Raw genomic sequence first — 48,484 nt, forward strand, 5'->3', positions numbered from 1 at the left:
CAGCAGCACGTATTCGGCGGGAATCGTCGCGTCGGCCTCGAGTTCGTAGACCCAGTGGCCGTCCGGCTTTTGCGCGGCGAGAATCGCATCGGTCGCACGCGTGATCGCGGCGTCGAGCGACGCTGTGTGCGCTTCGCCCGCCACGGCCGGCGCGGGCGCGTCAGGCGCCGTATCGGCGATTTCGGGCAGGACGGCGTCCAGCGGCTGGGCTTGAGAAAAGTCGTTCATCGGCGTTCCATCGGTTGATTCAGCAGCGTATCCGCGGCTTTCTGGCCGGAGCGGATCGCGCCTTCTATCGTCGCGGGCAGGCCAGTGGCCGTCCAGTCGCCCGCAAGCAGCAAATTGTTCCAGCGGGTACGCGTGCCGGGGCGTTGTGTTTCCTGGTCCGGCAGCGCGGCGAATGTCGCGCGTTTGTCCATCACGACCTGCCAGGCCGGCATGGGCGTAAGCGGCAAACTGGCGGCCTTGGCCACCTCGGCCCAGACGGTGGCCGCCAGCGCTTCATGCGGCATGTCGAGCAGGCGTTCAGCGCCGTTCACCGTCACCGACAGGCGCCCGTCGGCGGCGAACAGCCATTCGGCCGTGCCGTTCAGGAGCCCGGTGATCGGCGGCAGGCCAAACGGCGGCTCAAACGCGAAATGCACGTTGGCGGTCGCCGCAAAGCGCGTTGGCGCGCGCAGCCCGGGCACGAGCGGCTGCGCGATTTCCGGCGGCACCGCGAGAATCACGGCGTGGTTCGGTTCGAGCGTGATGCTCTCGTCGGCGAAATTCAGTGCCTGCACACGGCCGTTGCCGGGGGCGAAGACGATGTCGTCCAGGCGCGATCCCAGCCTGATAGCCGCGCCGCCATGCTGCAACAGCCGCAGCGCCGGATCGACGAAGGCGCTGCCAAGACCGTTGCGCGCCACCAGCGGCCGGCATGCGAGGCCGCCGGCAAGCAGGGTCTCCCGCACCATGGCAGCCGTCATCTCAGCCGACGCTTCGCGCGGCTCGACGTTCAGCAGCGCATGAAAAAGCGGACGCAGCAGGCGGTCCCACAGCGGGCCGTTGCAGCGCATGGTCTGCGCGACGCTGCGCCCGGGTTTGGCGAATAGCAGCGGCACGAGCGCCAGATAATCGCTCGGCCCGGTGTTCGGCACGCGCGCGTTCGGATCGAAGATCCACCACGGCAAAAGCCCCGGCGACAGGCGCACGGTCCAGCGCGCCCGGGTGGCCAGATCCACGAACGGATACTCCGGCTGCGCCGGGCCGACCAGTTCGTCGGCGGCGCCGATCGCTCGCGTGTAGTTCAGCGTCGCGGCATTGCCCGACAGGACCATGTGATTGCCGCTGTCGATGGTCGCGCCCAATTTGGCGTCGTAATACGACCGGCAACGGCCGCCCGCCTGCCCGGCGGCTTCGTGCAGCACGACCTGCGCGCCGCGCCGCTGCAGTTGCACGGCGGCAGACAGGCCGGCGAGGCCGGCACCGACCACGTGTACGAGCCGCTGCATCAGCTCAGAAAAGCGCGTAGCGCGCGACGATCCACAGCAGGCGAAGCTTCGGCTTGCTGACCTTCGTGCGCGGAATGTCGAAGCCGCGCTCCAGCGTGCGTTCGAGCAGCACGCGATAGACGCCCGACATGATGCGCGGCGCCCGCACGTGGGTGCGCGGCTCGCGGTCCATGATCGCGTCGGACAGGGCAAAGTGCTCCTTGGCCCGCTCGGCAAGCGTGGCGCACACGCGCGGCAGCGACGGGTCGTCGGCGATCTGGGTGGGGCTCTGCGCCGCGATGCCTTCGCGCGCGAGCAATTCGTGCGGCAGGTAGCAGCGGTTGATGCCCGCATCTTCGTCGATGTCGCGCAGGATATTCGTGAGCTGCAGCGCGCGGCCCAAGTGGTGCGCCAGCAAACGGCCGGGCTCGTCCTGCATCCCGAATATTCTCACCGATAGACGGCCCGCCGCGCTCGCTACGCGGTCGCAATAGAGGTCGAGCGTGTTTTCGTCGGGTGCGCAGATGTCGGCGGCGGCGTCCATCGCCATGCCGTCGATCATCGCGTGAAAGTCTTCGCGTTGCAGTTGAAACGTGTGAATGTGCCGCGTCAGCGCGCGCAGCGAAGCACGCGGCGCGCCGGCGTAGCACGCGTCGATGTCGGCGCGCCAGGCCTCGAGCGCGGCGGCGCGTTCGGCGCGCGGCATGTCGCTGTCGGCGATGTCGTCGACAGCGCGGCAGAAAGCGTAGACCTGATACATCGCGTCGCGCTGCGCAGCCGGCAGGATGCGCATGGCGAGATAAAACGAGCTGCCGGACGTGGCGGCAGCGGCGTCGATTTCTGTATCGTCCACGACAAGATTGGAAACAGCCAAGACGATCTCCGCTGGAGGCGCCCGCTGAAAGGCGTTCAAGAAGTTGTATGCCCGCCGCTTGCGCAGGGCAGGCGGCACGCGCGCGCGGACACGCGCGAAACACCCGGCTGGGAGGCCGGAAACGGCGAAAAGTATATCAACGTTTGTGAGATGCCGCAGAATCGCGGGCAAATAGGGGGCCGGAAGAGTGTTCGAAGCCGGGATGAGCCTGCGTCATTCGGCGCCTTATGGGTGGGACGAGGCAGTTCCGGCAGGTCAGCGTGCCGTCAGGCAAATGCGACTGAACGGTTGCGCCCTTGCCGCTTCGCGCTGTAGAGCGCGGCATCGGCTTCGTTGATCAGCACGTCATACGCCGGCACGCCCAACCGGGCCGCCGCACCGCCCACGCTCGCGGTCACCGGCACGCTCGTGCCCTGCACTTCGACGGGCGTGTCGGCGATCGTGCGACGGATCTTTTCCGCGACGCGCATCGCGTCGTCGAGCGGCGTGCAGGGCAGCAGCAGCGCGAATTCCTCGCCGCCGAAACGCCCGAACGTGTCCTGCGCCCGCACGACCTCGGCGACCCGTTGCGCCATGACACGCAGCACCGTATCGCCGACGCCATGGCCGAACTGGTCGTTGATTTTCTTGAAATGATCGAGATCGAACAGCAGCATCGACATCTCGCCGCCGTAGCGCTGCCAGCGCGTATATTCGTCGCGCAGGCGGGCCTCGAAGTAACGGCGGTTGGCGATGCCTGTCAGACCGTCGCGGTCCGCGTATTCCTGGAGTTTCGCGACCGCCTCTTCACGCTCGCGCTGCACGATGCTCACGTGCGTGACATCGGAAATGGTGACGCACACGGCCACCACTTCGCGATCGCGCATGAGCGGCATAAAGGTGCAGTCCTGCTGCATGAAATCGACACCGCCGGTAATCGGCCGGTCATGGTCGAACTTGAAGAGATACGGGCGCTGCTCCCACGAACTGAACGCAAAACTGCCGAGCTGAAACACGCTTTCGATCTTGCGCGACAGCCACACGCGCGGCAGTTCCGGAAAATGCGTGAAGAGTGATTTGCCGACCACCTGTTCCGGCGCCAGGCCGCTATGGTCCTGCATGAACCGGTTCCACATGAGCACGTTCATGTCGCGATCGAGCACGAAAATGCCGAAGCCGACACGTTCGACCACCAGATCGCTCAACGAATCCACGGGCACGCTCATAGGCTCGACAACAGCGCGTCGAGCGCCCCGTTCATGTGGCGAATCGACTCTTCGGCCATCAGCATCACGAGGTGCGCGCGGAAGCTCTGGTCCTCGAGCGCGAAATTCACTTCGACCAGCAGCGCCACTTCCCATTGCAGCACGCCGGGCTGGAACACCTCGTCGAGCGTGGTGGCTTCGCCGAGCAAACCCGGCGCGGAGAAAATCGGCGTGCGGCCAAGCTGGTCGAGAATGCACGAGACGCAGGCGCCCGTCAGCACGTTCGCGACATCGAACACCAGTTCTCTCTGACTCACCGCATCGTAGGATGAGCGCGAATAGGGGTCGCTCACGAGCGAGCACAGTTGCTCGATGCTGTCGCTGCGGCAGATCACCAGCGCCTCGCCCTTGATGTCGGAGCGAAAACCCTGCCGCACCGCGCTCACCGTATCTTCGATCCCGGTCATTTCCCGCAGCGCCTGCGCCGCCTCGCTGACCGCCACGACCTTCACGCGCGGCACCGACAATTCGATGAACGCATCGAGCAGCCGCGCCAGACGCGTCGCCGCCTGGCCCATCGCCAGATTGGCGACCTCTTGCAGCGCGTCGCGCTGATCTTCGGTGAGGGCGGGCTCAGACATACAAGCCGTACTCCTTGAGGATGGGCACCAGCGCCTCCGGCGTCACGGGCTTGGCGATGAACGCGGCCGCGCCGAGCGTGCGCACGCGCGACTGGGCCATCGGCTGGATATCCGCGGAAACGACGATGACGAAGGTGTTCAGATCCTCATGCTGCAAGGCTTCGAGCACCTGATAACCGGTCATGTCGGGCATGGTCAGGTCGAGGAACATGACTGACGCTTTACCCTCGCGATACAGCCCGAGCGCTTCGCGCCCGTTCGATGCGTAGGAGACGTCCACATCCCAGTCCGGCGGCAATGCCTTGGTGAGCACCTTGCGGGCAAGCAGCGAATCATCGGCGATCACAATAGGCAACGGCATGGGCGGGTCGGAAGGCGGAATGGGGGTCTTACGCGTTATCGGCAGTTGGGGGCGCTTTCTTTAGCGTGCGCTCTGCCCGCTAACGGTGAAGTGTGCCAACGCTGGCTGGAATACAGGGCGCCGTCGACGAACGAGGAGGCCGCGCGGTGCGGCGCGACGGGCGGAACTGGCGGGCGGGCATGAATGCGTGCGCGCACGGTGGACGACGGCGATGACCAGCATGTTCGAAGCCTACCCCGTAGACGAATCTGCGCAGCTACGTGGATCGGGTTGGTCCCCTGCCGCGCGCGTGATTCCGCGAACACCTTCCGCCACGCGTTGTACGCATGTCTGGTCGGGCGGTCCTCGCGGGAGAGGCGTCCGAACGTGGCGGACGCATTTTTGTGATGGAACCGATTTTCAAAGCAAAACAACGGAAAAGCAACTCGCCAATTTCACTTTCATTAATGAGATTTTCCTGCCACTCACTATTGAAGAAAATATTTTGGTGAATTTTCAGCAATTTCTTTTGTTTTATACTTTTGTGTACGTTTGCGCTTCTCGATTCGTCACTGTTTAAAAAAATCCGACGAATCAAGCCTGAGCGAAAGCCCATTCATTGACGGCGGTAACTTCTACCGCCGCGCGGCGTCTATGCTTCTCGTATGATGCCTATTCTCGGGCACTTTGCCCTGAACGACCCTCGCACGACCGACAATGAAATCCGACCGGTTCGATCCGCCTCAAGCGAGCCGCCTGTCCGCTGACCGGCAGGACGAGGCTTTATTTCCCGCCGTGCCGGAACAGAATTTCCAGGTGAGGCGCATCACGCTGATTGCGCTGCTGATCGCCGCGATCGTCTTGCCGTGCGTGTACGTCGCGGCCATGGCCTTCAACGATCTGCGCAACCGTGAAGCCGACGCCACCGACATGACTCTGCGCACCGTCCGGGTCGCGGAAGAACACGCGCTGAAAGTGTTCGACATGAACGAGACGCTCGACGCGCGCGTAGTCGATCTGACGGAAGGTCTGGACGACGACGGCATTCGCGCCCGCGAAGCGGTCATTCACGAAAAACTGCGCGTCATGGGCGGCGGTTATCCGCAGGTGGCCGCTGTGTCGATCTTCGGACGCGACGGCGACCTGCTCGCCAGCAGCCGTTACCTACCTTCGCCAGCTATCTCGATCGGCACGCGCGACGACTTCACCGGCATTCGCGACGGCAAGGATCTCGAACACGTCTCGAAGGTCATGACCGGGCACGTGGCCGGCGAACAGGTCTTCAACATGGGCGTGGAGCGGCCGGATGCGAATGGCACTTTCGCCGGCATGGTCTCGGTCGCGCTGCGGCCGAGTTATTTCGAAGCGTTCTACCGCGAACTCATTGGCGCCGACGGCAGCATGACGATGAGCCTCGTTCGCATGGACGGCTCGATCCTCGCGCACTATCCGCGCAAGCCCGGTGAGCCAACGGCCATGGCGCCGCAATCCCCGTTCGCCGACGCCGTGGCACAAGGGCGGCGGGCCGGCGTCCTGCGGATGCGCTCGAACGCCGGCGGCGAGGATCTGATCGTCGCGTTCCGGCACGTCGGCTCGTATCCCGTGTACGTGCTGTGCGGCTACCGCACCTCGGCGATCTGGGCTGCCTGGTACCAGCATCTCGCCGTGCTGCTTCTGTCGATGTTCACGCCGTCCATCGCGCTGTGGTGCGTGATCTGGCTCTCGCTGCGCCGCCTCGGCGCGGAAGAGGAAGCGTGGGAGCGCTGGCAGGCCGAAGCGTCCATGCGCCGCTCGATCGAGTCCGCTTATCGCCAGTCGCGCAAGATGGAAGCGCTCGGCACGCTGGTCGGCAGCGTCGCGCACGATTTCAACAACCTGCTGATGATCCTCTCGACCAACGTGCAGATCGTGCGGCGGCGCGGCGCAACCGGCCTCGACCGGGAATTGTCGGCCATGGAGCGCGCGCTCAAGAGCGGCGAGTCGCTCACCCGTCAGTTGCTTGGCGTCGCGCGCAAGCAGCCGCTGCGTAACGAAACGTTGTCCCTCGAACGCTGGCTGCCGGCAAGCCGCGAGTTGCTGCGCGCATCGCTCGGCGCGAAAGTGTCGCTCGTGATCGATATCGGCAGCGAGGTCTGGCCGATGCGCGTCGACGTCGCCGAGCTGGAGCTGGCGCTCATCAACATTGCCGTGAACGCGCGCGACGCCATGCCCAATGGCGGTCGCTTCACGGTACGGGCCACCAATCTCCATTTCCGCCACGAAGACGGCTTTCCGTTGACCGGCGACTTCGTGCAGCTGGCGCTCGAAGATACCGGCGGCGGCATGGCGCCTGACGTGCTCGCGCATGCGTTCGAACCGCTCTTCACCACCAAGCCGAAAGGCATGGGCACGGGCCTCGGGTTGCCGCAGGTTTTCGCGTTCTGCGAGCGCTCCGGCGGCCTTGCCGCCATCGACAGCGCGGTCGGCGCGGGCACCTCGGTGCGCCTCTATCTGCCGCGCGCCACGGCTGCGCCCGAGGCCGACGGTGCGGCCGAACCGCCCGCCGATGAAAGCAGTACCCCGCTGGGCCTGCGGATTCTGCTGGTCGAGGACAACGACGAAGTGGCCGCCGGCACCGAGGCCTTGCTGCAGATGATGGGCCATCAGGTCACGTGCGTCTTCAACGCCGATACCGCCCTGCACCTGTTCGACGACGCCCGTGCACGGCTGGCCGAAAGCGGCGCGCCGTTGCCGTTCGATCTCGTGCTCTCCGACATTCACATGCCGGGCAAGATGAACGGCATCGATCTGGCCGAGGCAGTGCGCACCTTCGACAGCAAACTGCCGGTGATTCTGGTCACTGGCTACGCGGAGGAACTCGACCGGGCGCGCCACGTGAACGTGCGGGTGCTGTCCAAGCCGTTCGATATCGGCTTGCTGGAAAAGTTGCTGCGCGACATCCAGCATGCTCTCGCGCAGTCCGGCGCGAATCCGGAGACCCATTCGGCAAGCTGAAGACCGGGCTGGTGGACACTTGATGAGACCGTGTCATTTACCGGCGGTTGTAAAAACGCCGCGGCGGCACGCCGTGCGTTTTCGCGTGGCGCCGCCCTACGGGTGCGCCGCCATGGTTCATGAGCGCATCGCGCGTGTCCGGCACGAACGTTGCGGCGTAATCTGAGGAGTAGGAGGGCGCGACAAGCGTCATCCGCTAGGTCAGGTTCACGTCGGGAGGCAGCCATGCGACATACTGTGATTGGATTATTCGACACCTATGCGCGAGCCGAGGACGCCCGCAATACGCTTGTGCAGATCGGCTTCGCCCATGAAGCGATCGAGTTGCAGGCGAATCCGGAACCCTTGGTCGGCTCCGCCACTGATGAAGCCGGCTCGGGTGTGCTGGCGAACATTGAACGCTTCCTTTCGAGCCTGTTCGCGAGCGGTCCGCGTGCACCGGAGGCAGCGCACTATGCCGAAGCAGTGCGCCGCGGCGCGGTGCTGGTGTGCGTCAACGCGGCCAGCGAGGCCCATGCGGAGCTCGCCCGTAACACCTTGACCAGATTGGGGGCCACCGACATCGGTGAACGTAGGCCCGACTGGGACTCGTCAGCGGAATCGAGGCGCGAGCATTCGGTGCTCGACGAGCTCGGCATCGGCGCCATGACGCCGGGCACGCCGCACACGTCGAGCGTGACAATGCCAGGGGTGGCAACGCGGCCCGGCGCCACCGATCCGCTGTACACGGCGCCGCCAGGCAGCACCGACGCCGAGCCGTTCGTACCGCCGCCGCCCAGCGAGCGCCCAATGCGTGATCCGGTCAACGAACCGATGACCGATCCGCTAGTGGGCGATGCGGGGCGCAGCGCCATTGCTGCCGGCTCGGTGCCAGGCTCGGGCGCGATCATGCAGCCGCCGCCGGAAACCGCTTACCGGGCGGAGCCGCCTGCCGCGGATTCGAGCGGCCAGATGCCGAACGAATATCTGGAGTACGAAGAAGATTTCCGCTCGCACTTCGACGCGCAATACTCGGCTGAAAGCACGCGTTACGAGGACTACGTGCCGGCGTATCGCTATGGCGCGGAAATCGGCAATGACGTACGGTACCGCGACCGTGCCTGGGACGAGGTCGAACCGGAAGCACGGCGTCACTGGGAACGCACCTCGCCAGACAGCACGTGGGAGCGCTTCAAGCTGGCCGTGCGTCACGGTTGGGAGCGGGTGACGGGGCATCACCACGTTTGATCAGGGAGGGTGAGCGGCGGCGCCGGACATCGACGGCATCGTCACTCGCCGCCGCAGCGCGTCGTCGTCAGGCGGCCGCAAACCGCTTGACCCACGCCACGTAGCGATCCATGAACGTTTGCAGGAGTTTGCGCGTGCCCTCGTTGAGGATCTCGCCTTTCTCGTTGATCACCGCCGCGTCGTGCTTGATGAACACTTCAGGCTAACCCAGCGTGGCGACGTCGAGATAAGCCAGCACGTTGCGCAGATGCTGCTGCGCGAGCGCCGTGCCGGTCGCGCCGAGCGACGTGCCGATCACGGCGCCTGGCTTGTTGCCCCACGAATCGGTGCCCCACGGGCGCGAACCCCAGTCGAGCGCGTTCTTCAGCACGCCGGGCATGGAGCGGTTGTATTCCGGAGTCACGAACAGCTGGCCGTCGGCGGCTTCAATGCGTTGCTTCAACTGCTTGCCGGCCTCGGGGTAGTCGGCGTCGTAGTCCTGGCTGTAGAGCGGCAATGAGCCGATATCGATGAATTCGAACGTGAAATCGGACGGCGCGAGTGAGACCACGGCGTGCGCCAACTGCCGGTTGAACGACTCGCGGCGCAGGCTGCCGACGACGACTGCAATGTGATGGGCCGTGATTCGCTTCCTTGTGGATAGGCGCTGGACGCGCATAAGGGTACGAACTGCCCATCATAGGCAATAGCCGGTTGGACCGCGAAGGCGACTGTCGAAACACGGGGATTCAATTATTGGGAAACAGACGGCGATCGACTTGGCGGTGGATAACCCTTCACCGCCAAAAGTTATCCACAGTTTTTCTGAATAACCTTGTGGATAACTGATACTTTTGCCTTGTCAATCAAGCGTGCTTTCGGCCTGAAATGTTTTGAGGCAAACGGGCGCGCTTCGCGTATTCGCGGTGGCGGAAGTCCGACCGTTGGGAAGAAATGACCGGCAAGAAGGGCGCTGGGGAGCGAATTTACCTTGTCGCAGGCGCGGCACGGACGCACGAGAATCCTGGAAAAACAAAAAAGGGCGCCAACATGGGCACCCTCCTTTTTGATTTCGACATAGTGTCGCGTCGGCGGACCTGCGCCCGCCCACTGATCAGTTGCCGAAGAACACGTTGCAGTACGATGCCGGGCCGTTGCATTGCGACGGAGCCGCGGCGTGAGCCGAGCCGGAAGCGGCTGCAAACAGGGCGACGGAGGCGATCAGGGCGGAAAGAATGCGTTTCATGGTGCTACTCCTCTTCAGCGTGTGGTTCGCGATCGGGGCCGATCGATGGAGAGGAGAATAGCGATTCAGTGTCCGCCTACAAATATCACGAACAGTAAGATTTTCTTGCAGAAAGTGAAACAGTCGGAATGCGCGCCGAATACAGGTTTGCCGCAACTCCGGCAGCACTGCTGGCGCTCATGGCAGTGCTCATCGAGCACTTCGGCAGGCGTGGTTTCAGTTTTCGCAATAATATGTTGTAGTTGTCATAAGCACCCGGCACAGCACGACTAAGCACATCAAGTCATCGCTTTCTGGCGGGCATATGTTCAATACCAATTCGCTTGCGCACGCACTCGCGGGAGAATGGGGCACGAGTCCCAAACCCACGCAAGGAAACTCACTTGCCTATGAGCCACGAAGATTCGCGCGAAAGCGCCCGGACAACGCCGCTGTACCGACGGAGCGGGCCATGGCGCAAGTAGGCGGGCCGGCGCTCGACGATCCCGTCTATCTGACGCAATTGCGGCGCGACCTGGTGCGCTTCGCCCGGCTGCAACTGCGCGACGCCGCAGCTGCCGAAGACGCCGTGCAGGAAGCCCTCGCCGCGGCATGGACGCAAGCCGACCGGTTCTCCGGGCAGTCGGAGCACAAGACCTGGGTGTTCGGCATCCTGCGGCACAAGCTCGTCGACACCCTGCGCGCCCGGCAACGCACGGTCAATTTGTCGGCGCTCGAATCCGAACTCGACGGCGAAGCGCTGCTCGATCGCGAACTGTTCCAGGACAACGGCCACTGGTCACGCGAGGCCAAGCCGCGGCCGTGGCCGACGCCTGAAACCGCGCTGCGCCAGCAGCAGTTCTGGACCTTGTTTGAGATGTGTCTGGAACATCTGCCCGAACACATCGGGCGCGTGTTCATGATGCGCGAATTCCTCGATCTCGAGACCGAAGCAATCTGCTCCGAACTGCAGATGACCGCAAATCATTGCAGCGTGCTGATCTACCGTGCGCGGCTGCGCTTACGCACTTGCCTGAGCGAAAAAGGCCTGTCCAGCGAGGATGCGAATGGGGAAGTGTAAGCACATCACGCGTTTGTTGTCCGACTCGCTCGACCGGCGCCTCACGACCGGCGAATGGGTCGCGATCCGGCTGCATCTACCGACCTGCAGCGGCTGCCGCAACTACCGCAAGCAGATCCGCCTGCTGCGCGCGGCCGCGCGCACGGTGAGCGGCATTGCGACGCCGGATGCGGGGAACAGCGAGGATTGAAGCGCGGCACGCAAGCGCGGGCTTTTTCGCGCGGCGCACGCATGCAACAGCGATGTCTAGCGCTCGCAGGGAGGCGTGTCGCGATAGCGCTCGAAAAACCGCGCGTGGGACGCGTCGTCGATTGAAACGGGATGCCGTTCGAGGGTCGCCGGATGCTTCTCGAGCTGCGCGCGCGTGCGGATCGGCCGATGCTGGAAATTACCGCCGCAATTCGGGCACACGTTGCGCAGCGTAGTGAGTGCACACACCTCGCAGAACGTGCATTCGTAGGTGCAGATCATCGCGTCGGTGGCATTCGGCGGTAGCGCTTTGCCGCATCCTTCACAAGACGGTCTCAATTCAAGCATCGTGGCTCCGGGTTTCAAGGACGGCGAGGCACGGGCAGCGCCTCGCTTGCGGCGCAGTGTAAGCGGCGCGGACGATCCGGAGAGGACAGGCAGGCATCAATTCCTGCCAATTTCGCCGAAGCCTGTCCCGCCGTCACGTCAGCGCTGTCCACAACACGAGCGTGAGTGCGAGGCCGACGACGGAGACGATGGTTTGCAGGACCGACCAGACCATCACGGTCTGCTTCAATTGCAGACCGAAATATTCGCGCACCATCCAGAATCCGGCATCGTTCACATGGCAGAAAAACACCGAGCCTGCGCCAATGGCGAGCGCCATCAGCGAATTGTGCGTCGTGCTGAGGCCGGCGACGACCGGTGCGACGATACCGGCCGTCGTGGTAGTGGCGACGGTTGCCGAGCCGGTCGCCTGGCGCAGCGCGACGGCGATCAGCCAGGCCAGCAGAATCAGCGGCATGTGCGCGCCGACCGCGATCTTGCCGATCGTCGTGCTGATGCCCGCCACCACGAGCGCCTGCTTGAGGCCGCCGCCCGCGCCGATGGTTAGCAGCAGCGCGGCGATAGGCGGCAAGCTTTTGCGCAGAATCCCGCCGACGCGCTCGCGCGCCATGCCGCGTGACCACCCCAGCGCCACAATGGCGAACAGTACGGTGAGGCCGAGCGCAACCAGCGGCTCACCCAGGAAATTCAGCGTATTGAACAGGAAAGTCTCGGGTTGCAGCAGCAGCTTGGCGACCGTGCGTCCCAGCATCAGCACGACTGGCAACAGGATCGTGATAAGCGAGATCGCAAAACCCGGCGGCTCCGCGGTGTTCTGGTGTGCGGTGAACAGTTTGCCCAGCTCTTCCGGCTCGGCCACATGCATCCGTCTGGACAGCCACATGCCGTAGAGCGGACCCGCGAGAACCACTGCGGGAATCGCGACGATCAGTCCAAGCCCGAGCGTCAGGCCGAGATCGGCGTGTAGCGCGCTCACGGCGATCAGCGGACCCGGATGCGGCGGCAGTAGCGCGTGCAGCGTGGTCATGCCGGCCAGCGCCGGAATCGCGATCCGCAGGATCGGCTGCTGCGACCGGCGCGCCATGACGAAGATGATCGGCACCATCATCACGAGGCCGACTTCGAAGAAGAGCGGCAAGCCGATGATCAGCGCGACCGCCGCCATCATCCACGGCAACGTGCGCGGCGTGGAGTGCTTGAGAATGGTCGAGACGAGCCGGTCGGCGGCGCCTGATTCGGCCATCAACGCACCAAGCATCGCCCCGAGCGCAATGATGATGCCGACATCGCCGAGCAATGCGCCGGCGCCTTTGCTGAATGCGCCGGCCACGGCCTCGAGCGGCAGGCCGGCGGAAAAACCCGCCGCGAACGTGCCGACCAGAATCGACAGGAACGGCGCGAGCTTCAGCACGCTGATGAAAACGATGATCAGCGCGAGCCCAAGCACGCACGACAGGATCAATTGGGTGTCGTGGGATGACCACGGCGCGAGTGTTGTTGTCAGATGCACGGCGTCCCTTTTCTATCGATTGACGCAGCCGTGGCCGCGCGTGGTTGACGAATTGTAGCGAGGCGGAGTGGTTCGGCGCAGCAAGGCAAGCGGACAGCGACGCGACGTGTTTCGCCCGCTTGTGTCATTTGCTTATGCGAATTAATCGGTTCGTCCAGGCTTGCAGACGAATTATCGTCGGAATCAATCGGTCCGCTTTGCGTCCGTCTTTTTAACGAGCCCTTCATGTCCCGTCTTCCGCTTACGCGCCGCGCGTTCATTACTGGTGTCGGCGCGACGCTCGCCGCCGCCACCTTGCCTGTCGTCTCGACTTCCGTTTTTGCCGCCGACGCGCGCGCCAAGGAATTTCGCATCGGTTACCAGAAATCCGCCAACACATTGGTACTGCTCAAGGCACACGGCACGCTTGAAAAGCGGCTCGCTCCGCTCGGCATCACCGTCAAATGGACCGAGTTTCCTGCGGGGCCCCAGATGCTTGAAGGACTGAACGTCGGCGCCATCGACTTCGGTTATGTCGGCGAGGCGCCACCGGTGTTCGCACAGGCCGCGGGCGCGAATTTTGTCTACGTCGCGTACGAAGTCCCGACGCCGCATGCCGAAGGTATTCTCGTGCATCACGATGCACCGATCAAAACGCTTGCCGATCTGAAAGGCAAGAAAATCGCCTTCAACAAAGGTTCGGACGTTCACTGGTTTCTGGTCGCCGCACTGAAGAAGGGTGGCGTGCAGTACAGCGAGATCCAGCCCGTCTTCCTCGCGCCCGCGGACGCTCGTGCGGCCTTCGAGCGAGGCGCCATCGATGCCTGGGCGATCTGGGATCCGTTCCTCGAGGCAGCGAAGCGGCAATCGAACGCACGCTTGCTCGCGGATGGCGAAGGTATCGTGAACCATCACCAGTTCTTTCTCGGCGCGCGACCGTTCGTGCAGCAGAACAGCGATGTGATCGCCATCACGATGGACGAAGTCGGCAAGGAAGGCGAGTGGGTGCGTGGCCATTACGGCGAGGCTGCCGCGCAGCTTGCTCCCATTCAGGGGCTCGACGCCGGCGTGATCGAGGCAGGCTTGCGGCACTATGCACACATCTACAAACCCATCGACGCGAACGTACTTGCGGAACAACAACATATCGCCGATACGTTCAACGAGCTGCGCATTATCCCGACGAAGATCGTTACGCGGGATGCCGCATTGCCTGGCGCAAAAGTCTAGATTGCCAGCGTGGAATTCGTTTTCGATCTAGTCGTTCCTTTGTGACATTTACGCAAATAGCGCGGCGACGTTTTCCGGCGGGCGGCCGATCACGGCTCGCCCGTTTCGCACGACGATCGGCCGTTGCAGAAGGATGGGGTGCTTCGCTAGTGCTTCGTATAACTGAGCGTCAGTCAACGCAGCGTCGGATAGATTGAACTCTTTGTATTCGGCTTCCGTGTCGCGAATCATTTCACGGACTGGGCAGCCTAGTTGCGCATTGAGTTGCTGGAGTTGCGCAGCGGTGAGCGGCTGCTTCAGATATTCGACGATTTCCGTTGCCTCGTTGGCGTTGTTGTAGGTGCCGGTAATCAGCTCGCAAGTGGCGCGGGATTTTGAGCAGCGGGGATTGTGGTAGATCGTGATCATGGCTTGTCTGAGATGGTGATGGGTGGACGCGTGGGCTGTTCGGCCTTGCTTGGCGTTGGCGGGATTTTAGCGGGTGCGGCAGGTGTCGGACGGCGCTTTGTGCGGGTGCGTGGGGTGCGTGAGAGTTGATGACTATCTGGCTACGGGAATAGGGTGGCCGGCGCTGGACGCAGCTTAATTTTGCGTCGGCCGTTCGTCGATCTACGGACAGACGCTAACGCTTTATGCGCATAAATCGGCCGTTATGGCACCGGGGGTTATCCGGTTCAACAAGCGTCGCCAGTCGCGCTGTGTTGCATAGCATGCGGCCCACAATATCCCTGTCGATCAAGAGCTAGCATCCCTCTCGCCTGCACCGCCGAGCGCGGTGATGATGTGTCTATCCGCAACGCCAACTCGCCCCGGTTACCGACACGCGCGTAGGGCATTCCTTTGAGAAGCCTTTATGCGCATAAAGTCCTGCCCCTCCTCTTATCGCTGGGGTCCCCTTCCCCTTTGTGCCCATACCAGCGTCGCCGAGATTCGCACGGACTAGCACGACCCTATTGGGCAGACACGTACGTTCGCAGGGATCGGATCGACCTTATAGAGCACGCAAGGACATTCGCAGCAGCAACGCCCAGATGCCCCCAGCGTCGGGGACATCCGAAGCACCCCAAAAGCCAACTATTTCTGGCGCCCTCTAGCCACCGTGGACACGCCAGCGTTCAAACCTGGCTCGCCCGCAGATGCCTTCACCTTCCCACCTCCAACCTTTATGCGCATAAACCTATCCCGAACGGTTAATCACTCTCGTGTTTACACAAAAACGATTGAAATACAAATTCATCCAGGTAAAATCCATTTGCGTCTAAAAAGAGGAGGTGAAGATTGGCAGCAGAAATCATCGCGGTAACTCAGCAGAAGGGCGGGGTCGGGAAGAGCACAATCGCGATGCACCTCGGCGCTGCGTTTCATGAGAAAGGCAAACGCGTCCTCGTCGTAGACGCAGACGGTCAAAACACACTGATTCACTGGGCCAGTGCCTCATCAGACGGCGACACGGGTATCCCGTTTCCAGTCGTCAACCTATCCGAAGCGGGCAGCCAGATTCACCGCGAGATCAAGAAGTTCGTAGCTGACTACGACATCATTGTTGTCGACTGCCCCCCCTCCATTACCGAGAAAGTCTCCGGCGTCGTTCTGCTGGCAGCGAGTGTGGCGGTCATCCCGACATCGTCCTCACCTGCTGACTACTGGTCGAGTATTGGTTTGGTGAAACTCGTCCAGCAGGCGCAGGTGATGAACGAAGACCTGCGCGCAGTCTTCCTGCTCAACAAGACCGAAGAGAAACGGATGCTGACGCGCGAACTGAAGCGTGCGTTGGAAGAGCTCGGATTCCCGTTGCTCAAAACCCAGATCCCAACACGTGAGGCCTACAAACAGGCCATGGCGTTGGGACAGACAGTGCTTCAGATGAGCGATCGCGGCGCCAAGCTTGCCGCCATCGAAGTACGGGCGTGCGCGAATGAGATCGCCGCCTTGCTCCCGTGAAATTTATGCGCATAAAGGACCCTGAATGAAACCCTCCCAATTCGCCAAAGGCTTTCAAGCACGTCCTGATTCGACCAGCAGCGAAAAGCGAACCGCGCTCGATCGTCTGAATGCGATCGATGGCCTGGTCAAGAATGGCCCCAAGAGCAGCGACGCGGCAGCACGCACTATCGCAGCTGTCTTGCCGCAGCAGTCCATGACGGAAGCCGACGCCACCGACACAGCCAACGAATCGGCGGCTTACCGTGCGTGGCGGATGGAGCACGGTTATCGGCCGGGACAGGTTATCGAGCTCGCGCTCAAAACCATCAAGCCGAGCCCCTTCAACCCGCGGCACTTCTATCTGAAGTCGTCGATTGCCGAACTCGCAGTCAATCTGGCGAAGCAGGGACAGCAGCAAGCCATTCACGTGATCCCTGATTACGATAACCCCGGCAGCTACTTCGTCAGCGACGGCGGACGGCGAGTGCGGGCGTTGAAGGAAGCGAACAAGGAATCGGTCAAGGCGATCGTCATCGATCTGCCGATCGGCATCCAGAGCTACAAGCTCGGCTACGACCTCAACGTCCAGCGCGATTCGCAGACGGTCTTCGACAACGCGGTGGTCTGGAGACGCTTTCTCGACGACCGGCATTTCCAGAGTCAGAAGGAGCTTGCCGAACATCTCGGCCTGGACGAGTCAACTGTGGCGGTCGCTTTGTCGATCGCCAAGTTGCCCGAGGTGGTCATGCACGAGATGGTCGCGCGACCAGACCGTTTTGGTTCGAACATGGCGTATCAGGTGGGTCGCTATCACACAGCCCGCGGCGCCGACGCAACCCTGCGCCTGATCAACAAGATCGTCTCCGACGATCTGAGCACGAGGCAAGTCGCGGACATCGTCAAAGGCCGGGCGAGCCCCCAGGAAAGTGCCAAACCCGCGGGCCGGCAACGCTACGCTCAGCGTCTGGAGATCAAACTCGACGGCGTGTCGGTTGGCGATCTCAAGTCGTATGGGGATGATCGAATCGAGCTGCGGCTGAAAGGGCTCACGCGTGAAAAGCGTGACGACATCCTGCAGCAGATTGAAAAGATGTTGAAGTAAGGCGGACTGAAGCAGCAGTGAGGGCGGGGCAGCGCGGCAACGGGCAGTAGCCGCCGCCCCCAGCTAATTACGCCGCGCGCGATTGGCTCAGCGTGAAGGCGAGCAGGTCACCATCGGTCGGCTCGCCCCAGGTTTTGCGAGCCAGCCAGTCGAAGAACGCCGTCTCGACGATCTTCGAATCCAGCCCGCGGCGACGCCAGTCGTCCCGCATGTGTGTGCCGAGTCCCGGCAACTCAGCCTCTTCAAACGACTGCCGCGCGATCTCCCGCTCGGACTCACCCTGTTCGTCGTACAGCTCGCGTGCTTCCTTGCGGCGATACGCCGAGTATTCTCCCAGCAGGCGGGCCTTGAGGTCGTCGGCCGGCGCGGCAATCGCGGCCTTGCCGCCACCCGACGGAAGCGCTTCGACCGGCGGCGCATAGCCTTTTTTCAACGCGTCCTTGAACAGTGCCGGCGCGCTGCGCACCGGCGGCAACGACGTGCTGCGCATGCGCTGCTCGGTCATCTGCAAAGCGGCGCGAATGCGGTTTTCTTCGCTGTCCGCGTACAGCGTTTGGGCTTCCTTCAGCGGGATGCCGATCTTCACCATCCGGTCGACCAGCGTGCTGTCGAACACGTTCGGATGTTCGTCGAGTGCGAGCATGGGCTGCTTGCGCTCGGTCACGCGGAACTGGATCTCAGCGACGCGCCGGCCTTCCCGATGTTCGATCAATTCGACGAAGATGTTGGTGACGGCGTTGACCTCGGCGATGGCCGGGCGCAAATAGTCACGCTTGAAGTACTTGTACTCGCGCTTTGCTTCATCCCCGGCTTCCGTGTCCGGCGTGCCGGAGAGGATAGGGCGCCACCACTCCCACGTCTCGCGCATCGTCAGATGGCTCGGGTTGGTCAGATAACGCACGCAAATCTCGTAAAGCGCGAGCCCCGCGCTACTGCGCAACTGGCTCTGGAACTGGAGACTCAAGCGAGCATACTGAACCGGATCGAGCAGCTTCTTCTTGATCTTCGGCGCAAACGAGAATTCCACCCAGACGCGACGGGTGGTGGGGTCTTCGAGAATTTCCGCGTCGGCGATCAGCGTGGAAATGCCCCATTTCCGTCCGGGCTTCTGACTGGACGTGCCGCTGCTCCATTCGACCTGCACCGAAACCATACGCCGCAAGTGTTCCTTGACGAGGGCAGTATCGTTGGAGTCGAACGCGGAATTTGCAACGATGTCGGACAGCAACGCCCGATAGGTGTCGCCAGACTCGTCAGCTTGCTGCGCCACGGCGAGGAGCACGTTGAACAGCTTGCGCGTGAGGAGCGTAATCTTGCCGCTTTTGGGCTGAATCGCGATTGCCTCGACGGCTTTGCGTAATTCGGCCGAGCTCGGGCTGACTACATCGGTCTTCTTCGCGCGCTTCGTGGCCATGCGTCTGGTCGAGGAGGGATTTGGCGAGAGCATACCGGCTGTGGTGATAGGCGTCTATAGCGTGGATCTCACCATTCGCGGTGAAGTGAGTTTACGAGGCACAACTCACCTCGAGCCACTCCCGAAAACCCTCACCTCTGCGGTTTGGCACCAGGTTCAGAGCACCCTTGCAGGCCGCGGGCCAGGCAAAATCAGACCCATTTCGCTTCACGCCCGAACAGAAGACAACCCATCCCGAATCTTCTCACCTCAAAAAAATTCCTGATTTTTTCGGTTCCGCACCTGGCATCCGCGGTGCGGTCGCGCCGGATCAGGTTAGAAGAGACGCGTCGCACGTTTTTGAAGCACGGCGCAAGAAATGAGTCGAGGTTTAGCGTTGAGCTGCGATACGCGGACAATGGAATCGAGATCGCCGCGCCTGTCAGCCCCTCCACGACGCAGGCTTTGTCAGGAGGGCATAGCGCCCGCCAGCGCGCTCCAACCGAGAACACCATAGGCAACGGGCCAGACATGGCCCGGACTTCAGCGAGGGCCGTCAGCGCACACGCAACGCGCGGGCCACGGCGTAGCCAAATCGGAAGCGCGAGCGGACGACGGCAGATTGCCGGCACCTGAACGCGCAATTCGGACTCGAGGAAGTGTCTTCCCATTGCTTCGAGGCCGCGCGCTCCCTCTCCAAACGTTCGCCGTAGATAGGTAACCAAGGTCTCCTGACTCATAAGTCCGGCCGCCTCCCCCCGAATAAGCTCACCTTAGTGCAGGCGAAACGCTTGAAATGGCAAGGTCTCCAGACATGTAGGGTCCCAAAACCGTCGATATATCCTCCCGAAAGTCCTCACCTTTGACCTTCCCGACGGTTTCCACGCACCTCAAAACATACCTCCCGAAAAGCCTCACCTTTACATCGCACCAGATAATTATTCATCATTTTCAATAGCTTACGATCACAGCCGTAGCGACCTCCCACGAGACAGCTCCCGTAAATCCTCACCTCAACCCACATTAAGGTGAAATTCTGCACTTCCGATCGCCGCGACAAACGTCCCGAAAAACCTCACCTTTTGAATTCGGCGGGCGCAGAAGCGAAACTGGTACGGTCGCGTCAGCAGGGCCTTTCCAGACCGCAATCGCCGATTTGATCCTGTATTTCCTCACCTTAGCGATCACAAAGCCCTGAAAAGTCTCCTGAAAATACTCACCTTTCGGTGGAATCCGGCATATTTCGCGTGGCGCGCATCGCGCCTGGTCGTCGCTCCCGAATTTCCTCACCTTTCCCAGTCCGGGACCGACCAACCGGGGGCGTCGGCAGGTGAACAGCCGCTCGAGCGCACTTTGGCTCCCGCAAAGTCTCACCTTAAGCACCTGAATGCACGGAAATAAGGCAAAAACGCCCGCTCAGCCCTGTAAAGTCTCACCCTCGGTACGCGTTTTCTCCCGAATTGACTCACCCATGGGGTTTACGCGCCCCCAATAAGGCCAAAAACGATGCCGCAAGCCGGTCCCGAAAGCCCTCACCTTAAGCCGCGCCGGCCTCGGAACCGAATGTCGAGCGCTGCCGGGCGATCCCACGGGCTGGAGTCCTGCAAAACCTCACCTTTGGTCAAACCACACTTTGGGAGGGGTTCCTGAACCCGCTCACGTTCTGTCCCGGACCCGCTCACCGAGGCCCCCGAACCCCGTCACCGAACATTCCCGCAAGACCTCACCACACCTCCCGAAAAGCTTCACCTTCCTCCTCTGAAACGCCCGCCAGATAAGGCTTTGCGTTGGCGTTAACGTTTTTAACAAGGGTTCAAGGGTGTTTACTTTTATTACTCTCTAGAATTTCCCCCCGTGCGTCCTTCGGACAAAGCCTTCCCACCCAAGATGCCAACAACTGGCGTCCGTGAAACAGTGCACGATCGTGGGAAAATCTCTAAAAACTCTTTCGCAACAAGACCTTATTGGCTATTCTTCGTTTTGTTTCACGGAAAAAACCGCGGAACGCAAATCTGCGAACCCTACTTAGGCACGTAAACACGCCGATCCGTCCATTTCCATCTCATAGCAACATTTGCGTAGCAAACAGTACGTAAATTGTTATGATTAATCCAATTCGAGCGACATCGAGGTATACATGAATCTGGATCAGGAACGGCAAGCCATTCGAAATGAGCTTGAAGCGCTGCGCGCCAACGGGGCGCGGCGGCAAGAACTTTCGCAGCACGCATGCAAGCGGCTCTTTTTTGATCTGGGTATCCGTCCGTCCATGGCCACCGTCCGGGATCTGACTCAGACCGGCAGCGCGAGCGACATTCCGAAAGACATCGACCATTTCTGGGAACGGATCCGCCATGTGTCGCGGGTAAAAGTCGGCGCCGGTGCCATTCCGAAAGCCCTGGAAGATCGCGCCGGCGAACTGCTTGGCGCACTTTTCGAAGAAGCCGTCGTCCACGCACGCACCACGCTTGAGGACGAACGCGAGCAAATTCGCGCCCAGATATCCGCTGCGGATCAACGTGCACGCGACGCGGAGATTCGCCAGCAAGCATCAGAAGATGCAATCCGGCGCAGCGAACTGCGAGCCGAGGCCGCGTGGGAACGCGTTCGCACGCTCGAAACCGAACTGTCGAACTCCACCACGCATGGCAATGCCCATCAGGAAAACCTGCAGACAACGGTGCGCCGGCTCGATCACGAAAACGAGGCGCTTCGACAGCGTCTCGATAACGAACTGGCGAACAACGCAACGCTGCGAGACCGAATCGACGCATTGCACGTCGAAATGCGCCAAAGCACGGAACACTATGCGCAACAGATCAAGGACGCCATCGCCGAAGCCGAGCGGCGCGTGAAGCCCATGCTCGTCGAACTCGATTCCTTGCGCAGCATGGCCGCCACGTATCAGTCGGGCGTGCGCGACGCAAGTCGCAAGGAATTCGAGTTCATTCAGCAAATCGCCGCGGCCAAGGCACGCGGCGACCGGCTCGACGCGCAGCTGCGCGAGCAATCAGATGAAGTGGACGCGCTGACGAAACAGGTCACCGTGCTGCGCGGCCAGCAAGGTATTGATCCTGCGATCGCAAATCTGCTCTGCGCGCTGGTCGAGGCTGGCCGGCTGACGGGGGACGAAATGAAGATGATCGGCACGGCGGCGGACGGTCATGTCGCTTTGCCGTCGCGGTGCCCCAAATGCCAGGAAGGTGAACCAGAGCTGTCGCAAGTGGATCACCGTTTCGAATTGCAATGCCCGGAGTGCGATCACTCGTCGGGGCTCGGCGAATCAAGGCTGGAGGCGGTTAGCCGCTTCCTGTCGAACGACCCGGTTGCAGCGTCCGCATAGCGGATTGGTGCGTTGCAATAGCGGACAAAGTGCCAAAGGTGAGGAAATGCGGGACTATAAAGGTGAGGACATTCAGGGCTCGCCAGCTCCCGTTTTCCTCCTCAACCGCCCGTCGCGCCTAGGTGCAGGCAACGGCGCGGCGGCCGGATCCGGTACATCCGCGGCGGGTGAATCCTGCTGATCCATCCAGTTTTGCCATGCGCGGTACAGACGGTTCGCCGATACGGCCTGTACAAATCCCAGCCATTGGCCAACCAGTTCGGCCTCTACCCCACTCTCGAACAGATCCGCGGCGAACGTATTGCGCAATGTTTGTGGACTGGCGCGCGACGCACGCGACGCGGCGATTCCGGCGCCTTCGGTCAAGGCGTCGACCGCGCGCAGCATGGTGGCTTTGTGCATCGGCCGGCCGGAGGGGGATGCGGGGAAAACCAGATTGCCCGCCAGCTCCGCAAGACGCCGTTCCGCGAGCCACGCGTCGAGAATGGCCGCTGCGAAAGGTGTGAGCCGGGTGCGCCGCGTCAGCACCGGATTGGCCGACTCGATTGTCACCCATGGCGATCCTGCAGTCACGCAACTAACCGAAAGTGCAGCGGCCTCGCCTGTTTTCAGGCCGCCGCCTAAAAACACAGCAATCAACGCGCGGTCGCGCCGCTCCCGCCAGCGCTGCGCCACCGACAAGGCCGGCAGCGGCGAAAACAGATGCGCGATCAATGCGGTTCGTTCGGCATGGTTGAGAAAGCCGGTCGGTTCGTTGTCGCGCGCGTTTCGCCACGCTGCTTCGCCATCCTGAGCAATGAAGCGTGCTGGATTGGTCGGCGCGGATTCGATTTCGCGCACATGATCGAGTACGCGTTCGATCAGCCGCAAATACCTGACGCGCTGCGTTTTTCGGACATCGAGCCCGGCAACGAAGTCGGCAATGGTTTGAGCGTCGACGGTGACCAGACTCTTCTGGCGCATGCCGAGCCACTCGAGAAAAAGTCCCCATTGCGCCTGGTAGACCTCCGCGGACGACCGCCGGAAATGCTGTTTGGCAAGCCAGGCGTCGAAAGCGATCTGAGGGTCGCGACGCCAGTCTTCACGCTGCTGATCGAAGAGATCGGTGGAAACCGCGGGACGTGGGACCGGGTCGGTCAGATGAGGAGGCGACATGGGCTATATTCCGTTAGTTGCGACTATTGTATGTCGCAACCGCCCGAAATACAGCCCTCAGCCGCCCCACGCCCGCGCGCGTTTCGTGGACGGGATCGCCGACGACTGTTGTGCAGCGCGGCGAGCCGCCGCTTCGTAGGCAATGACCGCGAACGCGAACACCGCCGGCAAAGCGGTGGACGTGCCGAAGTCCACTGTCTCATCGGTTTCCGGATAAGGCAGATCGGACGGTCGTTGGAATAGCCCCAGCATAAGCGCGTCGTGCCGGCTCGCGAAGCCGAGATCCGCCAGCGCTTCAGCTTCGATCGCGTGGAGCAGGCGCCACGTGAGCGGCACCTGTTGCACGATGTAGCGCGCGGCAATATTGCGCACGATGCGTTCGAGATCGCGCGCCGCGGTTTGGTAGCGCAACGCGGCCAGAGCATGCTCGGTTGAGTGGGTTGTCAGGTCGGTCATGATCGGCTCCAGTCGATACCCTGTACTGTACAAATATACAGTGTCTGGCGCAACCTCGGCCATCGTGCTGAATCCGCCAACCGCCGGTCAAGGGGCGCTTCGAGCCGCGCCGCAAATCAGCCGTGAATCACCACCAGCAAGGCTTTCGCCTCGCTTTTCCCGGCGTTGCGGATCGCGTGCGGTTCGTCGGCGACATAGCGCGCGGTGTCCGCGGCCTTGAGCCGCTTCGTCGTGCCGGCCGCCTCGATTTCGATCGATCCCTGCAGCACCGTCAAATGCTCGCGCGTGCCGGGCTCATGCGCGTTCGACACCAGCGCCCCGCCCGGCTGGAGCGTCAACTCGTACCACTCGAACTTGCCGGCCAGTTCGATCGGCCCCCACACGCGCAACTGGTACTTGGCGTCGTGTCCGCTTAATGTAGGAATCTCGTGGGGACCGGAGACGGCGATCGCCGCCGGCGTCTTTTGCGGTGCGAACAGCGAATCGAGGCTGACGCCGAGCGCGTTGGTCAGGCGCCAGGCGACCGCGATCGTGGGATTGGCCTTGTCGCGTTCTATTTCCGACAGCATCGATTTCGACACGCCGGCCGCGCGCGACAGATCGTCGAGTGTCATGCGTCGCTCGGCGCGCAGACGCTGAATCTGCTCGCCGACACGCGGCGGCGCAGCGATTGCGGGAGCCACAGTGGCGCCTGGGATGGGTGCCGCGTTGGCCGCGGCACGGCGGATACCCGAACTTGCCATTTTCTGACCCATCGTTTAGAGTTGTTCGACATACCGGATTTTAGTTCGAAAAAACGAAAATATCCGATAAAACTGACAGCCGACTATAACAGGCCGCCTCGTGGCCGCGCATGCGGAACATGCTGACACGGGCGCCTTTACCCATTTCAGGAGTCTGGTTCATGCGCGACCAATACCTCGCCCATCTGCGCGGCACCCTCGAGCAGATCCGCGCCGACGGCTTTTACAAGAACGAACGCGTGATCGCCAGCCCGCAGTCGGCTGACATCCGCCTCGCCAACGGCACGAACGTGCTGAATTTCTGCGCGAACAATTATCTCGGTCTCGCCGGCGACGCACGGCTGATCGAAGCCGCGAAGCAAGGTCTGGATACCGACGGCTTCGGCATGGCGTCCGTGCGTTTCATTTGCGGCACGCAAACCGTGCATAAGGATCTGGAACAGGCGCTCGCCGCGTTCCTCCAAACCGACGATTGCATCCTCTACTCGAGCTGTTTCGACGCGAACGGCGGTTTGTTCGAAACCCTGCTCGACGAGAACGACGCGATCATTAGCGACGAACTGAACCACGCCAGCATCATCGACGGCGTGCGGCTTTCCAAGGCCAAGCGCTTTCGCTACAAGAACAACGATCTCGCCGATCTCGAAGCAAAACTGAAAGAAGCGCAAGCGGCCGGCGCACGCTTCACATTGATCGCGACCGACGGCGTGTTCTCCATGGACGGCATCATCGCCGACCTCGCCGGCATCTGCGATCTGGCTGACCGCTACGGCGCGCTGGTGATGGTCGACGATTCGCACGCGGTGGGTTTTGTCGGCGAACACGGGCGCGGCACGCCGGAACATTGCGGGGTGCTGTCGCGCGTCGACATCATTACCGGCACGCTGGGTAAAGCACTGGGCGGCGCATCGGGCGGTTACGTGGCCGCGCGCAAGGAGATCGTGGAACTGCTGCGCCAGCGCTCGCGTCCCTATCTGTTCTCGAACACGCTCACGCCGAGCATTGCCGCCGCCTCGCTGAAGGTCCTCGAGCTGCTGGCGAGCGACGAAGGTGCGCAGCTACGCGCACGGGTGCGCGAAAACGGCGCGCATTTCCGCAGCAAGATGAGCGCACTCGGCTTTACGCTCGTGCCGGGCGAACATCCTATCATTCCCGTCATGCTCGGCGACGCACTACTCGCCTCGAAAATGGCGGACGCGCTCCTGAAGGAAGGCGTCTACGTGATTGGCTTTTCGTTCCCGGTGGTGCCCAAAGGCCGCGCGCGCATCCGCACGCAGATGAGCGCCGCGCATACGCCTGAACAGATCGACCGTGCGGTGGATGCATTCGCGCGCGTCGGCCGTGAACTTGGTGTTATCTGATCCGGAGCCGCAGATGAAAGCATTGGCAAAACTCGAACGCGCGCCCGGCCTCACGCTCACGGACGTCAAAAAACCTGAAGTCGGCCACAACGACGTGATGATCCGCATCACGCGCACGGCGATTTGCGGCACCGATATTCACATCTGGAAGTGGGACGATTGGGCACAAAAAACGATCCCGGTGCCGATGCATGTCGGCCACGAATACGTCGGTGAAATTGTCGAGATGGGGCAGGAAGTCCGCGGCTTTGCGATCGGCGACCGGGTGTCGGGCGAAGGCCATATTACTTGCGGCTTCTGCCGCAATTGCCGCGCGGGGCGCCGGCATTTGTGCCGCAATACGGTGGGCGTCGGTGTGAATCGTGAAGGCGCGTTTGCCGAGTACCTGGTGATTCCCGCCTTCAACGCGTTCAAGATTCCTCCGGAAATCTCCGACGACCTCGCCGCGATTTTCGACCCGTTCGGCAATGCCACGCATACGGCGTTGTCGTTCAATCTGGTCGGCGAAGATGTGTTGATCACCGGTGCCGGACCGATCGGCATCATGGCGGTGGCGATCGCGAAACACGTCGGCGCGCGCAATGTTGTGATTACCGACGTCAATGACTATCGGCTCGAACTCGCGCGCAAGATGGGCGCGACGCGCGCGGTGAACGTCTCGCGCGAATCGCTGCGCGACGTGATGGCCGATCTGCACATGACCGAAGGTTTCGACGTCGGGCTGGAAATGTCCGGCGTGCCGAGCGCGTTCACCGGCATGCTCGAGGCGATGAACCATGGCGGCAAAGTCGCCTTGCTCGGCATTCCGCCCGCGCAGACCGCGATCGATTGGAATCAGGTGATTTTCAAGGGCCTCGAAATCAAGGGCATTTACGGCCGCGAGATGTTCGAGACCTGGTACAAGATGGTCGCGATGCTGCAAAGCGGCCTGGATCTTTCGCCGATTCTCACGCACCGTTTCAAGGTCGACGACTATCAGGAAGCGTTTGCCACCATGCTGTCCGGCGCGAGCGGCAAAGTGATTCTCGATTGGACGGCCGCGTAAGGTGATCCGCTAAGGCGTGCTGTTGCGGATCGCAATTCACGGTCCGCCTGCGCAGCAGAAATTGCCTCACACCGCCTGACCCGACGCCCGCACCGCGCTCACGCGCCTGCGGGCGTTTTAGCGAACTCGGCCTGAATGTGCACACGAATATCGTCACCGACGGCCGGATACCACGTCGCCAGGCCGAACTTCGCGCGGCTGAAATGCCCCTCCGCCGAAAAGCCGAGTGTGTCTTTTTTCGTGAGCGGATCGGGAGCGAAACCGTTGAACGTGACATCGAGCGTCACCGGCAGTGTGACCCCATGTATCGTCAGATCGCCGGTCAACGTGCCGCGCGCGTCGCCGGTGCGCTCAAAACGGGTGCTGACGAAGCGGATCTCCGGATAGCGCTCCACGTCGAGCATGCTGGCACTCTTCACCATCTTGTCGAGTAACGGCACATTTGTATCAATGCTGGCGGCGTCGATCGTGATCGACGTCGTGCTCTTCTCCAGACCGCCCTCATTCCAGTCGAGCTGCCCCTTCTTGCGGTCAAAGCGCATCGCGAAGCGCGAATACCTGAAGTGGTCGATGTCGAAGGTAATGCTGCAATGATCCGGATCGAGATCATAGCGGCCGGCCGGCACGCGCGACTCGTTCTGGCTCACCGTATGCGTGAGTACCTGAATCGGCGTGCAGGCCGCCGCTGTCAGCAAGGCTGTGCAGAGCAACGCGCGCGCAAACGCCGCGCGCAGAATCGGTGAGTTCATGGAGTTCGTTCCGGTTGATCAATCGTGATCACGATAGCAGTTTGCGTAGTTGGCTCGCTAATGTGCGGAAGCTACTTGACGAGTGAGAACGACCGTTCTAGCTTTCTCTTATGGACACGGACATTCACGACGTAGCCGTTACACCCGGCAGCGCGCGCGAGCGGCTGCTGGATGCGGCTGAAGCATTGATTTACGCCGACGGCATTCATGCCACCGGCGTGGACGCGATCGTCAAGCAATCCGGCGCGGCACGCAAAAGCTTTTACACGCATTTCGAATCGAAAGACGCGCTGGTCGCGGCCGTACTCGACCGGCGCGGCGAACGCTGGATGAACTGGTTTATCGCGGGCACGCAACGGCACGGCAAGACGGCGCGCAAACGCCTGCTCGGCATGTTCGACGTACTGCGCGAATGGTTTATGTCAGACGACTTTCACGGCTGTGCGTTCCTGAACGCGTCCGGTGAAATCGCCTCTGCGGACGACCCGATCCGCGTCATCGCACGCAACCATACGGAGCATCTGCTTGCCTTCGTGCGATCCCAATGCAATGAATTTGCGGCAGAGTGTCATATGGATGCCCGTCGCGCCGCGCGCCTGTCGAGCCAGTGGCTGATTCTGCTCGACGGTGCGATCTCCGTGGCGCTGGTGAGCGGCAAGGCCAATGCCGCGCTCGACGCACAAGCCGCGGCCCAGGTTCTGCTCGATGCGGGGCGCGCAAGCGGCCAGGTCCGTTCGCTGATCTTGCAGGCGGGCGCGCACGCAAACAAACGCCATTCCGGCGAACCGCAATCTGATTGAGGAATTTTCATGTCTGACCCGATCGAAACCCGCCCGCCGTTGCCGCCTTTCACGCGCGAATCCGCGATCCTGAAAGTGCGCGCCGCGGAGGACGGCTGGAATACCCGCGACCCCGAGCGCGTTTCGCTTGCCTACACGCCGGACAGCGTATGGCGCAACCGTGCCGAGTTTGCGCGTGGCCGCGCGGAGATAGTCGGCTTCCTGCGTCGCAAGTGGGCAAAGGAACTCGACTACCGGCTGATCAAGGAATTGTGGGCGTTTACCGGCAACCGTATCGCCGTGCGCTTCGCCTACGAATGGCACGACGATTCCAATAACTGGTTCCGTTCGTACGGCAACGAAAATTGGGAATTCGACGAACACGGGCTCATGGCTTACCGTCACGCCAGCATTAACGATTTGCCCATCCGCGAAACCGACCGTTTGTATCGGTGGCCGCTCGGCCGCCGTCCCGATGATCATCCGGGCCTCTCCGATCTCGGACTCTAGCCTGTCACGGTGAACGCAAACCGCGCGTTCACCGCTCCCCCACCGGTTCTTGCGTCGAGGCTGCCGGGCACGTCTTGTGCCCGCGCACCTGAGCGTGTCCTCAACATCGTGTGTGCGGGTTGAGGTACAGTGCGCGACGGACGACAAGCAAGCTACCCAGACCATAAATGACGCCGGCGCTCGACCGGTGGCGGAGAAGACATGCATTTTCGGCAGATCAACAAGAATATCCGGCGTACCGCAGTGGCGCTCGTTGCCAGCCTGGCCGCCGCGTCCGCCGCTCATGCGGGCAACTGGTGCGAGGGGGGAATATGGGCCGACGCCATGCTGGGTTCGTATCACATCAACCCCGACCCCAATACCCATTTTGAACAATTCAATCCAGGCCTTGGCGTCGAATGCTGGCTCAACAATCAATGGGCGGTGACCGCCGGCGGCTTTCGCAACTCATTGCGCCGGCCTTCTTACTACGGCGGCGGTGTCTGGGCGCCGGAATTCGCGCACTGGGGCATCGTGCGGATCGCGGCGATCGGCGGGATCATCTCGGGCTATAACTACGGCAACTGGGGCTTGGGTCACGACCATACGATCGGGCCGGTGGTCGCGCCGATCGTGATGGTGGAGTACAAGCGCGTAGGCGCGAACTTCATTGTGATTCCACCGATCCCATCAGATCACCTTCCGTTCACGATCGGGTTTCAGGCGAAGGTGAAGTTTTAACAACAACATCGTCCGGGAAAAAGCCGAGGAACTCGGCGGCTTTGTCTTCCCACGTCGACGTGCTCAATGCGACCGCATCAACTGAATGCAAAGCATTGGCAGTGGCTTGCCGATTCGAGACAAATCCCCACGAACTCGGCGCAGCTGCCGTCACCAGTCGCACTGACTCGAGCGCCTTCTGGAGACTGGCCTGGTCCGGGGTGTGAACGACGAACCCCTCGTTGCTCAATGCCGCGCTGTTGATGCCGAGCGCCTGACAGAGCGCGGACTTGGCTTCTACTTCAGCGGCGTCCGTGTTGCGTGATTCCGTGATCAGCGCGGCGATTTGCGAATCGACGATTTTTCCTTCTCGTAACAGTGGGGGGCCGGCGTCTGTCCACGCCTCTGGCGGACAGGCTTTCTGTCCTACGTCCATTGAAATGAATGGATTAATTTCTGCCGGGTAGATGCGGCAGACCAAAGGCCGGCTTTCGTAAGCTCCGCATCGCATGTCGTCGAGCAGATTCGGACACGGGCCGTCGAACGCCGCAACAATGACCACCACCACTCGTATGGGCAGAGAACCGCTGGTGGCGGGAAATGAGCGGCGGCGCTTGTGCGCCGCGACCAGATTGTCCGGCGGCGGCTCCTCCGGCCACGGAATCGCCTCGACAAATAGCTGAACCTTGTCGCCTCGCCTCAGCCATGCGATTGATTCAGACACCGTCAACGGCAACCGAAGGTTGTGACAACATTTGCCGCACATCGTGCAATTGAAGTTGATATCCATCCGTCAGAATCCTCAGCCTACCTGCCCATTCAAATATCTCACCGCTGTCTGGCCAGCCGGGGAGCAGGCGAGCGGTCAAACAAGGCGAGTCGTTGGTGTTAGTCGGTGTCGGCGGGAAAAACTGACAGCAACTCCAAAATAAGTTTTTTAGTGACGCATGCTCGCCAGGCGTAGATAGGCATGTCTCGACTACGGCTCTGCTCATGTCGATCTGGTCCTGTTTGGAGATTCCAGGTGAACAGCGTCTTTGCGATCAACGGTGAGGAATTCCAGGAGATGGCTTCGTTGCGATCAAAAGGTGAGGAATTCCAGGAGATGGCTTCGTCGCAATCAAAAGGTGAGGAATTCCAGGAGATGATCTTATCCCGGTCAACGGTGAAGCTTTCCAGGAGACGGTTCAAATTCGTCGAGCGGTGAGCCGTTCCAGGAGCTGAACGGCACCTTACCTACCTATGAGAACGCGCCACGGTGAGGAGTTCCAGGAGATCACACGCAAAGGTGAGCGATTCCAGGAGGTGAGACACTACCACACCGGGTCCGCACCTGCCAAAAGGTGAGGATTTCCAGGGAATTCTCGTCATAGCCGCCGACGGTGAAGCGTCGAGCACTGAAACGACTCACCCTGACAACCCGATAGGTGAGAACATTCGGGAGACGTCGAGGTGAGAATATGGCTACCTGTCCGCGCACTTTAAATGCAAAGGTGAGAGAATTCGGGAGCACAGAACCAGACCTTCATCGGCCTCTCCACGTCCGTCAAACTCAATGACACCGAAAGCCTTCGCAAAGGAAATCAAGGCGGCGCTCTCGCCGCACGGCGACCCGGACCGTGCGCTGGCAATGCGCGCCTACATGCGCGGCCAGTTCGAGTTCATCGGCGTGCCGACACCGCTGCGGCGGCAGGCGGTACTGCCGGTATTCAAGCAACTGTCGATAGACAACGCCGGTCAACTGCTGGCTTACGCCGATGTCTTATGGGCGTTGCCGGCGCGTGAATACCAGTACGTCGCCACGGATTTACTGGCGCGCAAATGGAAGACGCTGGCGACAGCGGATATCGCGCATCTGTTAACGATGGCGCAGCACGCTTCCTGGTGGGATTCGATCGATCCGCTCGCGGGCGTGGTTGGCGACGTGGTGAAAGCGGCGCGAGTCGATACGCCCGGCGCACAGGCGACCATGGATGCAGCGCTTCAGCACGACTCGCTGTGGGTGCGGCGTATCGCGATGATTCATCAGCTCGGCTGGCGCGAGCACACGGATGAAGATCGCCTGTTCGGTTACGCTCGTGCACTTGCCGCGGAAAGTGACTTCTTTATCCGCAAGGCGATTGGCTGGGCCTTGCGGGACTACGCCTGGCACGCGCCCGACGCGGTGAGCGGCTTTCTGTCGGCCTCACGCGATCTCATGTCGCCGCTCACCCTGCGTGAGGCATCGAAGCATCTGCCGCCCATCCGCTGATGCTTCGAGCGCTCGACATTCATCGGCGCGCGCGTCAATCCGCACCGTGCGCGAGCGCGACGCGCGCCTTCTCTTCCGGGCTATCCGCAACGAAATACTTCTTCGCCCACGACCCGTCCGGTGCGAGCATCAGGCGCTCATGCGCGTTGTCGCTCTTTTGCCGGATGGTCAACGCGCGTGCCCGATAGTGCTCGTAAAGCCGCAGGAATTCCGCGAGATACGTGCCGGCAATACGGCGGTCGCGAATTTCCAGCAGGTTCTCGTCGTTGAAGTGTTCCGAGTTGTTGCTCATATTCGCCGAGCCCGTGTAGACGATCGGATTCGCGCCCTCCGCGTCTATCACCAGAAACTTGTGGTGAATGATGACGGGCGCGTAGCTCGGCGCGTTCTCTCCAGGGAACACTCGCAGCTCGGGTTCGAAGCCTGCCGGCACGGTGGCCGGTGAAAAATACTCCGCGTCGATCACGTCGTGCTTGTCGCGGCTGCGGTGATACAACTCCATATTGGCGAGCGCCGTCGTCGTGACGATCTTTCCGCTTGCTTCGGCTTCTTCCGCGGCTTGCGCCGATTTCGGGCTGATGTGGTTGACCAGGCCGAACATCATTTGTCCTTTGTCGCCGGCCGCGAAACAGGCGTCGCGCAGCGGCGCGTCCGTCGGCATGAAGAGGCAGAACACGACGGAGTGCTTCGCGTTGTTGATTGCCTCGACAATCGTGTCGATCTGCAAACGCGAATTGCTCGCTTCCGGCGAAAAGCAGACACGCACTTTCGCGCTTCCGATCTGAATCGAGTCGGACCAGCCCGGCGCGAGCTTCGCCGTTTCAGCAATGCTCGGATTGCTCGCGAGCGCCCTGGCGCGCTCGCTATACAGCGTGGCCAACTCCGGCGAGTCGAACAGATGCAGCACGTTGGCCTGTTCGGTAATGCCTTCGGTGGTGAAATTGGCCGACCCCGTCAGCACCCGCGCCGGTGAGGGTTGCCCATTGCCGTCGTCCACAACGATGAACTTGTCATGCATGATGTGCGTCTTGTCGCGAGGCGCGAAAGTCGCGACGTCGGCAAGCTGGTCGACGGCGGGCTGATTCGGCGACGGTGCGGGCGGCTTGCCCTTCTGCATCACCTCATGCGAGTCGTACACGATCGCGAGCGACGCCTTGCCCTGCTTCTCACCGAAGGCCTGGAAGGCGGGGATCGCCCACAGCGGATCGGTGAGGTGATACACCGCCGAAGCCGCACGATGCGCGTGGTCGAGCGTGAGCGCGAAAACCTGCTGCAAGTCATTCGCGAGCCACGTGCGCAGTTGCAACGCCTGGTCCGCCGATGGCGCCGCGTGCGGCGCGAGATGCAGCGCGGCGACTTTGCGCGCGAACGCCTGCGAGCTGACCACCGCGCGGTTGAACCACGAACCGATGTTCGCCTCGATATGCGCGGGCAGAGTCAGTTTGCATTCGCCCTTTTGCGCGTCGAGCAATTGCGGCGCGTCCGCTGTGCCGACCACGGGGTAGACGAGATAGGTGAACGACTTTTCGCGGTCCGCTTCGTCGATATGCGCATCCCACCACATGAATTTCTGGATCGGCGCCTGGTTCGACGGCGCGTCTTGCTGCGTATCCGGCACCGCCCCTTTGAAAGTCAAACGGTTGGGCAGCCAGCTGCTGGCTTCCCGATCGTGCCCGTCGGCGGCGAGAAAACCCGGCGTGCGTTTGATCGCGAAACCGAGAAAGTCTTCACGTGTGCCGCCGTCGGGCCAATCGAAAGCGAGTAGGACCAGCGTTGGGGACAGATAGCTGCGGACACTGACGGTCATCGGTAGGCTCCACGGGGTCGAACGAAGCTTTAGTCTGGACGCGCAGTTTGTTGGAACAGTGACAATTCGTAAAAACAAAAAGCATTAATTAACGGCAGTTAAATAAAAAACTTGAGCAATAAATTTAACGCGTTGAATGCATTTAAAAAATCGACAGTCATCGCTTAGTAACATGCGTCCGCAATACTCAGCGGCGCTGCAAGTAGGACCATATTTCGCATAAAACGCGCTGCTCCCAACGAGGACTGACGCGAAGGCCAGACCCCGGGGGGTTCAAATGACTATTCGTCATCGCATCACGCTATTGGTTGTATTGATGTTCGTCGCCCTATCGGCGATTGGCGGCTACGCCGTCTATCAGACGCGCGGCAGCGCGGCCGAAGTGCGCAAGGTCACGGAAGGTGTCGTGCCCAGCGCGCTCGCCTCTGCCGACCTCGTGTCGCAAGTCAAGGACGTGCAGTTGGCGACGATGACGCTGGTCTACGCGCCCGACGCCAACATGGTCTCCCAGGCCCAGGACGATCTGAAGAAGAAGCGCGTCTCGCTGCAGCAGGCGCTCGCCTTGCAGGCAAGGGACGCCGCGAGCCACGCCCAGAAGGGGCTCGTTTCGCAGGCTAATGAGAGTCTAGAAAACTATTTCTCCGCCATTGCCGACACGGCCAAAATGAAGGCCGACGGCAAGAACGAGCTCGCGCAGGCGTATCTGTTCGCCAACGTCGCACAGTATCGTGACGAGCTGGAAGGAATCGTCGAAACCTTGCGCGTCGAGAAGAACCGCGAGAAGGACGACGCGATCACCACGCTGAATGCCAGGCTTGCCACCACGACCACGGCGATTGCGGTCGTTACCGGCATCGCCATTATTCTGCTGACTTCGATCGGTTCACTGCTCTACCGCCAGATTACGCGCCCGCTTATCCGCATGCAGGCCATGATGAGCGAGATCGCGTCGAGCCAGGACTTCACGCGCCGCGTGCCGGTGGGCCGGTTGGATGAGATCGGCCATTCGATTGTCGCCTTCAACGGCATGATCGAGAAGATTCAGGAAAGCTCCGCGCAGCTCAAGCAGAAAACCGCCGATATCCAGGCGATGTTGCAGAACATGCAGCAAGGTATTCTGACCGTGATCGACGGTGCCGTGATCCACTCGGAGTACTCGGCGTATCTGGAAGACATCTTCGAGACGAAGGACATTGCCGGCCGCGGTCTGATGGATCTGGTGTTCGCGGATACCGACCTCGGCTCGGACGCGCTCTCGCAAGTCGATGCGGCCGCGCATGCGTGCCTTGGCGAAGACTGCATCAACTTCGCGTTCAATCAGCACCTGCTGGTCGGCGAGATTTCGAAGCGCATGCCCGATGGGCGCGTGAAGATTCTCGACCTGACGTGGTCAGCGATTACCGATGAAAACGACGTCATCCTGCGCCTTATGTTGTGCGTGCGCGACGTCACCGAATTGCGCAAGCTCGCGGCGGAAGCCGGCGAACAGCGCCGCCGCCTCGATATGATCGGCGAGATTCTCGCGGTCAGCGAAGAGAAGTTCCATCACTTCATTGAAAGCTCCGCGGGCTTTATCAGCGAAAACGAGCGGATCATTCGCAAGCATTCGGAAGCGGATCACGCGGCGATTGCCGAGCTGTTCCGCAACATGCACACCATCAAGGGCAATGCGCGCACTTATAACCTGCAGCATCTGACCAACGTCGTGCATGAAACCGAGCAGAGCTATCACGAACTGCGCCAGCCGGAGACGGATCGTCCGTGGGATCAGGAACATCTGATGGCCGAGCTGATGCGTGTGCGCGAAGCGATCGACAGCTACGCGAAGATCAACGAACAGAGCCTGGGCCGCAAGAGTAAAGGCCAGGGCGATGACGCCGGCAATTCGGGCCACTACGTGATGGTCGCGAAGGACCACATCCAGCACACGCTGAGCATGCTGGATCAAACCAATGCCGGCGAACTCCACGAACTGCAATCGATGCGCGATACGCTGCGCCGCACGCTGCGGGCACTGGGCAGCGAGAGCGTGCGCGACGCGCTGTCCGGCGTGCTGGATTCGCTGCCTTCGCTCGCGAGCGAGTTGGGCAAGCCCGCGCCGACCGTGCGGATCGACGACAACGGCTACCGTCTGCGTGGCGAAGCGGGTGGCACGCTGAACAACGTATTCATGCATCTGCTGCGCAATTCGATGGACCACGGCATTGAATCCGCCGAGGCGCGCAGTGCCAATGGCAAGACGCCGGCCGGCACGATCGATATCGAAGTCGGCGTGGACAACGGCGCGCTGCAGATCACGCTCAGCGACGACGGCTGCGGCCTTGCGCTCGAACGGATTCGCGGGATCGCCATGGAGCGCGGCTGGATCGGCAGCGGCGACGCGCTGAGCGACGAGGCCATCGCCGATTTCATTTTCCGGCCGGGCTTCTCGACCGCGGAAACGGTCACGGAGCTGTCAGGCCGCGGAGTCGGCATGGACGCCGTGCGTGATTTCCTCCGGCGCGCGAACGGCAACATCGAACTGCGCTTTACCGACGATCATCGTGGCGCCGCGTACCGTCAGTTCCAGACGATCGTCTGCCTGCCGGACAGCGTTGCCGTTGATACGCTCGGCGTGGCAGCGCGTGGCGAAGCCGGGGTACCGCAACTCGACGCGATGGCGGACTGAGCGCCGGACGGGCGCAATAAGCGGAGCACTAACGGGCGCACTTCGCGGCGGATTTCGAAGGAAACGGTTGTGATTCAACAGTATGTACTGGCAGCGGCAGCAGGCAGCGCGGTTACCGCGCTGCTGGCATTTGTGGCCCACAAGATGCACAGCACCAGGCTGGCGGCACGGTTGCGCGACGAAGCGCAGGCACGGGTCGACGCGCTGAAGGCCGAGCAGACCGACCACGACGCAGCGCTCCGCGAACGCGAAGAGGCGGCGCAGGAACTGCAGTCGTTGACCGAGCAATTGCGCGACGAGTTGATGCAGCAATCGGCGAGTGCCGAAGACCTGCGCGCGGCGCTCAAAGCGGCCACTGAGGATAAGGACCAGTGGGCGTATCAGGCTCAACGGATCGCCGGCGAAGCTGAGCGTCTCAAGAGTCTCGGTGCGACGTTTGAGCGCTGGCACGAGCAGATGATTTCGCTGATGACGCAAAACCAGGACATGCACTCGAAGAATGAGGAGCTGTCCTCGATTGTGCGGCATGTGGTGATCGTGTCGCTCAACGCGTCGATCGAGGCCGCGCGTGCGGGTCCGGCCGGCCGTGGCTTCGCGGTCGTGGCGAGCGAAGTGCGCGCGCTTGCAGCGCGTTCCGAGGAGTTGTCGAAGAGCTATCGCGACAGCCTGCATCGCAATGACCTGACCACGACCTCGACGTTCCAGGACATTCAGGCCGGCGGCAAGATGATTTCGGCGTCGCTTGCCAGCGTCGAATCGCTGGCCAACCAGTTTCATTCGAAGCTGCAAGAGGTGGCGGTGTGATTTCGGCCCATGCCCGGGATAGCTTCGAACGCATTTTCCGTAAGGCCGCGCAGGCGCGTTTGCCGCTGGATTCGAACGACCTGTGCGAGATCGTGTCGCTTGCCGATGCGAGTGCCGGCACGAGCAAAGACACGCAAGTGGTCGTGCTGACCATTTCGTCGATGGTGTTCAGACTGCTGCTGATCCTGCACTTCGACGAAGACGACAGCACGCGCGCCTACTACCTGAAAGAGGCCGAAGAGCGGCCCTTCCAGGAAGCCTTTCTGGAAATCTGCAATCTGTGCTGCGGCGCCATCAATCAGGAATTGTTGCGCTACTTTCCCGACCTCGGCATGTCGACGCCGTATGTATTGGAAGCAGGTTGCCTGCCCTATCTGCATGAGTTGAAGCCGGGTTTGCTGTCGTCGTATTCGGTCACGCTCAACGGTTCGGTGCGGCTTGCCGCCACGTTGTGCGTGTGCACGCATGCGCCGATCGACTTTGTCGCGGACACGAGCGCTATTGAGGAAACCAGCGGAGAGCTGGAGTTGTTTTGATTGTGCGTTGTATAGCCGCCGTGAGCAGGAACGTAAGATGAACATGAATAAACCGGTCAGCAAGGTGCTGGTGCTGGACGACTGCCCGGTGCACAAGGAAGTGCTGAAACGCTTTTGCGACGAGAACAATCTGGTAGGCGTGAAAGTCGGCAAGAACCGCTTGCAATCCGTCTTGCGCTCGAACATCGATCTGGGCGCGGTGCTGTTCGCCGAATGTTACGGCGGCTCCGCGGAAGCCAGCGCCGAGATCGCGATCAGAATCAACGCGGTGCGTCCCGAGTTACCGATCATCATGCGCCGGGAGCGCGACGCGAGCATGGACGACTTGCCGGAGAGTTTGCGCCGCGTGGTCTGTGCGGCGTACGTCGCGCATGACATGGCGCCGCTGCAGAAGGTAATCGACGAGTACATCTTCAGTCTGGACTATCCAAACGCACTGGTGCGCGGTATCGCGGACATGACGCAGGCGATTCTCGGCGACGTGTTCAAGGACCTGACCATCACGTGCGACACGCCGTATATCGTGCGCGACCGGATCATCTTCGGTGAGGTGTTCAGCCTGATTCCGCTGGAAAGCGCATGGTGCCGCGGCTACATGATGATGCAGGCCGAGGAGGCGCCGATTCTCGAGTTGCTCGACCGTTACCAGATGATTGACGGCGCGCAACCCGGCGAGGCGGATTTCCGCGATCTGAACAGCGTGCTCGGCGAAGTGACGAACCTCATCTGGGGCTCGTTCAAGAACCGGTATGTCGGCGACGCGGACGCCTTGCTGCGCAGCCAGGTGCAGGTGCCGCTGCTGGTGAATCACAAACACAAGTACATCTCGTTCGGCAGCGGCAATCCGCAACTGTGCTTCATGTACTGGCTTAAAGACCCGCAATCGGGCCGCGCGGTGAAGTTGCATCAACGGTTTGTGTTCAGCCTGGCCTGGTCGCCGGAAGACTTCAAGGAAGTCACGGACGACGTCGGCGCAATGGTCGAGGCAGGTGAACTGGATCTGTTCTGAATGTTGTCAAAGGAAAAAACATGTCGAAAATTCTGGTGGTGGATGACTCGAGCACGGTGCGCGACGAAGTGGCCGGTTTTCTGAAGAAGAACGGCCTCGATGTCGACACGGCAGTGGACGGCAAGGACGGCCTCGCCAAGCTGAAGGCCAGCCCTGGCATCAAGCTGGTGATCAGCGACGTCAACATGCCGAACATGGACGGCCTGACGATGGTCGAGAAGATTCGCGGTGAACTTGCGAACAAGACGGTCAACGTCATCATGCTGACCACGGAGAGCAGCCCGGCAATGAAGGAGCGCGGCAAGGCAGCCGGCGTGAAAGGCTGGATCGTCAAGCCTTTCAAGGGCGACGCTGTGCTCGAAACGTTCCGCAAGCTGGCGAGCTAAGCGCCGCCAGTGCGCCCGGCTCGCCGAAGGTGAGCGTTTTCGGGAGCTGCGCACCGGCCGCTTATCAAGTCTGTCGCGCAACCGCCGCGATCGACGAAATACGCTGGATTCGTGGATAAACCGGCCGGCGTGGCGATCGCGGCCGAGCGCTGCGCGCGCGTCCGCTCGGCCAAAGGTGAGAGTATTCGGGACCCACGCGGTTTCAACCGATGGTGCCGATGAGCGGCGCAAAGAATTCACCGGTCGTTGCCAACGCATCTTTCGCGCTTCTCGTGTATCGCGAGACGCGTCGCCGCTTACCTGGGTATGCAGATTACCTCTGCTTTCCTTCAGGTGAGGGTTTTCGGGAATGGCCTGTTCCAGGCTACCCGTGCCACGCCCAGCATGCCTTTGCTGCCTGCTTCCAGGCTCGAAAGGTGAGCGTTTTCGGGAGCAGATTAGCGCGCACCTTGCACGGAAACACGAGCGGTGCTGGCGAAAGGTGAGTATTTTCGGGAGCGCGTCACGCGCTATTCCATGCGCAAGCAGCCTGCTCGTGCTGCACGGCAAATTAGGCGAGATGGCGCGCGTTCGGCACGTCAACCGACATTGAATCGGCGCCGAATCAATGTCGAATCAGCTCAAAGGTGAGATTTTTCGGGAGCGTTGCACGCGCCCGTTATACAGGCTTCGCAATCTCGCGAATGTCGGCCACCGGCGTCTGTCCGAATGCATCGCTCAATGCGTAATCGAGCAACTGGGTGGCACATTGTTCAGGCGTCGACAGTTGGCCATTGCGTTTGAGGTCCTCGAATTTTTCGCGCAGAGGGAACTGATCGGCGCTGCTGCCGCGAATTTCCGCCTGCATGTTCGTATCGATCACACCCGGCGCCAGGCTGCAGACACGCAGCGCCCGATTCGCGCCGAGTGCGACGGCACGCGCGTGATGATCGAGCGCGGCCTTCGTCGCGCAGTAGATGCTCCAGCCGGGATACGCATTGCGAGCCGCGCCGCTGGAAATGTGCACAATGCGCCGGTCGGTTGCGTCAACGGCGGCTGTGGCGAGCGCGCTGGCCAGCATGAGTGGCGTGGCGACGTTCAGGCTCACCGCGTTCGCGATGGACGCCGCGTCCTGTCCTTCCAACGGGCCGACGGGCTGCACCATGCCTGCGTTATTGATCAGCAGAATGGTTTGCGCGCCGCTGGCGAAAGCACGTAGTGCATCGGTCGCGATCCATTGCACGACGTGCGCGGGATTGGCGAGTTCGAGTTCGATTTCTTCGAGCAGCGCCGGGAAGCGCGCCTTGAGCGTAGCGTGGCGTGAGCGGGACAAGCCCAGCACGGCGATGTCGCGTGCGAGCAGTTGTTCGGCCAGTGCGGCCCCCAGGCCACGGTTGTGGCCGGTGACGATCGCACGGATCGGAGAGGAGGTCGTCATATCGTTCCTTGAGATCATGGGCGGGAGGATGCTGGCATTTTCTCACGCGACCTCCCATGGATGCAGCCGCGCGGCACTACACCTATTTTTCGCATCTGGCGTCAGAATAGGCGAATCGCACAATCACGCGGCGCCCCGCCATGGTCATCAAAAACCTGCTTCGGAGGCTCGACCTCACCACGTTGCAACTCTTCCTCGCAGTCTACGAAGAAGGCACGCTCACGCGTGCCGCCGAACGCGAGGCGATTGCCGTTTCCGCGGCGAGCAAGCGTCTGCTCGAACTCGAACAGGCGGTCGGCGCCACGCTGTTTCAGCGCAACGCGCGCGGCATGACGCTCACGCCGGCGGGCGAAACGCTGCTGTATCACGCGCGCCGCGTGATGCGCGACATCGAGAACATCGGCATCGAACTCGCGGGTCATGCGAGCGGCGTGCGCGGTTATGTGCGCATGATGGCGAACCTGTCGGCGATCGTTGAATTCCTGCCCGAGGATTTGCGCGCGTTCCAGCTGCGGCACGAGCGCGTCAAGCTTGATCTTGAAGAGCGGCCAAGCGGCGGCGTGGTCGCAGCCGTCGACGACAGCCTCGTCGATCTCGGCATCTGCTCCGGCGACGCCGACACGCGCGAGCTGCACGTCGAATATTACCGGCGCGATTCGCTCGTGCTCGTGATGCGCGACGATCATCCGCTGGCGGCGCGCGCGAGCGTTGCCTTCGTCGAAACGCTGGACGGCGACCACGTTGGCCTGCACGCCGCGAGTTCCATCAATGCCCGCACGCACGTGGCCGCACGTCAGGCAGGCAAGCCACTACGGCTGCGGATTCACGTGCCCGGGTTCGACGCGGTTTGCCGGATGGTGCAGGCCGGCATGGGCGTCGGTGTGCTGCCGCAGAAGGTCTATCAACTCCTTGGCCGTCCGCTGGGTCTCGTCGGGGCGCCGCTCGAAGACGACTGGTCCGAGCGCAGCCTCGTGCTGGTGGCGCGCGACGTCGAAGCGTTGTCGCCGGTGAGCCGCCTGCTGTTCGATCATCTGCGCTCGATCGAAGCCTTGGAAGCCGCCGAAGCCCCGCCAACAGCCGCCGGAGGCTGAGCGTTCGCCGTTCGCGAACGGTCGTTGGCGAATTGCGGTTGGACGCCGCCGGCGTGCCGCCCCTAACCTGTCTCCCAACACGAAACCTGCTTTGGAGACAGCACCATGGGTGGACCTCTTCAGGGTATCCGCGTCATCGAGATCGGAACCCTTATCGCCGCGCCGTTTGCCGCGCGCCTCATGGCGGAGTTCGGCGCCGACGTCATCAAGATCGAAGCGCCCGGGACTGGCGATCCCCTGCGTAAATGGCGCAAGCTGCATGAGGGCACCTCGCTCTGGTGGTATCTGCAGTCGCGCAACAAGCAATCCATCTGTGTGAATCTGAAGTCGGCGGATGGTGTCGAGATCGTCAAACGGCTCGCGGCCGACGCCGACGTCGTGATCGAAAATCTCCGCCCCGGCGCGCTCGAAAAGCTTGGCCTCGGCTGGGACGTCCTGCACGCGATCAATCCGAAACTGACGATGGTGCGCATCTCCGGCTACGGCCAGTCCGGTCCGTATCGCGACCGGCCGGGCTTCGGCGCAATCGGCGAAGCAATGGGCGGCATCCGCTACACGACTGGCGAAGTGGACGGCGCTCCGGCACGCGTCGGCGTGAGTCTCGGCGATTCGCTCGCCTCGCTGCATGGTGTGATCGGCGCGCTGATGTCGTTGCTGCGTGTGAAGACGGGGCAAGGCGACGGCCAGGTGGTGGATGTCTCGCTGGTCGAGAGCGTGTTCAATCTGATGGAAAGCCTCGTGCCCGAATACGATCTGCTCGGTCACGTGCGCGAACGCAGCGGCGGCGCGTTGCCGGGCATCGCGCCGTCGAATACTTATCGCACGGAAGACGATGGTTTCGTTGTGATCGCCGGCAACAGCGATCCGATCTTCAAACGCCTGATGCAGGTGATCGGCCGCCCCGATCTCGCCGACGATCCCGCGCTCGCGCGCAACGACGGCCGCGCGCAGCACTGCGCGATGCTCGATGAGGCCATCACCGCGTGGACGTCGCGCCACGCCACCGACGACGTGCTGGCGGCGCTCGAACGCGCTGAAGTGCCGGCAGGGCGGATCTATTCGGTAGCCGATATCGTCGCCGATCCGCACTACCAGGCGCGCGACATGCTGCTGCCGGCGCAATTGCCGGGCGGAGCCTCCGTGAAGATGCCGGGGATCGTGCCGAAGCTCTCGGACACACCGGGCGAAGTGCGCTGGCAAGGGCCGGCGCTCGGCGAGCATACCGGCAGCGTGCTTGGCCGCCTTGGATTCGCGATTGAAGATATCGAGCGGCTGCGCCGCGAAGGAGCCGTGCAATGAACGCGCATTCCGACCAACTGATTGTGCAGGAAGTGGCGCCGCGCGACGGCTTGCAGATCGAACCCACCTGGGTCGATACCGCCGACAAGATTGCGCTGATCAACGCGCTGTCTACCGCGGGTTTTACGCGCATCGAGGCTGGCTCGTTCGTTTCGCCGAAAGCGATTCCGGCGTTGCGTGACGGCGAGGCCGTGTTCCAGCAGATCGAGCGGCAGCCGGGTGTGATCTACGTCGCGCTGATTCCGAACTTGAAGGGCGCCGAACGCGCGCTGGCCTCGCGCGCCGACGAGCTGAACCTGGTGATGTCGGCGAGTCAGGGTCATAACCGCGCCAATATGCGGATGAGTTGCGAAGCGTCACTGGTGGCGTTCGGCGACATCGTGCGGCACGTCAGGGGTTCGGGTGTGCTGTTGAACGCGACGGTGGCGACCGCATTCGGCTGTCCGTTCGAAGGCAAGATCGACGAGGACCGCGTGATCGGCATTGTCGACACGTATCGCGAGATGGGGATCGAGGGCATTACGCTCGCCGACACGACCGGCATGGCGAATCCGCGCCAGGTGACGCGACTGGTCACGCGGATGCTCGAACGGTTGCCGGCCGCCGCGCTTACGCTCCATTTTCACAACACGCGTGGCTTGGGGCTCGCCAACGTACTGGCTGCGTACGAGGCCGGCGCCCGCCGCTTCGACGCCGCGTTGGGTGGCCTCGGCGGATGCCCGTTCGCACCGGGCGCGTCCGGCAACATCTGCACGGAAGACCTCGTGCATATGTGCGAGGAAATGGGCATTCCTACCGCGATCGATCTGGACAAGCTGATCGCGCTGTCGCGCGGTCTGCCGGCGTTGCTCGGCCACGATGTCCCGGGACAGCTGGCGAAGGCGGGCCGCAACCGCGATCTTCATCCCGTACCTGAGTACGTTCTGCAAATTTGAATTTCCCTGACGGATTTAGCGGGATTAATCGCAATTAAGCGACCGGACGGCAATGCCGAATCCGGCAATGGAGACGAACATGAGTGACCTGGGCGCAGTCGCAACCGGCAACCGTGAGCACAGCGCGGACAATGCCGCGGAAATCATCCGCAAAGTGGCGTGGCGTTTGATGCCGCTGATCATGATCTGCTATCTGTTTGCATTTTTTGACCGCATCAACATCAGCTTCGCGAAGTTTCAGTTGCAGAGCGATCTCGGTTTGTCCGACACCGCCTACGGCTTGGGTGCGAGCCTGTTCGTGATCGGCTATGTTTTATTCGAAGTGCCGAGCAATCTGTTTCTTTACAAGGTTGGCGCGCGGCGCTGGATCGCGCGGATCATGATCTCGTGGGGCCTGGCCACGGCCGCGATGGTGTTCGTCAGCAATGAATGGCAGTTCTACGGGCTGCGTTTCGTGATCGGCGCCATGGAAGCCGGTTTTGCCCCGGGCGTGCTGTACTACCTGACGCTGTGGTTTCCGCCAAGCTATCGCGGGCGTATCACGTCGATGCTGTTTCTGGCGTCCGCGTTCTCGGGCCTGGTCGGCGCGCCGCTCGCGGGGTTGGTGATCGGTCACATGAACGGCGTGCTGGGGATGCCGGGCTGGCACTGGCTGTTTCTGCTCGGCGGGTTGCCGTGCGTCGTGCTCGGCTGTCTGGTGTTGAAACTGCTTAAGGATCGCATCGACGATGCGAGTTGGCTCTCTGCGGCAGAAAAGTCGTTTCTGTCGGGGCAGATTGCTCAGCAAAGCCATCATCCGGACACTGGACATTCGCTGATGGGGGCAATCAGGACGCCGGGCTTCCTCACGCTGGGGCTGGTTTACTTCCTGATCCAGGTAGCGTCGTACGGGTTGAATTTCTGGACACCGCATCTGATTCACGTGGCGGGCACGAACAATCCGACGGTGATCGGCCTGTTGACCGCGGTACCTTATATTGCCGGCGCAATCTGCATGGTGGTGGTGGGACGCTTGTCCGACGCGAGCGGCGAACGGCGTAAGTTCGTGTTCGGTTTGCTCGTGATGTCGGCTATCGGCTTCTTTGCCGCGGGAGTGTTCGACAAGCAGACCGCGATGCTGGTCGTCGCGCTGGCTGTCATGGGCGCGGGCGTGGTCGCTTCGATTCCGGCGTTCTGGGCGCTGCCGCCGAAGCTCGTGACGGGTGCGGGCGCGGCCGGGGGAATCGCCTTGATCAATACGCTTGGGCAGCTCGGCGGGATTGTGAGCCCGGTCATGGTGGGGCGAGTGAGAGATTTGACCGGCAGTACGACCCCGGCCTTGTACGTGATTGGTGCGATGAGCCTGGTTTGCGCGTTGATCGTGTTGTACGGACTGCCTGATACGCTGCGCCGCAAGGATGCCGCGCGGCAAGTGTGATCTCGCGCGTCTGTTCAGCCTCTGCCGTGTATTGCGGCGATTTCCTGCAAATCCAGATCGTGTTCGAGATCGATCAGCAGTTCATCGTGAATCAGCCCCGATCGATGCAGATGCAGTAGCTCGACGCGCGCCGCGGCCACGGCGGCCAGCACCACGTCGTAGTGCGCGGCGCGTACGTCGGCAGGGTAAGCGGATTCGTTCTGGTAGCCCTCGGTCATGCGCGCGCGATAGCTGTACTGCTCCAGCAGGCGTGGATGAATCACGCTGCCATCCGGTCCATGCACAAGCGGCTGGATGGCGGCGAATTGCGCCGCTTCGAGCCGTGCCCATGCCTGAGGCTCGGTCAGATGCCGCGCGTTTTTCTCTGGCACATGGTCCGGATTGACCCAGCGGATCAGCGGTCCGATCGTCGTGCCTTGACCTAGCACCGTCACCAGAATCACCGCGAATGATGCGACCAGAATCAGATCGCGGCCGGGCATCGTCTCAGGCAAGGACAGCGCAACAGCCAGCGTGACCACGCCGCGCATGCCGGCCCAACTGGTGATCGTGGCCGCGCGCCAGTCAGGCGTGCCGCCCGTGCGCCGCGTCACCTGACACGCCAGCGCTTTCAGCCATTCCACCGCGAAGACCCACACGAAACGCGATAGCACGACAGCGGCGAGCACCGCGCCGACGGCGGGCGCCAGTGCGCTCAGCGTATCGCCGACGCCGCCCAGCCGCACGATCACGCCGCGCAGCGACAGTCCGATGAGGATGAACACCAGCGCTTCCATCAAAAAGATCACGACCTGCCAGAAGGCGGTGCCGCGCATGCGCACCGACGCCGAGAAGACTTCGTGCTGGTGCCAGCCGAGCACCATGCCGCAACTGACCGTCGCGATCACGCCCGAGACGTCCAGTGCGTCGCCTGCTATGTAGCTGATCCACCCGGAGAGTGCCGCTGCGGTGATGATGAGGTAGGCATCGTCGAGATAGCGCAGCAGCTTGACGACCACGAAACCGATGACCGTGCCCACCGCCACGCCACCTAATGCCAGCACCGCGAAGCGTCCCACCGCATGTTGCGCGCTGAACGTGCCGGTTAGCGCCGCGGCCACGGCAAAGCGGAACAGCACGAGGCCGGCGGCGTCGTTGAGGAGGCTTTCGCCTTCGAGCAGCACCATCAGGCGGCGCGGCAGCTTCACGCGTTCGAGCACGGCTTTCGCGGCGACGGCGTCGGGCGGCGAGACGATTGCGCCCAGTGCGAAGCATGCGCCCCAGGGCAGGGCCGGGACGATCCAATGGACAACTACGCCGACCGCGAGCGTGGTGAACGCAACGGCGCCGATGGCGAGCAGAAGGATGCCGCCGAGGTCGCGCTTGAACTCGTCCCACACGAAGAAGTACGCGCCGTCCATGAGGAGCGGCGGCAGGAACACGATCAGGACCAGCTCGGGGTCGAGGTTGATGCGCGGCAGTCCGGGCACGAAGGCCATCGCGGCGCCGCCCACCAGCAGCGCCGCGGCCGGCGGCAGCCGCAGACGCTTGGCGAGCAGCTCGAGACCGATGATCGCGACGAGCGACAGGAGGACGAGTTTGAAGCCTATGACGGAGGACATGCGCGGTCTCGGCGAAAGGCTAGGGAATTGCCTTTTTATCACAGGGCGGGTGGGTTGCCTGTGGTTGAGCCGGGGCAGGATAGGTCTGCTGCGTCAATCACTTGGGTGGGCTGTGCGCAGGTTGTCCACAGGCTTATGGACATTTTGTGGGGATAAGTTCATTCCGCGTCGTGACTACTGCCTCCGCGTCTCCGTGCCGATGAGGGCTACCGCACGCGGGTTCGTCGGATTCCGGCGCGCGGGCTACGTCCCGCACTTCGGGCTTCAACGGTATGAAGTCGATCGGCTTGGGCCAATAGCGCCTGTGGCTGGCCGGATCGCATAGGCTCGACGCGGTTTTGTGCTGTCTGGCACGGCGCAAGGCTCGCGTGACTGTTCTTCTGCCGGACGGGCTAACAGCCTCGTACCTGTCAAATTTCGTCAATGCGACGCCGTTGGCGATTTCTGTCCTTTGCCGTCGGCTAGTTTACGAAACTGGCCTCCGGGCAGATGAATAAAAGTGCGCATTCTTATGCTGAATAAATAGGACTCAGAATTAATCGGACAACTATGGCGGAATCTGATCGCGTTGCAAGGTTGATAACAGGCCGGCAGTCGGCCCACATGGAGATTATCCGGCGTTATCCAGGGGACAGGGCACCGGCGGGCGAACACAAGCCGCAACCGATGCCCCTGGTGTCAGTTGTTGAATGGGAAGTGCGGGAAGAAATCTGCCAGCCGTACAGGATCAGGGCACTGGTTTCGACCTCAGGGCCGGTGTCGCGCAAGGATATCCTCGGCCAGTGGGCGAAGTTTTCATTCCAGACAGAGGAAGGCGCCCCGGTTCGGACATTCCGGGGCTTCATTTCCCGCTTTCACTCCGTGTCGCGCTCGCCTGATGGCTGCACGTACCGTGTCGTGATCCGCCAGCGCCTGGCGATGCTGGACGGCCCGAGCAACTGTGTGACGTACCAGAACCGGACATCGGCCGATATCGTCCAGGCAGTCATCGAGCGGAACGACATGCGGCCGTGGATACGGGTTGAGCAGCGCCTGCGGCGGCAGCATCCGAAGCATGCGTTCCGGTTCCAGTACAACATGGGCGACCTGGCCTATTGCAGGCTTGAAATGGAGCAGGATGGCCTGTTCTGGTTCACCGAGGATGGCCAGCACGGCGAGGTGCTGGTGATTGCCGACGACATCGACGGCTATACGCGTCCAGCGATCGAACTGAAGGCACGGCCAGGCGCCGGACTGCATACCTTCGAGGAATCGGTCTACTCGCTGAAGGTGAAAACGAAGGCGGTGCCGGACTCGTTCATCGTGGCGGACTACAACCCCGAAAACGCGTTGACGCTCTTTCGCGAGGAAGGCAAGGCTCGAGACGAGTTCAGCAGGGAACAGCACGACGGGACCACGCTCGGCACGCCCTACGTGTGGGGCACGCAGCACGGGGACGCGGAAGGCGCGAAACGCGAAGCGGTGTTGCGGCATGAGGCGGCGCGCGCGCAACAGGTCACCTGCAAGGCGAAGTCCACGATGCCGCTGGTCCGGCCGGGGTGCGTCGTGAAGCCGGATGCGCTGGAAGCGTATGCGACGGAAGCAGGGAAGGAGTTTGACGCGAAGGATACTTCAGGCGCGAACAGCTTCTGCATCAATGCTGGCGAGTACTTCATGGAAGTTCGTCGTGATCCCACGACGACTGCGCAGTCACCGCATCCTGCGGGTTCCCCCCTTCATCCGGTTCCTGTGG

45 protein-coding genes and 1 pseudogene (1 of these 46 cut by a window edge) are annotated in these 48,484 nt (G+C 61.9%); 26 read left to right on the top strand and 20 right to left on the bottom strand.

The features are described 5' to 3' along the window. The 6 genes from shc to A6V37_RS06690 all read right to left on the bottom strand — a co-directional run. Positions 1-228, bottom strand: partial view of a squalene--hopene cyclase gene (gene shc / locus A6V37_RS06665; RefSeq protein ID WP_064271187.1) — the beginning only. It extends 1,803 nt beyond the left edge of the window; the window shows 228 of its 2,031 coding nt (coding positions 1-228); it begins with the start codon at positions 226-228; the stop codon falls past the left edge of the window. Then, positions 225-1,493, bottom strand: a complete 1,269-nt coding sequence (gene hpnE / locus A6V37_RS06670; RefSeq protein WP_064271186.1) for a hydroxysqualene dehydroxylase HpnE — start codon at positions 1,491-1,493, stop codon at positions 225-227. The genes shc and hpnE overlap by 4 nt, the downstream gene beginning before the upstream one ends. A gap of 4 nt (positions 1,494-1,497) precedes the next feature. Further along, the gene (gene hpnD, locus A6V37_RS06675; RefSeq protein WP_064271185.1) at positions 1,498-2,346 is read right to left on the bottom strand and encodes a presqualene diphosphate synthase HpnD; all 849 of its coding nucleotides are present in this window, start codon (positions 2,344-2,346) and stop codon (positions 1,498-1,500) included. A 266-nt stretch (positions 2,347-2,612) separates the two neighbouring features. Continuing rightward, positions 2,613-3,551, bottom strand: coding sequence for a sensor domain-containing diguanylate cyclase (locus tag A6V37_RS06680; RefSeq protein ID WP_064271184.1), 939 nt, complete (start codon positions 3,549-3,551; stop codon positions 2,613-2,615). After that, a complete protein-coding gene (locus tag A6V37_RS06685; RefSeq protein WP_064271183.1) occupies positions 3,548-4,171 on the bottom strand; it encodes a chemotaxis protein CheC in 624 nt (207 codons plus the stop codon). Before A6V37_RS06685 ends, A6V37_RS06680 begins: the two co-directional genes overlap by 4 nt. Further along, positions 4,164-4,532, bottom strand: a complete 369-nt coding sequence (locus tag A6V37_RS06690) for a response regulator (RefSeq protein ID WP_064271182.1) — start codon at positions 4,530-4,532, stop codon at positions 4,164-4,166. The genes A6V37_RS06685 and A6V37_RS06690 overlap by 8 nt, the downstream gene beginning before the upstream one ends. Before the next feature lie 220 nt (positions 4,533-4,752). On the opposite strand from A6V37_RS06690, the gene A6V37_RS40475 reads away from it, so the two are divergent. From A6V37_RS40475 to A6V37_RS06700, 3 genes are all read left to right on the top strand, one after another. Further along, entirely contained in the window at positions 4,753-5,091 is a 339-nt protein-coding gene (locus A6V37_RS40475) for a hypothetical protein (protein WP_157447852.1), read from the top strand. A 137-nt stretch (positions 5,092-5,228) separates the two neighbouring features. Then, positions 5,229-7,505 (top strand): hybrid sensor histidine kinase/response regulator, encoded by a 2,277-nt coding sequence (locus A6V37_RS06695; RefSeq protein WP_064271181.1) that lies wholly within the window; start codon positions 5,229-5,231, stop codon positions 7,503-7,505. Between the two features lie 225 nt (positions 7,506-7,730). After that, positions 7,731-8,732 (top strand): NADH-quinone oxidoreductase subunit E, encoded by a 1,002-nt coding sequence (locus A6V37_RS06700; RefSeq protein WP_064271180.1) that lies wholly within the window; start codon positions 7,731-7,733, stop codon positions 8,730-8,732. Positions 8,733-8,799: 67 nt separating this feature from the next. On the opposite strand, the pseudogene A6V37_RS06705 reads toward A6V37_RS06700, so the two are convergent. Then, positions 8,800-9,390 (bottom strand): annotated as a pseudogene (locus tag A6V37_RS06705) (NADPH-dependent FMN reductase). 435 nt (positions 9,391-9,825) lie between these two features. Further along, positions 9,826-9,957 carry a hypothetical protein gene (locus A6V37_RS42770; protein WP_278185299.1) on the bottom strand — a complete coding sequence of 44 codons (132 nt, stop codon included), beginning with the start codon at positions 9,955-9,957 and terminating at the stop codon, positions 9,826-9,828. Between the two features lie 451 nt (positions 9,958-10,408). On the opposite strand from A6V37_RS42770, the gene A6V37_RS06710 reads away from it, so the two are divergent. Together A6V37_RS06710 and A6V37_RS06715 are read left to right on the top strand one after the other, a co-directional pair. Then, complete coding sequence (locus tag A6V37_RS06710) at positions 10,409-11,017, top strand: RNA polymerase factor sigma-70 (RefSeq protein WP_064271179.1); 609 nt, start codon at positions 10,409-10,411, stop codon at positions 11,015-11,017. Continuing rightward, the gene (locus A6V37_RS06715) at positions 10,998-11,207 is read left to right on the top strand and encodes a zf-HC2 domain-containing protein (RefSeq protein ID WP_208607851.1); all 210 of its coding nucleotides are present in this window, start codon (positions 10,998-11,000) and stop codon (positions 11,205-11,207) included. The genes A6V37_RS06710 and A6V37_RS06715 overlap by 20 nt, the downstream gene beginning before the upstream one ends. Positions 11,208-11,263: 56 nt before the next feature. Here the strand turns inward: A6V37_RS06715 and A6V37_RS06720 are convergent, their stop codons facing one another. Together A6V37_RS06720 and A6V37_RS06725 are read right to left on the bottom strand one after the other, a co-directional pair. Beyond that, on the bottom strand, positions 11,264-11,554 hold the full coding sequence (locus tag A6V37_RS06720; protein ID WP_064271177.1) for a DUF1272 domain-containing protein: 291 nt from the start codon (positions 11,552-11,554) through the stop codon (positions 11,264-11,266). Positions 11,555-11,687: 133 nt separating this feature from the next. Further along, positions 11,688-13,064: a GntT/GntP/DsdX family permease gene (locus tag A6V37_RS06725; protein WP_064271176.1), complete on the bottom strand. Its 1,377-nt coding sequence runs from the start codon at positions 13,062-13,064 to the stop codon at positions 11,688-11,690. A gap of 225 nt (positions 13,065-13,289) precedes the next feature. Here A6V37_RS06725 and A6V37_RS06730 point away from each other — a divergent pair, with 225 nt between their 5' ends. After that, a complete protein-coding gene (locus A6V37_RS06730; RefSeq protein WP_064271175.1) occupies positions 13,290-14,273 on the top strand; it encodes a sulfonate ABC transporter substrate-binding protein in 984 nt (327 codons plus the stop codon). A 48-nt stretch (positions 14,274-14,321) separates the two neighbouring features. Here the strand turns inward: A6V37_RS06730 and arsC are convergent, their stop codons facing one another. Continuing rightward, positions 14,322-14,681, bottom strand: a complete 360-nt coding sequence (gene arsC / locus A6V37_RS06735) for an arsenate reductase (glutaredoxin) (protein WP_064271174.1) — start codon at positions 14,679-14,681, stop codon at positions 14,322-14,324. Between the two features lie 870 nt (positions 14,682-15,551). Here arsC and parA point away from each other — a divergent pair. Together parA and A6V37_RS06745 are read left to right on the top strand one after the other, a co-directional pair. Further along, positions 15,552-16,214, top strand: a complete 663-nt coding sequence (parA, locus tag A6V37_RS06740; RefSeq protein WP_006047459.1) for a ParA family partition ATPase — start codon at positions 15,552-15,554, stop codon at positions 16,212-16,214. Positions 16,215-16,239: 25 nt separating this feature from the next. After that, positions 16,240-17,298, top strand: a complete 1,059-nt coding sequence (locus A6V37_RS06745; RefSeq protein WP_064271173.1) for a ParB/RepB/Spo0J family partition protein — start codon at positions 16,240-16,242, stop codon at positions 17,296-17,298. 67 nt (positions 17,299-17,365) lie between these two features. Here the strand turns inward: A6V37_RS06745 and A6V37_RS06750 are convergent, their stop codons facing one another. Further along, positions 17,366-18,712, bottom strand: coding sequence for a replication initiation protein (locus tag A6V37_RS06750; RefSeq protein ID WP_064271172.1), 1,347 nt, complete (start codon positions 18,710-18,712; stop codon positions 17,366-17,368). 2,116 nt (positions 18,713-20,828) lie between these two features. Between A6V37_RS06750 and A6V37_RS06755 the strand changes: the two genes are divergently transcribed. After that, positions 20,829-22,034, top strand: a complete 1,206-nt coding sequence (locus A6V37_RS06755; RefSeq protein ID WP_064271171.1) for a DNA-binding protein — start codon at positions 20,829-20,831, stop codon at positions 22,032-22,034. Between the two features lie 72 nt (positions 22,035-22,106). Here the strand turns inward: A6V37_RS06755 and A6V37_RS06760 are convergent, their stop codons facing one another. The 3 genes from A6V37_RS06760 to A6V37_RS06770 form a co-directional block, all read right to left on the bottom strand. Then, positions 22,107-23,189, bottom strand: a complete 1,083-nt coding sequence (locus A6V37_RS06760) for a tyrosine-type recombinase/integrase (RefSeq protein WP_064271170.1) — start codon at positions 23,187-23,189, stop codon at positions 22,107-22,109. A 57-nt stretch (positions 23,190-23,246) separates the two neighbouring features. Next, positions 23,247-23,645 (bottom strand): DUF2471 family protein, encoded by a 399-nt coding sequence (locus tag A6V37_RS06765; RefSeq protein WP_064271169.1) that lies wholly within the window; start codon positions 23,643-23,645, stop codon positions 23,247-23,249. A 116-nt stretch (positions 23,646-23,761) separates the two neighbouring features. After that, on the bottom strand, positions 23,762-24,400 hold the full coding sequence (locus A6V37_RS06770; protein ID WP_064271168.1) for a helix-turn-helix domain-containing protein: 639 nt from the start codon (positions 24,398-24,400) through the stop codon (positions 23,762-23,764). A 149-nt stretch (positions 24,401-24,549) separates the two neighbouring features. On the opposite strand from A6V37_RS06770, the gene A6V37_RS06775 reads away from it, so the two are divergent. After that, positions 24,550-25,749, top strand: a complete 1,200-nt coding sequence (locus A6V37_RS06775) for a glycine C-acetyltransferase (protein WP_064271167.1) — start codon at positions 24,550-24,552, stop codon at positions 25,747-25,749. A gap of 13 nt (positions 25,750-25,762) precedes the next feature. Continuing rightward, on the top strand, positions 25,763-26,794 hold the full coding sequence (tdh, locus tag A6V37_RS06780; protein WP_064271166.1) for an L-threonine 3-dehydrogenase: 1,032 nt from the start codon (positions 25,763-25,765) through the stop codon (positions 26,792-26,794). Positions 26,795-26,892: 98 nt separating this feature from the next. On the opposite strand, the gene A6V37_RS06785 is transcribed toward tdh, so the two are convergent. After that, a complete protein-coding gene (locus tag A6V37_RS06785) occupies positions 26,893-27,543 on the bottom strand; it encodes a YceI family protein (protein ID WP_064271165.1) in 651 nt (216 codons plus the stop codon). Between the two features lie 110 nt (positions 27,544-27,653). Here A6V37_RS06785 and A6V37_RS06790 point away from each other — a divergent pair, with 110 nt between their 5' ends. From A6V37_RS06790 to A6V37_RS06800, 3 genes are all read left to right on the top strand, one after another. Then, entirely contained in the window at positions 27,654-28,343 is a 690-nt protein-coding gene (locus tag A6V37_RS06790) for a TetR/AcrR family transcriptional regulator (RefSeq protein ID WP_082902876.1), read from the top strand. A 9-nt stretch (positions 28,344-28,352) separates the two neighbouring features. Then, positions 28,353-28,832: a nuclear transport factor 2 family protein gene (locus A6V37_RS06795; protein WP_064271164.1), complete on the top strand. Its 480-nt coding sequence runs from the start codon at positions 28,353-28,355 to the stop codon at positions 28,830-28,832. A gap of 201 nt (positions 28,833-29,033) precedes the next feature. Further along, entirely contained in the window at positions 29,034-29,552 is a 519-nt protein-coding gene (locus A6V37_RS06800; RefSeq protein WP_064271163.1) for a hypothetical protein, read from the top strand. Here the strand turns inward: A6V37_RS06800 and A6V37_RS06805 are convergent. Then, a complete protein-coding gene (locus A6V37_RS06805; RefSeq protein WP_064271162.1) occupies positions 29,518-30,321 on the bottom strand; it encodes a YkgJ family cysteine cluster protein in 804 nt (267 codons plus the stop codon). The two genes, A6V37_RS06800 and A6V37_RS06805, sit on opposite strands and share 35 nt — an antisense overlap. A gap of 234 nt (positions 30,322-30,555) precedes the next feature. On the opposite strand from A6V37_RS06805, the gene A6V37_RS06810 reads away from it, so the two are divergent. Together A6V37_RS06810 and A6V37_RS06815 are read left to right on the top strand one after the other, a co-directional pair. After that, positions 30,556-30,738, top strand: a complete 183-nt coding sequence (locus tag A6V37_RS06810; protein ID WP_064271161.1) for a hypothetical protein — start codon at positions 30,556-30,558, stop codon at positions 30,736-30,738. Positions 30,739-31,086: 348 nt separating this feature from the next. Further along, positions 31,087-31,782, top strand: a complete 696-nt coding sequence (locus A6V37_RS06815) for a DNA alkylation repair protein (RefSeq protein WP_064271160.1) — start codon at positions 31,087-31,089, stop codon at positions 31,780-31,782. 34 nt (positions 31,783-31,816) lie between these two features. Here A6V37_RS06815 and A6V37_RS06820 read toward each other — a convergent pair whose 3' ends face one another. Then, positions 31,817-33,589 carry a phospholipase D-like domain-containing protein gene (locus A6V37_RS06820; RefSeq protein ID WP_064271159.1) on the bottom strand — a complete coding sequence of 591 codons (1,773 nt, stop codon included), beginning with the start codon at positions 33,587-33,589 and terminating at the stop codon, positions 31,817-31,819. Positions 33,590-33,866: 277 nt separating this feature from the next. Between A6V37_RS06820 and A6V37_RS06825 the strand changes: the two genes are divergently transcribed. The 5 genes from A6V37_RS06825 (at position 33,867) to A6V37_RS06845 (ending at position 38,992) form a co-directional block, all read left to right on the top strand. After that, positions 33,867-36,257 (top strand): ATP-binding protein, encoded by a 2,391-nt coding sequence (locus tag A6V37_RS06825; RefSeq protein WP_064271158.1) that lies wholly within the window; start codon positions 33,867-33,869, stop codon positions 36,255-36,257. A gap of 69 nt (positions 36,258-36,326) precedes the next feature. Next, positions 36,327-37,061, top strand: coding sequence for a methyl-accepting chemotaxis protein (locus tag A6V37_RS06830; protein WP_064271157.1), 735 nt, complete (start codon positions 36,327-36,329; stop codon positions 37,059-37,061). Further along, entirely contained in the window at positions 37,058-37,597 is a 540-nt protein-coding gene (locus A6V37_RS06835; protein ID WP_064271156.1) for a hypothetical protein, read from the top strand. The genes A6V37_RS06830 and A6V37_RS06835 overlap by 4 nt, the downstream gene beginning before the upstream one ends. Before the next feature lie 37 nt (positions 37,598-37,634). Continuing rightward, positions 37,635-38,606, top strand: a complete 972-nt coding sequence (locus A6V37_RS06840) for a chemotaxis protein CheX (RefSeq protein ID WP_064271155.1) — start codon at positions 37,635-37,637, stop codon at positions 38,604-38,606. A 20-nt stretch (positions 38,607-38,626) separates the two neighbouring features. Continuing rightward, positions 38,627-38,992, top strand: a complete 366-nt coding sequence (locus A6V37_RS06845; RefSeq protein WP_007178665.1) for a response regulator — start codon at positions 38,627-38,629, stop codon at positions 38,990-38,992. Between the two features lie 658 nt (positions 38,993-39,650). Here the strand turns inward: A6V37_RS06845 and A6V37_RS06850 are convergent. Beyond that, the gene (locus tag A6V37_RS06850; protein WP_064271154.1) at positions 39,651-40,409 is read right to left on the bottom strand and encodes an SDR family oxidoreductase; all 759 of its coding nucleotides are present in this window, start codon (positions 40,407-40,409) and stop codon (positions 39,651-39,653) included. A gap of 140 nt (positions 40,410-40,549) precedes the next feature. Between A6V37_RS06850 and A6V37_RS06855 the strand changes: the two genes are divergently transcribed. The 4 genes from A6V37_RS06855 (at position 40,550) to A6V37_RS06870 (ending at position 45,151) form a co-directional block, all read left to right on the top strand. Continuing rightward, a complete protein-coding gene (locus A6V37_RS06855) occupies positions 40,550-41,500 on the top strand; it encodes a LysR family transcriptional regulator (protein WP_064271153.1) in 951 nt (316 codons plus the stop codon). Positions 41,501-41,605: 105 nt separating this feature from the next. Then, on the top strand, positions 41,606-42,799 hold the full coding sequence (locus A6V37_RS06860; RefSeq protein WP_064271152.1) for a CaiB/BaiF CoA transferase family protein: 1,194 nt from the start codon (positions 41,606-41,608) through the stop codon (positions 42,797-42,799). Then, on the top strand, positions 42,796-43,734 hold the full coding sequence (locus tag A6V37_RS06865) for a hydroxymethylglutaryl-CoA lyase (protein WP_064271151.1): 939 nt from the start codon (positions 42,796-42,798) through the stop codon (positions 43,732-43,734). The genes A6V37_RS06860 and A6V37_RS06865 overlap by 4 nt, the downstream gene beginning before the upstream one ends. Positions 43,735-43,813: 79 nt before the next feature. After that, the gene (locus A6V37_RS06870; protein WP_064271150.1) at positions 43,814-45,151 is read left to right on the top strand and encodes an MFS transporter; all 1,338 of its coding nucleotides are present in this window, start codon (positions 43,814-43,816) and stop codon (positions 45,149-45,151) included. Positions 45,152-45,165: 14 nt separating this feature from the next. Here the strand turns inward: A6V37_RS06870 and A6V37_RS06875 are convergent, their stop codons facing one another. Then, a complete protein-coding gene (locus tag A6V37_RS06875; RefSeq protein ID WP_064285870.1) occupies positions 45,166-46,752 on the bottom strand; it encodes a Na+/H+ antiporter in 1,587 nt (528 codons plus the stop codon). 675 nt (positions 46,753-47,427) lie between these two features. Between A6V37_RS06875 and A6V37_RS06880 the strand changes: the two genes are divergently transcribed. Beyond that, the coding region (locus tag A6V37_RS06880; RefSeq protein ID WP_208607852.1) for a phage late control D family protein at positions 47,428-48,484 on the top strand (1,057 nt) is incomplete at its 3' end.

The organism is Paraburkholderia ginsengiterrae (assembly GCF_001645125.1).
Lineage (GTDB): Bacteria > Pseudomonadota > Gammaproteobacteria > Burkholderiales > Burkholderiaceae > Paraburkholderia > Paraburkholderia ginsengiterrae.

Excerpts from the sequence above, each read along its gene's own strand:
- hpnE (WP_064271186.1), bottom strand. The coding sequence starts at position 1,493 with ATGCAGCGGCTCGTACACGTGGTCGGTGCCGGCCTCGCCGGCCTGTCT.
- A6V37_RS06680 (WP_064271184.1), bottom strand. The coding sequence starts at position 3,551 with ATGAGCGTGCCCGTGGATTCGTTGAGCGATCTGGTGGTCGAACGTGTC.
- A6V37_RS06685 (WP_064271183.1), bottom strand. The coding sequence starts at position 4,171 with ATGTCTGAGCCCGCCCTCACCGAAGATCAGCGCGACGCGCTGCAAGAG.
- A6V37_RS06690 (WP_064271182.1), bottom strand. The coding sequence starts at position 4,532 with ATGCCGTTGCCTATTGTGATCGCCGATGATTCGCTGCTTGCCCGCAAG.
- A6V37_RS40475 (WP_157447852.1), top strand. The coding sequence starts at position 4,753 with ATGTTCGAAGCCTACCCCGTAGACGAATCTGCGCAGCTACGTGGATCG.
- A6V37_RS06695 (WP_064271181.1), top strand. The coding sequence starts at position 5,229 with ATGAAATCCGACCGGTTCGATCCGCCTCAAGCGAGCCGCCTGTCCGCT.
- A6V37_RS06700 (WP_064271180.1), top strand. The coding sequence starts at position 7,731 with ATGCGACATACTGTGATTGGATTATTCGACACCTATGCGCGAGCCGAG.
- A6V37_RS42770 (WP_278185299.1), bottom strand. The coding sequence starts at position 9,957 with ATGAAACGCATTCTTTCCGCCCTGATCGCCTCCGTCGCCCTGTTTGCA.
- A6V37_RS06710 (WP_064271179.1), top strand. The coding sequence starts at position 10,409 with ATGGCGCAAGTAGGCGGGCCGGCGCTCGACGATCCCGTCTATCTGACG.
- A6V37_RS06715 (WP_208607851.1), top strand. The coding sequence starts at position 10,998 with ATGCGAATGGGGAAGTGTAAGCACATCACGCGTTTGTTGTCCGACTCG.
- A6V37_RS06720 (WP_064271177.1), bottom strand. The coding sequence starts at position 11,554 with ATGCTTGAATTGAGACCGTCTTGTGAAGGATGCGGCAAAGCGCTACCG.
- A6V37_RS06730 (WP_064271175.1), top strand. The coding sequence starts at position 13,290 with ATGTCCCGTCTTCCGCTTACGCGCCGCGCGTTCATTACTGGTGTCGGC.
- arsC (WP_064271174.1), bottom strand. The coding sequence starts at position 14,681 with ATGATCACGATCTACCACAATCCCCGCTGCTCAAAATCCCGCGCCACT.
- A6V37_RS06745 (WP_064271173.1), top strand. The coding sequence starts at position 16,240 with ATGAAACCCTCCCAATTCGCCAAAGGCTTTCAAGCACGTCCTGATTCG.
- A6V37_RS06750 (WP_064271172.1), bottom strand. The coding sequence starts at position 18,712 with ATGGCCACGAAGCGCGCGAAGAAGACCGATGTAGTCAGCCCGAGCTCG.
- A6V37_RS06755 (WP_064271171.1), top strand. The coding sequence starts at position 20,829 with ATGAATCTGGATCAGGAACGGCAAGCCATTCGAAATGAGCTTGAAGCG.
- A6V37_RS06760 (WP_064271170.1), bottom strand. The coding sequence starts at position 23,189 with ATGTCGCCTCCTCATCTGACCGACCCGGTCCCACGTCCCGCGGTTTCC.
- A6V37_RS06765 (WP_064271169.1), bottom strand. The coding sequence starts at position 23,645 with ATGACCGACCTGACAACCCACTCAACCGAGCATGCTCTGGCCGCGTTG.
- A6V37_RS06770 (WP_064271168.1), bottom strand. The coding sequence starts at position 24,400 with ATGGGTCAGAAAATGGCAAGTTCGGGTATCCGCCGTGCCGCGGCCAAC.
- A6V37_RS06775 (WP_064271167.1), top strand. The coding sequence starts at position 24,550 with ATGCGCGACCAATACCTCGCCCATCTGCGCGGCACCCTCGAGCAGATC.
- tdh (WP_064271166.1), top strand. The coding sequence starts at position 25,763 with ATGAAAGCATTGGCAAAACTCGAACGCGCGCCCGGCCTCACGCTCACG.
- A6V37_RS06785 (WP_064271165.1), bottom strand. The coding sequence starts at position 27,543 with ATGAACTCACCGATTCTGCGCGCGGCGTTTGCGCGCGCGTTGCTCTGC.
- A6V37_RS06790 (WP_082902876.1), top strand. The coding sequence starts at position 27,654 with ATGGACACGGACATTCACGACGTAGCCGTTACACCCGGCAGCGCGCGC.
- A6V37_RS06795 (WP_064271164.1), top strand. The coding sequence starts at position 28,353 with ATGTCTGACCCGATCGAAACCCGCCCGCCGTTGCCGCCTTTCACGCGC.
- A6V37_RS06800 (WP_064271163.1), top strand. The coding sequence starts at position 29,034 with ATGCATTTTCGGCAGATCAACAAGAATATCCGGCGTACCGCAGTGGCG.
- A6V37_RS06805 (WP_064271162.1), bottom strand. The coding sequence starts at position 30,321 with ATGGATATCAACTTCAATTGCACGATGTGCGGCAAATGTTGTCACAAC.
- A6V37_RS06815 (WP_064271160.1), top strand. The coding sequence starts at position 31,087 with ATGACACCGAAAGCCTTCGCAAAGGAAATCAAGGCGGCGCTCTCGCCG.
- A6V37_RS06820 (WP_064271159.1), bottom strand. The coding sequence starts at position 33,589 with ATGACCGTCAGTGTCCGCAGCTATCTGTCCCCAACGCTGGTCCTACTC.
- A6V37_RS06825 (WP_064271158.1), top strand. The coding sequence starts at position 33,867 with ATGACTATTCGTCATCGCATCACGCTATTGGTTGTATTGATGTTCGTC.
- A6V37_RS06840 (WP_064271155.1), top strand. The coding sequence starts at position 37,635 with ATGAACATGAATAAACCGGTCAGCAAGGTGCTGGTGCTGGACGACTGC.
- A6V37_RS06845 (WP_007178665.1), top strand. The coding sequence starts at position 38,627 with ATGTCGAAAATTCTGGTGGTGGATGACTCGAGCACGGTGCGCGACGAA.
- A6V37_RS06850 (WP_064271154.1), bottom strand. The coding sequence starts at position 40,409 with ATGACGACCTCCTCTCCGATCCGTGCGATCGTCACCGGCCACAACCGT.
- A6V37_RS06855 (WP_064271153.1), top strand. The coding sequence starts at position 40,550 with ATGGTCATCAAAAACCTGCTTCGGAGGCTCGACCTCACCACGTTGCAA.
- A6V37_RS06860 (WP_064271152.1), top strand. The coding sequence starts at position 41,606 with ATGGGTGGACCTCTTCAGGGTATCCGCGTCATCGAGATCGGAACCCTT.
- A6V37_RS06865 (WP_064271151.1), top strand. The coding sequence starts at position 42,796 with ATGAACGCGCATTCCGACCAACTGATTGTGCAGGAAGTGGCGCCGCGC.
- A6V37_RS06870 (WP_064271150.1), top strand. The coding sequence starts at position 43,814 with ATGAGTGACCTGGGCGCAGTCGCAACCGGCAACCGTGAGCACAGCGCG.
- A6V37_RS06875 (WP_064285870.1), bottom strand. The coding sequence starts at position 46,752 with ATGTCCTCCGTCATAGGCTTCAAACTCGTCCTCCTGTCGCTCGTCGCG.